The sequence below is a fragment of the Corallococcus terminator genome (genome assembly GCF_049194865.1).
Lineage (GTDB): Bacteria > Myxococcota > Myxococcia > Myxococcales > Myxococcaceae > Myxococcus > Myxococcus terminator_A.
Genome location: NZ_JBLZWL010000078.1, coordinates 1 through 52,630 on the forward strand (window position 1 = coordinate 1; position 52,630 = coordinate 52,630).

Consider the following 52,630-nt stretch of genomic DNA (forward strand, 5'->3'; position numbering starts at 1 on the left):
CCGAAGACGAGCCCCGCGCGGCGCGCGTACAGCCGCAGCGTGCGCGCCAGCTCCGCGCCGGTGCCGAAGCGCTCCTCGCGCTCGGGCGCCAGCGTGCCTCGCAGGAGCGGCTGGAAGGCCACGGGCACCGCGCGCAGCGCGTCCTCCAGGTCCGCGTGACTGTAGGCGCGGATGCGACGGCGCAGCTCCCGCGCGGCGGCCAGGCTGACGGCTTCCTGCATGGCCGAGTCCAGCGCGTGCGTCTCCTCCGCGCTGTCCTGGGAGAGGGCCCGCTCGCGGCGCTGGCGGCGCTCCGCCTCGAAGCGGTCCGCGCCCTCGAAGAGGTGTCGGCCGGTGAGCAGTTGGAGCAGCACCAGCCCCAGGCTGAACAGGTCCGCGCGTCCGTCCAGCGCCTGCCGCGCGACGTGCTCCGGGGCGGCGTAGGCGAGGCTGGTGGGGTGCTCCTGCGCCTCCGGGGTGCCCGAGAGCGCGGACGACGCGGCGCCGAAGTCGAGCAGCTTCACCGCGCCGTGCTCGGTGACGAGGATGTTGTGGGGACCGACGTCGCGGTGGACGACGCGCAGCGGCTGGCCGTGCTCGTCGGTGAGGGTGTGCGCGTGGTGCAGCGCCTCGGCGACCTCGGCGGCGACGTAGAGGGCGAAGCCCTCCGTGAAGGGCAGGTGGGAGCGGGCGGAGGCCTCCAGGAGCGAGTCCAGCCGGTGTCCCGGGGTGTGCTCGAACACGAGCACGGGCGCGTCGTCGGGGCCCTTCAGGTCATGCACGCTGACGACATTGGGGTGGTGCAGGAGCGCGGTGAGCCGCCCTTCCTCCAGGAGTCGTTGCGCGGCCTCGGCGCGCAGCGGACGCTTGATGACCGCGTAGCCTCCGAAGTCCGACTCGTAGCGGCGGCGCGCGAGGAGCAGCTCCCCGTGGTGCGCGGCGCCCAGCGACTTGACGAGCTCATATGAGGCGCGACCGGAGCGCAGCAGCACATGCGGCTGGGCGGAGGCGTCGGACGACGGGGGCGACATGGCGACTCTCCTCGGACAGACGGACCCGAGGGGCCCGCCAACTCACTCGGAGAGTATGGTCGTCCTCCGGCGGGAAGTCACCTCATGGGTAGTGTCTGCCCCGGCCGCCACTTCAGGGTTCGGACGTCGGCTTCAGGAGCCCGTCCTGCCGTGCGTACTCGCGCACCAGCGCCACCTCGTCCAAGAGCCGCGGCGAGTCCGGGAAGACCTTCTCCGCGCGCTCCGCCAGCCGCAGCCCCTTCTCCAGCGACTCCTTCGTGCGCGCATCCCCCAGGCTTCGCAGCATGCCGGCCCACGCCTGCTCCAGCGTCTTCAGGGCTTGGGTGGAGCCCTCTTCCCACAGGGCCATCGCGTCGTCCTCGCGGCTCCGGATGACGTCCAGGAAGTAGCCCAGCTCCACCAGCGCGACGGCGCTGCGACGCGACACGGAGACGGACTGCTCGAGCAGCCGCTGCACCTCCGCGAAGGCGACCTCCGGGTCCACGCCGGGCTCCTCCGCGAGCTGGAGCAGTCGCGCCAGCTCCAGCAGCGCGGGCGCGAAGGTGGGTGAGTCCCTCGTCAGCTCGCGCAGCAGGCGCAGCTGCTCCGGGCTCGCGGGGTGGGTGTCGCCGGCCTCGCGAGTGGCCAGCAGGCGCTTCATCAGCTCATCGGCGGTGGGGTGCCCGGCCATGGTCGGTCCTCGGTCTTCGAGCAAACCAGCTTTGAGGCTATGTCTTGATTTTCAGCTTTGAGAATGGGAGGTGTCAAGCGTCGAAGTCGAAGCGTCCAGGACCTGTCAGGAGGGGCTCACTTCGCGTGGGAGGTCCTGTGGCATGTCCTGAACCTCCTGGGTTCTAACAAAGCGCTCCTTCAGAGGGAGCGGAGGAGGGCGCCAGAGGGTGGGCCCGGACGGGGCGTGGGGGCGCGACGGGTGGGCGGCGGGGTTTCCAAGAACCAGGAGACTACCCAGCATATCGGTATTTCGCCTGATGACTTGCTGGGTTATAAGTCCTGTCGGACACGCGTCCGAGGACGGCCTGTGCCTGTGTGGGCCGGGGCCTCGGCCCGTACTCATAAGGTTGATGCGGTGAAGACCCACCCTGAAGGTTTCGCCTCCACCCGCAAGTCGCCCCGAGGACGTCCGAGCGACCGCGCCCGGCAGTCGCGTCAACAACTGGAGCGTCGCCTGGCGGTGAGCGTGGGCGAGGAGGCGCGGTCAGCGCGGATGCGCGCGGGGCTGACGCAGGCGGATGTGGCCGAGCGCATCGGAATCGCCGCGGAGGTCTACGGGCGGATGGAGCGCGGGAAGATGATGCCCAGCGTGCCGACGCTGTTCCGGCTGTGCCTGGCGCTGCGCCTGTCGGCGGACGTGGGGATGGGGCTCGTCACGGCGGCCTCGGTGGGGGCCGCGCTGTGGGAGGAGGACTCCCGGGACAAGGACCACCTGCCGGAGATGCGCCGCCTGTTGCGCACGCTGCGTCGCATGTCGCGCGGCCAGCTCAAGCTGGTCAACCAGGTCGCCTCGGCGATTCTCCCCCAGCGCTGAAGCTCCCTGGCGAGCCCGAGCAAGCGGGCGTCTGTGCGCGCGCCGTCTTCGTGGCGTTCAGCGCGCGTGGGCCTTCGTGATAGATGCGGGAGCGTGGCCCCGGCCCCGGCGAATCGTGGGCTCGAGGTCGGGAGCGCTTTGGGATGCATGGGGCTGACTCCGAGTCCTTCGAGTGGGTGTCGCGGTCCGCGGGTGAGTCGGCCTCCGCCCGCCTGCGCGAGGCTCCGGGCGCGAGGGAGGCCGTGGAGCGCGCCGTCTCCCAGGCCGCGTCCCTTGGCGCCGCCGCCCCGGAGCCGCGTGCCTTCGCTCAACACCTGGGGAGCTGGCTCTCACGGGCGGTGGACCCGATGCTCGCGCTGGAGCGACTGCATGCCCGGGACTTCGCGCTCGCGCTCGCCTGCGCTCGCGGACTGCCGGCGGCCACCGCGCTCCTGGAGCAGGAGGTCCTCCTCAAGCTGCGCGTCCCGCTGTCCCGCATCCATCCCTCGCCGGCGTTCGTGGACGAGGTGCTGCAGGTGCTCCGCGCCAACCTGTTGATGCCGCGCGCGGACGCACCCTCACGGCTGCTGGGCTACGCGGGCGTGGGCCCGCTGCTGCACTGGGTGAGCATCTCCGCGGTGAGGCTCGCGCTGAGGATGCGCAAGGCGCAGGGCGAGGAGTCCCAGGTCGAGGCGGAGGTGCTCGCCGCGCACCCCGCGCCGGGAGGACTGGAGCTGGGCTTCGTCCGCGAGGAGGCCCGGGGGCACGTGCGCGCGGCCTTCATCCGCGCGGTGGCCTCGCTGGATGACGAGGACCGGGAGCTGCTGCGACTGCACTTCGTCGAGCGGCTCTCCCTGGAGCGCATGGGCGCCCTGTTCGGCCTGCACAAGTCCACGCTCTCGCGTCGGCTCTCCGCGGTGCAGGCGCTGCTGGAGAAGCGGACGCGACGCGCGCTGACCGAGCGCCTGGCGCTGCCCGAGACGGAGGTGGACAGCCTGATGCGCGCCATCCATGGACGGTTGGACCTGAGCCTCTCCGGCCTGCTGGCCGCGCGCGAATGAGCTGCCCGGACGAGAACACGCTCTCGGGCTATGCGAGCGGAGTGCTGGACTCCGAGGGCACGGCGGCCGTGCGCCAGCATGTCGTCGGCTGCTCGGAGTGCCGGAGCGTGCTCGCCGTGCTGGGCGGGTTTCAGACGCCTCCACCGCCAGTCGACGCGGGGCTGCTCGTCACGGGCGCGCGCGTGGGGCGCTACATCGTGCTGGGGCTGCTCGGTGAAGGAGGCATGGGGCGCGTCCATGCGGCCTATGACCCGGAGCTGGACCGCAAGGTGGCGCTCAAGTTGTTGAACCTCGCGCGGCTCGGCGAAGGCTCGCTCACCCAGGCGCGTCAGCGATTGGAGCGCGAGGCGCGCACGATGGCGCGGCTGTCGCATCCCCATGTCGCCCACCTGCATGACGTGGGGGAGTTCCAGGGGCAGCTCTTCCTGGTGATGGAGTTGGTGGAGGGCGGCACGCTCCGGCGGTGGCTCTCGGAGAAGCCGCGCACGCGCCGGGAGATCCTCGCGCGCTTCATCCAGGCGGCGGACGGGCTGGCGGCCACCCACGAGCTGGGCATCATCCACCGCGACTTCAAGCCCGACAACGTCCTGCTGACGCGCGACGGCCAGGTGCGCATCACCGACTTCGGCCTGGCCAACGCGGCGGCGCAGGAGCCGCCTCGGGACGCCGAGCCACCCGTCTCCGGCGCGGAGCCGCTCACCGTCACCGGGGCGTTCCTGGGGACCCCCGCCTACGCGGCGCCGGAGCAGCTTCGTGGCGCGAGCGGGGATGCGCGCTCGGACCAGTTCGCCTTCTGTGTCGCGCTCTACGAGGCGCTCAACGGGCAGCGGCCCTTCGCGGGCGCCACGGGCGAGGAGCTGCTGGCGTCCATGCTGCGTCAGGAGGTCCGTGCCGAGAAGCGGGGCGTGCCCTCGTGGCTCAAGGCCGTGGTCCGACGGGGACTCCACGCGGACCCGTCGCGGCGCTTCGAGTCCATGCAGGTGCTGCGAGCCCGCCTCTCGCGGGAGGTGGGCGCCTGGAAGCGCAGCGCCGCCGTGGCCGTGCTCGCGGGAGGACTGGTGGGCCTGGGGTTCGTCGTGCTGGGGCCTTCGGCGGCGGCGCCGAGCGAGGCGTGTCAGGGCAGCGAGCGGCACCTGGCGGGCATCTGGGACGCGCCCGTGCGGGAGTCCACGCACCTGGCCTTCCTGCGGACGGAGGACCCCCTGGCCGAGGCCTCGTTCCAGGCCGTGGCCTCCTCGTTGGAGCGGTGGACCCGGGATTGGACGCACGCGCATCAGTCCGCGTGTGAGGCGACGCGAGTCTTCGGCGAGCAGTCGGAGGCGGCGCTGGGGTTGCGCATGACGTGTCTGGACCAGCGGCTGGGAGAGCTGTCGCGGCTGATGGTGGCGCTGCAGGGCGCGGACGCGCGGACGGTGGAGCGGGGCTTCAGGCTGGGGGCTTCGCTCGGTGGCGTGGGCCGCTGCGCGGACGTGCGCACGCTGCAGGAGGCCGTGTCTCCACCGGAAGACCCGACGGTCCGAGCGCGGGTGGACGCCGTGCGCGCGGAGCTGGCCCGGGCCAACGCGGAGCTGCTCGCGGGCCATACCTCGGAGGCGCTGCGAATCGCGCTGCCCGCCCGGGAGCGTGCGCTCGCCACGCGGCATCGACCGGTGGAAGCGGAGGCGCATCAGCTCTGCGCGCTGTTGCAGGAGGACGCGGGAGCGTTCGAGGACGCGCGAGCGTCGCTGGCCCAGGGCTCGCTGGCGGCCGAGGCGGGGCGACACCTGGGCGTGCTCGCGCGGGTGCTGAAGTCCCAGGCCTGGCTGCATGGGTACGGCCTGGGGCGCACCCCGGAGGCGTGGCCCTTCCTCCAGCGTGCTCGCGCCGTGGCGGAGACGCTGCGAGACGCCGAGCTGGACACGATGCTGGACAACGTGCAGGCGGAGCTCCTGGAGCAGGAGGGGCGCTTCTCGGAGGCGGAGCCGCTGCTGCGCGCGTCGCTGGAGACCGTCACCGCGCGGGGACAGACGCACGCCCGCGCGGAGCTGAGCGGTCGGCTGGGCCTGCTGGCGCGGCAACAAGGGCGCCTGTTGGAAGCGAAGCGTTGGCAGGAGGAGGCGCTGCGACTCCATGAGGAGCACTTCGGTCCGGCGCACCGCGACACGGGACGGGCCCTGGCGAACCTGGGGGGCACGCTGGCGCTCCTGGGCGAGCTGTCGAGGGCCGAGGCCGTCCTCCTGCGCGCGCTCGCCATCCTGCGCAAGACGCTGGGCGAGGAGAACCTGTCGGTGGCGCGGACGTTGTCCAACCTGGCCCTCGTCTACTTCGAGTGGGGACATGGGACCCAGGCGCGCGAGGCCGCGGAGGGGAGCTGGGCGGTGGCGCGCAAGAGCGTGGCCGCCGACAGCCCGGTGTTGATGGGGATGGCGTCCAACCGGCTCGGTGTCCTGGGAGAGCAGGGCGAGCGCGTACAGGAGCTGGATCACGTCCGACGCGTCCTCGCGCATCGTGAGCGTGTCTATGGCGCCTCACACCCGGAGGTGGCCCTGGACGTCCACGAGGTGGGGAGGCTGCTGCGCCTGCTGGGGCGCCCGGTCGAGGCGCGAGGCTTCCACGCGCGCGGCGTCGCGCTCCAGGAGCCGCTGCTCGCCAAGGGCGAGGTGGATGGCGCGGGGCTGCGCTGGCTGGCGGATGCCCTCCTCTTCCTGGGGCGGGTGGACGAGGCCCGCCGTCATGTAGAGCAGGCGCTCGCGAACATGGAGAAGGACCTGGGGCCTTCGTCGTCCGAGCGAATCGAGGCGCTGCTCCTCCTGGGGGATGTCCAGCTCGCGCGAGGCCAGCCCTCCGAGGCCCTGGCGCCGCTGCGCACCGCGCTGGAGGTGCTCACGGCGCGACAGGTCGTCTCCGCGCGTGTCCCCAGGATTCGTCGTCGGCTCGCGCGGGCGCTCCGGCTGACGGGCGCGACGCAAGAGGCCTGCGTGGAAGCGCGGCGCGCCTGGGAGGAGCTGTCCGTCTGGAGCAAGGCCTACGCCCAGGAGACGGCGGAGGCGCGGGCCGAGCTGGGGCACTGTCGCGGGTAGCCCGACGACGAGCCCTGGTGCTTTCCGAGCCCGCTGCTCAGCGGCTCGGCAGACAGAGTGTGTCGGGTGGGCAGCGTTCGGGGGGGCCCATCGTCCCGGGCTGCCTCAGGCGCTCCGCGTCATCGCGAGGCCCCATCGTCTGCTCTGCCGTGAGCGTGTCCACGTAGGACGCCTCCACGGCGGGGATAAGACTCAACGCGGCCAGCACGAGCACCAGCCCGAAGAGCAGCTGGAGCAGGCGAGCGCGCACCACATGGATGGACGGAGGGGCGATCATTCCACACCCTCCCCGACGAAGGTGCACGTCCACGCGGCCACGTCCCCCACCGAGCTAGCCGGTGGAGCCAGGGGGAGCAGGCAGGCAACGAGAGATGGGGACGAGCGCGGCGGGGCGATGAACGCCAGCCGGCACCAGGACAGGGACAGACAAGGACTCATGACGCGGGGCTCCGGAGTGCGGGGAACTTGGTGAGCCCCCGTGCCCATGTCCTCCCTCCCTCGGAGACAAGGCTCGTGTCGGGTTCATGACGCGACGGATTCGCTCCGTCCAACCTGGAACGGACCCCGAGGTTTCGCTGTTGCTTCTGCTCTGCGGGTGACGGCTTCGCGGGAGGGGTGCTTGTCACCCCGCTCCGTCCCTGGCCTCATGCGGCCCAGGGGCCCTCGGGAACAGACGTGACGGAAACGATTCGGGGAAGGCGACGCGGAGGACTCGGCCCGCGCGCGTGCATGGCGGTGTGGCTGCTGGCGCTGCTCGTGCCGGCGCTCCCCGCCCATGCGCAGGCTCCGTCACCGTCGGATGCGGGAAGCACGGACGCGGGCGTCGTGGCCGAGGAGGTGGGCCTGGCGCGCACCGACGCGGGCTGGGCGGTGGACGTCGCGACGCCGGATGGTGGCGTGGCCGAGCCCGTCTTCATCCCTCCGGCGCTGACGCTGGACTCTCCCGCGCCCTATCCGCCCCGGCTCGCCTTGGAGCGCGTGTCGGGCGTCGTCCGCCTGGAGTTGTTGATCGACGACGCGGGCGAGGTGGAGTCCGCCACGCTGGTGCAAGGCGTCCACCCGCTGTTGGACCAGGCCGCGCTGCACGCCGCGCCGTCGCTGCGCTTCACTCCCGCCACCGTGGACGGGCAGCCGGTGCCGGTGCGCCTCGCCTTCGAGTATCGCTTCGAGGCACCCGTCGTCCCCGAGGACGCGCGCGCCGAGGGGCCCGTCACGCTGCGTGGCCTGGTGCGCACCAAGGGCAACCGGCGTCCCGTCGTCGGCGCCACGCTGGTGTCGGAGAGCGCGCCGGATTCTCCGGTGCAGACGGACAAGGACGGCCGCTTCGAGGCGCACTGGCCCTCGGGTGGACACCGCGTCCGCGTGTCGGCGCCCGGCCACAAGCCCGGCCTCTTCCGCGAGGCGCTCCGGGAGCAGGAGGCGCTGGAGGTGGTGTACGGGCTGGAGCCGCTCGTCATCAATCCGTACGAGACGGTGGTGCGCGGAGACCGCGAGCGCACCGAGGTCAGCCGCGTCACGCTGCACGACGCGGAGCTGCGCGAGGTGCCCGGCACCATGGGCGACCCCTTCCGCGTCATCATGCTGCTGCCCGGCGTGGGCAGCATGTTGTCCGGCGTGGCGTACCCGGTGGTGCGCGGCAGCCAGCCCGCCGCCACCGGCTACTTCCTGGACGGCATCCGCGTCCCCATCCTCTTCCACCTCTTCCTCGGCCCCGCGGTCATCCACCCGGACTTCATCGACTCCATCGACTTCTTCCCGGGCTCGCCGCCACCTCGCTACGGGCGGCTGTTGGGCGGAGCGATTGAAGGTCGGCTCAGCAGACCGCGCGATGACCGCGTCCACGGCAGCGCGTACGCGGACCTCATCAACGCGGGCGTCTTCCTGGAGACGCCGTTCGTCTCCACCGGCACCAACGTCAGCGTCGCGGGGCGCTACTCCTATACGCCGTGGCTCATCGCGCTCGCGGCCAACAAGCTCCAGGACCCACCCCAGGCGGGCCGCCTCAACCCGAAGGTCATCCTCGACTTCTGGGACTACCAGCTCCGCGTGGAGCAGGACGTGGGCAAGGGCAAGCTGCGGCTGTTCGCCTTCGGCTCGTCGGACACGTTCGGCTCCGAGGCGCAGGACGAGTTCGGCGACACCGCGCTGCAGTCCATCATCTTCCACCGCGTGGACCTGCGGCACCGCCACCCGCTGGGCGACGGCGAGTTCGAAATCGGCGTGACGTGGGGGCTGGACCGCTTCGCTGTCACCAGCAGCACTCCGCCGAGCGACGCGACGTCCGTCTTCATCGACCAGGGCACCTGGGCCGCGCGCCTGGGCTACACCACGCCGCTGGACCCGAAGGTCACGCTGCGCCTGGGCGGCGACGTGGACCACAAGCGCGCCATCGTCGACTTCTACGAGCTGAACCCGGACGAGGAGACCGCCGAGTTCGCCCCGGTGGCGCTGGCCACCTTCCTGGGCGCGTGGGCCGAGCTGGTGTGGCAGCCCACGCCCAAGTGGTCCGTCGTGCCGGGCCTGCGCCTGGACAACTACCACCTGTCCCCGGGCATCGACCGCACCGCGCTGGAGCCGCGCCTCACGCTGCGCCACCAGCTCACCGACACGCTCGTCCTCAAGGGCTCCGCGGGCCTGTTCCACCAGCCGCCCACGTCGCTCATCAGCCTGCCGGTGGTGGACGTGGGCAGCCTGCTGTTGGGACTCCAGGAGGGCATGCAGTTCTCGCTCGGCGCCGAGTGGAAGGCCCTCCAGGGCCTGGAGCTGGGCATGGACGTCTACGTCAACCCGCTGGTGCGGACGATTGAGCTGACGCCCTTCTCCGACGAGGGCCTGGTGGATGACCCGGACCCGCTGCCCACGCCGGACCAGGAGCCGGGCATCCCGGACCGCGACGACATCAACTTCCCCGACTTCACCAGCCAGGGCCTCGCGTACGGCCTGGAGCTGCTCATCCGCCACCCGCTGGGCGACAACTGGTTCGGCTGGCTCTCGTACACGCTGCAGCGCAGCGTCCGGCGCACGCGCTTCTACCGGTACGACGTGGAGGGCAACGTGCTGGGCGAGGCGCAGGCGGACCTGCCCTTCGCCTTCGACCAGTCACACGTGCTCAACCTGGTGCTCAGCTACAAGTTCTCCAACAGCATCACCCTGGGCGGCGTGCTGCACTTCAACACCGGCCGACCCGAGTACGGGACGCTGGGCACGCAGACGCACCGTGCGGGTCGGGACAGCTCCGGCCGTCCTTCTTGGGTGAAGGTGGACCGGGACTCCGTGGACCGGCTGCCGCCGTTCTTCCGGTTCGACGTGCGCCTGTCCAAGTCGTGGGTGTACGAGACCTTCAGCCTGGAGGCGTACCTGGACATGCTCAATGTCACCATCAGTCAGGAGACGGTGAGCTTCGAGTACGACGGAGGGGGCGGGCGACCGCTCTCCAAGGAAGCCGTGGGGCTGCCCATCGTCCTGCCCATCCTGGGCGCGAAGGGGCGATACTGAACCCGAGGAGTGATGGATAGCGCACGCTTGCCACCTCTCCTCGTGAGCGACTCCGACAAGCTTGCTGCTGGCACGGTTTGATTCCGGACCAGGGAGTGTTGATGGGAGCCGGCCTGCCCCTGGGTCGGATGGACACTCCCAGGCTTCGACGGTGGACCGCCCGACATCCAGGTGAAGACTCCATGTTCCACGAAGGGATAGCGACAATGGCGGAATGGTTGCGTTGGCGGGGAACGCCGCCTCCGGAGACAGCGGGCGCGCGGGGAGGCGCCGCGCGGTCGCCGGACGCGTCCTCCGACAACACCGTGCTCGAGGGCGTCGAGGCCCCGGGCGTGCTGCTGGTGGACGACAATCCCGCCAACCTGGTGTCGCTGGAGGCCATCCTCGAGCCGCTGGGTGTGCGGCTGGCGAAGGCGTCCTCCGGAGAGCAGGCGCTGCGCTTCCTCTTGCGCGAGGACTACGCCGTCATCCTGCTGGACGTGCGGATGGCGGGGATGAACGGCTTCGAGACGGCCTCCCTCATCAAGCAGCGGGAGCGCACGCGCAACGTCCCCATCATCTTCCTCACCGCGTACGGGCGCGACGACTCGGAGCTCGTCACCGGCTACTCCACCGGCGCGGTGGACTTCCTGCAGAAGCCCTTCCCGCCGGAAGTCCTGCGCTCGAAGGTGACGGTCTTCGTGGAGCTGTTCCGCGCGCAGCATCAGGTGCGCGCGCAGGCGGAGCTGTTGCGACAGAAGGAGGCGGAGGCGCGCGAGCTGGCGCACCGCGCCGCGGGCCACATCGACCGGCTGCGGGACTTCACCGCGCGGCTGTCGGAGGCCAGCACGGTGGCGGAGGTGTGCCGCGCGCTGTTCGAGCAGGGCCTGGTCGCCGCGGGCGCGAAGGCGGGCGCGGTGAACCTCCTGAATGACGAAGGGGACGCGCTCGAAATCGTGGACGCGGTGGGCTACCCCGAGCAGGTGCTGGCGAAGTGGCGCCGCATTCCGCTGTCCAACCCGGTGCCGCTCACGGAGGCGGTGCGCGAGCAGCGGCCCATCTGGCTGGGCTCATTGGAGGACTGGCAGGGGCGCTACCCGCACCTGAACGCGTACGGCATCCACGAGTCCGCCATCGCCCTGCCGCTGCTCGTGAAGGGGCGGGCGCTGGGGGCCATCGGCCTGTCCTTCGCGCGGGCGCGGCTCTTCACGGAGATGGACCGGGCGTTCTTCTCCGCGCTGGCGCACGCGTGCGCGCAGGCGCTGGAGCAGGTGCGCCTCATCACCGAGGAGCGCCGCGTGCACGAGGAGCTGCGGCGGCGCTCGGAGTTCGAGCAGCAGCTGGTGGGCATCGTCTCGCATGACCTGCGCAACCCGCTGGCGGCCATCTCCATGTCGGTGGGGCTGTTGGAGAAGAAGGGCGAGCTGTCCGACATGCAGCGGCGCACGGTGATGCGCATCGGTCAGGCCGGCGAGCGCGCGGCGCGGATGATTCGCGACCTGTTGGACTTCACCAAGGCGCGGCTGGGCGGCGGCATCGCCCTGCACCGCCAGCCCACGGACCTCCGGGAGGTGGTGACGCAGGTGCTGGACGAGGTGCAGGGTGCCCACCCCGGGCGGCGCGTGCAGGTGGACGCGGCGCCGGACGTGCTGGGGGAGTGGGACCCGGACCGCATCGCGCAGGTGCTGACGAACCTGCTCTCCAACGCGCTGGCCTACAGCCCGCCGGAGGCGCCGGTGCGGGTGTGCACGTTCGCGGAGGCCGGCCAGGCGCTCATCAGCGTCTACAACGGTGGGGACCCCATTCCCCACGAGCTGATGTCGCGCCTGTTCGAGCCGATGACGCGGGGCATGCTGAAGGAAGGCCAGTCCAGCCGCAGCATCGGCCTGGGCCTCTACATCGTCCGGGACATCGTCCGGGGCCATGGCGGCAGCGTGGACGTGGTGTCCTCCCAGGAGGATGGCACCACCTTCACGGTGCGCCTGCCCCGGCTCCAGGGCTGAGGCGGGGCAGGTGGGAGTCCCGCCTTCCTGCCCCGTGGGGCAGTGGCGGGTGTCGCCCGCGGTGCACTTTGCTGCCGGGGCGCGGGGAGTGGGGAAGGGGGACGTGCCGGTCCGCGGTCCGGGCGTCGATGGCGCGCGACGACGTGGCGCTCGCCACACAGTGCTTACGGGTGAGCACTGCGGGAAACGCTGTACCCGAGGACAAGTTCGCGACACCTCGGACATGGCACTCTCTGCCAACGAGTGTTCCGCGCCCCCAGTCCCCGCACGAGGACTGGTGGGGTGCTGGGCGCCGGGGGGAAGTCGATGGTGAGCCTGTCGTCGTTGCCAGGGAATGCCCTGGCACGGTCGCTCCATGCCGGAAGTCCCGCACCGTGCATGCGCTTGGAAGCGCTGCGGGGACCGGCGGGCGAGGTGCTCGACTTCCAGTGGTCGTCGCTCAACGCGGCCGCTGAGCACTTCGTCCATGACTGGGGTGTGCCCGCCTGCATCTCTCGCTGGGTGCAGCAGGGCGTGCGCGGCGTGGAGCTGGAGGCGTGCGTGCGCGTCTGGTCCACCGGCGTGCCCCTGTCCGCGACGCTGCGGCTCTCCCGGGACGGGCTGGACGCGTGCTTCCAGGTGGTGGGCGTCAAGGAGTCGGAGGGCCTGGCGCTGTGGCTGTTGGAGCCGTCGCCGGAGGACGCGGCGGGGCTCGGCGCCGCGCTGGAGCGGGAGCGGGAGGCGCGGCGGCGCGCGGAGGGAGCGCTGGAGGGCTCCCGGGATTTGCAGGCCCGCGAGGAGCTCCTGCGGCTGGCCCTGTCCAAGGCCCGCATGGTGGCGTGGGAGTGGACGGAGGCGCGGCGCGCGGTGACGTGGTCCCCGGACGCGGAGGCCTTCTTTGGCCAGGCGCCCGCATCGCTGGGCACCTCGCTGCCGGGCTTCCTGTCCTGCGTGGTGGTGGAGGACCGGCCCAAAGTCGCGCGCGGAATCGAGCAGGCCCTGGCCGTGGACGGAGCCTACGCGCTGAAGTTCCGCTGTCGTCATCTGGACGGCACCACGCACTGGTACGAGGCGGTGGGGCAGAGCTTCCATGAAGGGGAGCGTCCGCACCGCATGGTGGGCGTGGTGGCGGACTGCACCGAGCGCGAGCAGGCGGAGGCCACGCTGCGGGAGGCGGAGGAGCGCTACCGGCTGGCGGCGCGCGCCACGCATGACGTGCTCTGGGATTGTGATTTGGCCACGGGGCGGGTGCGCTGGGATGCGGGGCAGGAGGAGCTGTTCGGCTATGGACGCGACGCCGCGGACCATGAGCTGGGCTGGTGGACGCAGCGGCTGCATCCGGACGAGCGCGAGGCGGTGTCCGCCAGCCTGCGCGACTTCACGGCGTCCACCCGGGCCGCGTGGCAGGCCGAGTACCGCTTCCTGCGCAACGACGGAAGCTGGGCGCATGTGCTGGACCGGGGCGTGCTGTCGCGTGACGCGGCGGGCCGCCCGGTGCGGATGATTGGCTCGATGATGGACATCACCGAGCGCAAGCGCGCGCTGGAGCGGCTGGCGGAGGAGGCGGAGTTCCGCGAGCGCTTCATCGGGATTCTCGGCCATGATTTGCGCAACCCCCTCAACGCGATAACGCTGTCCGCCAGGGCCTTGCGCCGCCGCGCCGCCATCAGCTCCACCCAGCAGCAGATGGCCCAGCGCATCGAAGCCTCCGCCGAGCGGATGGGGACGATGATATCGGACATCCTGGACCTCACGCGGGCCCGGCTGTCCGGGGGCATCCCCCTGCAAGTGGCTCCCGCCAACCTCTCCACCGTGTGTCAGCAGGTGGTGGAGGAGCTGTCCGCCGTCCATCCGGACCGCTACATCGCCTTCGACGTGGACGGCCGCTGTGACGGGCTGTGGGACGCGGACCGGCTGGCGCAGGTGCTCAGCAACCTGGTGGGTAATGCGTTGGAGCACGGCGCCCAGGATGCCCCCGTGCTGCTGCGGTGTCTGGATTACGAGACGCGCCAGGTGGTGGAGGTCACCAACCCCGGGGCCCCCATCCCCGCGCCGCAGCTGGCCACGTTGTTCGACCCGTTCCGTCAGGCCGGCGCCGCGCGCGAGAAGGGCCGACGCCGGGGAGGACTCGGGCTGGGGCTGTTCATCGTCCGGGAGATTGTCCACGCGCATGGTGGCAGCGTGGACGTGCGTTCCTCGGAGCTGGACGGCACCACGTTCACCGTGACGCTCCCGCGTGACGCGCGCCGCGCCGCGCGGTGATGTTTCAAGAGCGGCTCGCGGTGTGTCACTGCCCGTGAATCACCGTCAACCGTGAGTCGATACACGGCTGAAACGTCAGCCGTTTATCGAAAGCCTTGTCGGACGCACGACCCCAACGGAAGAATTGCACGTGAGTACACCTGTCGCCCTGAGCGCGAAGCACTACCCGTTGTCTTGGCCGCGAGAAACCGCGCGGTCACCCCCAACGCGGAGACATTCACATGCGCCAGCGCTTCAGCCGTTTCGAGTCCCGTCCGTCCTTCCTTCGTGAACTGACCGCGTGGGGGTTGCCCGCGCTCTTGAGCATCACTATCGGCTGCGGCCCGGCGGGGATGGGTGAGGGCGAGCCGAGCGAGTCGACGGGCACCCACGAAGACGGGCTGGTGTCGATGAATGGCTTGTCGACGAACGGGCTGAGCACGAACGGCCTGTCGACGAACGGCTTGAGCACGAATGGCCTGTCGACGAACGGCTTGAGCACGAACGGGTTGAGCACGAATGGCGTGTTCAATACATGGTTCACCGCCAATCCAGCCGAGGCGGAAATGCTGATGCGGTATGTCGCCCGCTGCGCATTGTCGTCAAATCAATCACTTTCGTACGCCCATGGTGGAACGACGTACTCCTGGCCTGGCGCGCTGGGCCTGGCGCCGGGGTGGACAGGGAGCGCGGCCGGCGCGCAGCCGCAGCCTGCGACGGTGGCGGAGCAGCAGGTGGTGTCCGCGTGCCTGGCGGCGCACGCGAACAAGTTCGGCGTGCACGTGAATATCTCCGTGCTGGGCAAGGGCGCGACGAACGTGGCGATTCCCACCACCTCCGAGGAGTTGCAGCTCTTCAGCCAGAAGGAGGCGTGCTTCTTCGGCAACCTCTTCACCAACGAGGGCCTCTTCGCGGCCAACGACACCAGCTACCTGGCCTATGACCAGAGCACGGTGCGCACCTGCGGCCTGTCGTCGTGGAGTGGCGACTCCGCGTGCGCGCCCGCGATTGCGCACGTGGGCTCCTGCATGGACCACTGCCAGTTGGACGCGTCGCGCAACTCCTACAAGAGCTGCACGTACAACGGGAAGGAGTACCGCCCCATCAATACCCGCATCCGTCCCCAGGACATCTACCGGTGCGGCGACGGCGTGTGCCAGATTTCGGAGAAGTGCGGCACGGGTGCCACCGCGAACAGCTGCGCGGCGGACTGCGGCGCCTGCCAGTAGAGCGAGCAGGGGGACTGGACCTCCTCCGGCGGCGATATGTCCAGAAGTCGCGGGCGTTCCCGCCCCGAAGCACCCTGGGGCGACGTCCATTCCCGCCGCGACAACATGCCACACGGCGTTTGCTCCCCGGGGCTGGTACCCCTGAAGTCCGTCGCGGTGCGCTCCTCGCATCCGCCCCCGTGGAGGTCGATTCGATGAACGCCGTCTGGAAGCCCGCATCCTGGGCCCTCGTGCCCTTCCTCCTGCTCTCGCAGGGCTGCGGTGACGACGAGAAGAAGAGCGACAAGACCTACACCGTCCGCTTCAGCCCCCAGGTGCGGCAGGAGGCCCTGCGGTGTGGGACCACCTATCCGGATATCGGTACGTCGCGCGGCGTCATCGAGCTGCTCGACTTCAAGATGTACCTGCGTGACGTCACGCTGGTGCGCGCCAATGGCGAGCGCCACCCGCTGACGCTGGCGCAGGATGGGACGTGGCAGCGGGATGCGATTGCGCTGCTGGACTTCGAGGACGGCACCGGGGCGTGCGCCACGGGCAGCGCGGACATGCACCGCGAGGTGGTGGGCACGGCGCCGGAGCACGACGACTACACGGGCCTGGAGTTCAAGGTCGGCCTGCCGCCGGAGAAGAACCACCTGGACGCGGAGGCCGAGCGCGCGCCGCTGAACGTGGCGCCCATGTGGTGGAGCTGGCAGGGTGGCTACAAGTTCGTGGCCCTGGATATCCGCTCCCAGGCGAACGAGAGCTTCTACTTCCACATGGGAGCCTCGGGGTGTCGGGGCTCGGTGCCGGACGGCTTCACCTGCGTGGCGGACAACCAGGCGACCATCACCCTGGCGAGCTTCGACCCGGAGAAGAACCAGGTGGTCCTGGACCTGGCGGGGCTGTACTCGGAGCTGGACGTGAATCGTGTCCCGAACGGAACGACGGACATGATGCCGGGGTGCATGTCGGGCGCGACGGACCCGGAGTGCCAGGGGTTCTTCGCGCAGTTCGGCCTGTCCGCGGATGGCAGCCCGAAGGCGCTGCCGACGACGTTCTTCCGCGTCCGCTGAAGCGGCCCTGTCCTCCGACGGAGTGAGATGAGGAGTGCCAGGATGTTCCACGCATGGAAGGTGGGCGCCGCGTTGGGCGCGTTGATGCTGGTGGGGTGTGGCGGCGAGGAAGGCGCGCCGCCTCCCGCGCCCTATGCGTGGAAGCTGCCCGTGGGCTTTCCGGAGCCCTTCGTTCCGGCGGACAACCCCATGTCGGACGCGAAGGTGGAGCTGGGGCGCCACCTGTTCCACGACAAGCGGCTGTCGGGCAACGGCACCATGGCGTGTGTGAGCTGCCACGAGCAGGCGCGGGCGTTCTCGGATGGCAAGCCGACGCCTCGGGGCTCCACGGGAGACCACGTCGCGCGCAACTCGCCGGGGCTGGCCAACGTGGCCTACCTGGCCACGTACACCTGGGCGAACCCGTTGCTGGAGACGCTGGAGTCGCAGGCGCTGGTGCCGCTGTTCAACGAGTTCCCCACGGAGATGGGCGTGACTCCCCGGCTGGAGGAGGTCTTCCAGCGATTGAGGGACGACGCGAAGTACCAGGAGCTGTTCCGCGCGGCGTACCCCGGCGCGGCGGAGCTGGTGGACCGGGAGACCGTGGTGAAGGCGCTGGCGTCGTTCCAGCGCGCGCTGCTGTCGGGCGGCTCGCCGTATGACCGCTATCTGCAGGGTGAGAGGGAGGCGCTGACGCCCGAGGCGCGGCGGGGCATGGAGTTGTTCTTCGGGGAGCGCGCGGAGTGCTACCACTGCCACAGTGGGAGGCACCTCTCGAACTCGTTCCGTTCGAAGGACTCGGTGCTGCCGAACATGCAGTTCTTCAACAACGGGCTGTACGACGTGGACGGGCGGGGCGCGTACCCGTTGGACAACCCGGGCCTGTTCGAGTTCACCCAGCGGGTGGGGGACCAGGGCCGCTTCCGGGTGCCACAGCTGCGCAACGTGGAGCTGACGGCGCCGTACATGCACGACGGCAGCATCGCCACGCTGGAGGCGGTCATCGACCACTACATGGCCGGTGGGCGCAACGTGACGGAGGGGCCGTTCGTGGGAGATGGACGGGCGAACCCGAACAAGGACCCGCTGGTGCGTCCGTTCGAGCTGACGGAGTCGGAGCGCGGGGACCTGGTGGCGTTCCTGAAGAGCCTCACGGACATGGAGTTCACGCGCGACGCGCGGTTCTCGAATCCGTGGGAGTGAGGGACAGGAAGCCCTGGGCGGTCAGGCTTCGTCGTCGGGGAGAAGCCTCCGGAGAAGCTCGTCGTCAGGCCCGAGTGGACGCCATCCAGCGGGAGGTGGATTGGCGAGCAGTGCATCGCCCGCCAGTTGCACTCGGCTTTCATGCGTTTCTGGGACGATGCCGGACCAAAGCCCGAGTGCCTTGGCGACCCTGAAGCGGTTTCGTCGTCCAGCACGGCCGGCCAACCATCAGGGAGGCTCCCCCATAGCTCGCGCACGAGATGTCCGCGAACCAAGCGGGTCACTTGCTTGCTTCGCACCGCTTCGGCCACCAATCCATCGTACACCTGAACTCCGGCAACATCGTCCGGACCCAACTCCTCGGCCAATGCCACCCATGATGCGGTGGGACGGGCCTCGGCAAAGGCCGTGAGTGAGTCGTAGCCGCGCTCACGGACGCGCTCATACAAGCGGGTCTTCCAATTCCCCCGCCATGAACTTCCGTCCGTCATCGGCTCCTTCCCTTCGTGAACATGATCGGGACTCTGTAGAACTGCATACGCTCCGCGACGATGTCCAGGACCTGATTCCGCGTCAACATCCTGCCTGCCCTGGACTCGGCGTCGCGCAGCGTCTTCATGATCCTCCGGTTCCACTCACCGGGCCACATGCGCCCCAGTTGCCAGTTCCCCCCGCCGTGAATCGCCTCGTGGTGGGCCTGCTCCATCCGGACACAGAACTGGTCGATGTCCATGTCGCCCTTGAAGCCGCGCTGCTCGAACCATTCGCGGTGCTCTTTCGGTAGGACGTGGTGCTTCGGAGCATCGGACATGCCCGCCCCTGCCTTGCCCGTCACCCGCATGCCGCGCTGTACGGCGACGCCGGAGGGGCACCTGAAGTCAAAGGCGTCGCGCCTTGCCGCCCGCGCCTCGAAGCAATACCCCGTGAGAGGGATGGCCGGCCCCGGTGCCTTCGGGTGTCATCCACGGAGATGAGGCGCATCGCGCGTCGATGTGCCGGCGGCTGAATCCGGGGGCTCCATGCGAGTGATGGGAATTCTTGCGCTGCTGCTGCTGGCGGGCGGCTGCGCGTCGACCCGTGTCGTGCGTCTGGATACGGGAGGGGGCAAGACAATCACATACACACCCATCGAGACCGAGCCTGTCGAGATGGACGAAGAGGAGTTCAAGGGCGCCGTCGCACGGCTCGTGCCCGACCTGCGGCTGGACGTCGTGTTCAAGGAGGTCGAACAAGAGGACCGTCGCTCCTTGCTCATGTCCCACGAGAGCGGCGTCGACGGAGCGCTGGGGCGAGCTGTCTCGTCGGCCCATGAACGCATCTGTCAGCGACAGGAGGACCCGCTGGGCTGCCTCGGCATGATGGCCGGTGGGCTCACGCTGGGGCCTGGGGAGCGCCGGATGCTCGCGCTCTACTTCGCGTTCGATGACGCCTGGGACGACGTCGAGGATGACCTCCGCGACACGGTGAATGTCGCGGCCCTGCGGGCCCTGGTGACGACGATGTCCGGGACGGCGCTCAGGACGCTGGTGGCTCCCGAGCCCATGACGAAGCCCATCCCGGTGGCACTGACGGCCTCTCTGATTGCGTATCTCGGGACGGAGCCTGTCTGGAATCTCAGGCAGGGCTTCTCGCGACTGGTGGACGAGTCCCGGGACGCGGCGAGCTTCGAGGAGCTGGAGCGTGTCGGGCGTCGCTTCGGCAAGGTGCTCGGCGACAACGGGGCCCGGGTCCTGGTGGTGGTCTCCCTGTCGGTGCTCGGCGGCAGGAATGCCATGGCGGTGCGAGGGCCGAAGATGCCGGGCTTCGCTCAAGCCGCGATTCGCGCCCAGATGGAAGCGGGCTTTCAACTCGCGGGTGCCCTGTCCGGAGACGTCCGGTCGATGGCACTCACGTCGAGGGAAGAGCTGAAGGTGACGCTCGCGCCAACGGTGGTCGCCGCGGTCGCGATGGGGCCGGGCTCGGCTCCCATGGGGACAGTGGGCGGCCTCCAGGGCGACTCGGAAGGCACGGTGCACTCCATCTGCGCGGGCAAGGGCACAGCCTCTGAATCGGAGGGTGGCCCGTGGGCGCAGCGCTGCGAGGAGCTCTTCGGCAAGGCGGGGATGCGCCTCGAGGATTCAGCGAACTTGATTCGAATCAAGGGACATCGAGGGCCCCACCCCGAGGCCTACCATGCGCGGGTCTTCGAGCTGCTGAACGACGCGATGGGAGGATGTCGGGAGGCCACCAGATGCCGGGCTGCGTTGACGCGCGAGCTCGCCAGGGTTGCCCGGGAGCTCGTCACGAAGGGAACGGAGTTGCGGACACTCGTCACGCGGGAGGCAGAGGAGTAGCCCCGTCGGAGTGAAGTTCCGCCAGCCGTGTCGCTTCGAGCCCGCACCGCGGACGCGAGCGGTGTGCCGGTTCCGACAGGCCGTGTGTGGATGTTGGTGTCCGACAGTCACGGTGGAAGGTGCGCCACATCGCCCCGGGCTCGCGGGGAGGTGCGAGCGTCTGTCATCGTCGCTTGTCGTATTTCGCGGATGGCTTGCGCGCGGTGAATCCCTATCTCGGCAACGGAAGCGTTATCGGGAGCGGCAATGCGCAGAAGTCTGTCGGCGGCGGTGGTGGTCCTTCTTTCCGCACTCGCCCTTACCTCGACCTTCGATGTGTCGGCGGAGCGTGGCGAAGAGGGGGCTTTACCCCGGGAGCCAGCGACTGCTGTCGCCCCGCCGCGCTCTGACAGCCCGGGGCCCGTCGTCGTCACCTGTCCCGTGGGCATCACCCAGGCGTCGTACATGCCGGGGCTCAACGAGGTGACGAAGGACGTGACGGTGGCGGGGGCCACGACGTTGAGCAACTGTGTGACCATCCCCGCGTCCTCGGTGGTCTCCGCGCGGCTGCCGCTCGACTCGAGCCTGCTCGCGGGCTCCTCGTGCGCGGACCTGCTGACTCCGCGCACGGTGCGCCAGGTGGTGCAGTGGAACACGGGCGAGACGTCCACGCTGGTGTTCAGTCAGTCGCGGGAGCTGGCACAGGGGCCGCTGACCGTCTTCACGCTGACAGGCACCGTGGAGTCGGGCGCCTTCGCGGAGGCCACGGCCATCTGGACGGTGACGTACCTCAACTCGGACATCGAGAAGGGCTGTGCGTCGCCCGGTGGGCTCATCTGGTTGAGCGGGCCGTCCACGCTCGAGCTCATCCGCACCATGACGTGAGTCGTTGGGAAGACCTGGAGGAGGCTGCTCATGCGTGCGACGTCATGGGGTGTGAGGGGGCTCGTGCTCGTCGGGCTCTGGGGACCGCTGGCCTGTGGAGACGGCGGGGGAGGCCCGGGGCGTGGCGCGCTGGAGGGGTCGGGAGCGATGACGATTGAGCGGCCTCCGGAGAAGGTGCTCATCACCTGTCCCCTCGGTCATGGCGAGGCGAAGTACGGCACGGGCGTGAAGGCGGCGCCTCGGGACAGCGCGGTGTCGTTCCAGGCGACGGTGAGCAACTGCGTGACGGTGCTCGGCTCGGCGGTGACGTCGGCGACGCTGGGCACGGAGGCGCCGAACCTGATGCGAGGCCTGTCCTGCGCGGACCTGGCGCGCGCAGGAGCCGGGCGGCAGGTGGTGACGTGGAACACGGCGGAGACGTCCACGGTGCTGATGAGCCAGTCGCATGTCTCCGTGCAGGACGCGACGACGCTCGTCACGCAGACAGGGAAGGTGCTGTCCGGCAAGTTCCAGGGCGCCACGGCGGTGAGGACCACCACGTTCCTGAGCGCGGACATCGACCGCGGCTGTCGCTCCGATGACGGGCTGACGTACCTGAAGGGGCCGGCGACCTTGAGCGTGACGTACCCCTGAGTCCCGGCGCGCGGTGGGGACTGCGCGCGGTGGGTGAAGCATTGCATGATGGCTCCCGCCCGTTGCCGAGCGAGGAGCCGCATGTCCGTCCCCCGAGAGTTTCAGTTGAGGCCCCTCGACAGGTTCCTGGAGGAGCGCCCTCCCCTGGATTGCCTGGGGCAGTGGGATGAGACCGTCCATGACGCGTTCCTGCTGAGCGGCCGGCTCGACACCGCCGCCGAGAAGGCGTGGCTGAAGGAGACGTTCCTCGCCCTTCGCAAGCGGGCCAACGCGGACCTGGTGTCGTTCCACGACGAGCTGATGGTGACGCCGTACGGAGGGACGGACGTGGTGTGTCCGGAGGGGTACTCGCCGTGGCGGGTGGAGTTCGGCCTGTCGCTGTTCCCCAAGCGGGAGCAGGGCTTCGCGCGCTTCGAGTGCGTCGTGGAGTTCAGTCTCTATGAGACGAGCCCCGAGGCCTTTCGCGTGCTCAAGGTGTTGCCGGAGGTCGGCGCGGAGGTGCAGGCGTGCGCGGAGCCAAGGGGCACGCTTCAGCTTGAATCGCTGCCCCCGGCGCGGCGCATGCTGCCGTTGCCCAAATCGCGGCGGACGTCGGAGGTCGCGGAGGAGTTCTACGGGAAGCCGGGCCCGGGGGCCGCTCTCCACGACACGGTCCGGACGTGTGTGAAAGCGGAGTCGCTCGGGGACACGGCTGCGCGCTGGCGGTTGGATTCGCTCGCGCCGAGCCGCGTGCCAGGTGCGGAGAGCCACGCGCTCGGCGTCATCCTCGCCGTGAAGCCAGACGCCCCCGCCCTCCAAGCCGCGGGGAGCCTCCTGGCCTACAGCCAGGAGAACTGGCTGGACGCCATCGTCGGCGACCACTGGCGGCAATTCCTCACCAGCGTGCGCGCGTTCCAGGGGAGCGGCGCGCCCGCGGAGGCTTATGGCGAATGGATGGACCTCCTCGTGCCGCCTCCGCCCGGAGCCTGAGTCACGAGAAGGGCACGCGGCAATCCATGTATCCTGCCGCTCCATGCGCTCGACCCTGCTCCTGCTGGTGGTCCTCTCCGCCTGCGCGACCTCTCGTCCGATGGCGAAGGCAGACGGGGGCCAGGCTCCAGGCGAGCCCACCACCGCGCCGCCAGCCGGACCTTTTGGAACGGCGCATCGCTTCAACCTGATGGAGGCATCTCCCGACGGTCGGTGGTTGATTGCCTGTCAGGCGCGAGAGGATACGGACAAGAACGGTCGAATCGACGAGGACGACCGCACCTTCGCTCACCCGAGGTATGGCGAAGGGGATAGGTCCGTCACGTATCTCTTCCTCGATTCGGGGCTGGGGACTCCCATCGAGGACTTCCTCGGCGCGGATGTCTCCGGTCGCTACCTCGCGGTGGTTCGCAATCAGACCCTCATCCTCCTCGACGTGTGGACGCGAGACGAGCGGGAGTTGGTGCGATACCGCGTCCCTGACTCGACCCGACCTGACGCGGTGTTGCCTCCGCCTGTCGCGCGCTTCTCGTCCGACGGAAGGCACCTGCTCTACCTGCGAGAGACGGAAGGGCGCGTGTCCGCCGTCGTGCGGGAGCTGTCCTCGGGCCGCGAGCAACAGGTGGAGGCGGGGGCGGGTGAGCTGCGGAGCGCGGACTTCAGCGATGCCGGTGACTGGGTGAACCTCTGGGTCCACAACGAGGACTTGTCCGAGGGTGAGCCCCGCGAGCGGCCGACCCATTCGTCTTCCCGGCTCCGCGGGTCGTGCAAGCTCGACCCGAGGGGTGAGAGCTACCGCGTGAGGGAGGACATGCTGGTCTGGCGCGCGCGTCGTGTGGAGGGAGGGCCCCTGCATGAGCTCAGGGGCGCGGCGCGCATGGATGCCACGGAGCCCCTGACCTTGCTGCTGGGCCGCTTCATCCTGCGGCGGGGAGAGGCCGGTGAGCTGTTCGTCGAGGACAGCTCAGGCCGACGCATCGAGTGGGTCCCCGCCTTCTGCGAGGGCCGAATCCTGGTCGCGGACCCTCGGCGTGAGCTCGTGGTGGTGGCGTGCACGTACAAGGGGCCGGAGTCGCTGGCCTCCGTCGAACTGCATGGGGCCGAAGTCCATCAACCGCTGGACTTCCACGTCACCTATCGAGACGAAGACTCCTCTTACTTCCCCTTCCCGTTTCCACGGCTCGTCTCCCTGCCGGAGGGGTTCCCGGAGCACCTCACCCCCGAAGGGCTGATGTCTCGATTCACCGATTCGAGGCGCGTTCTCATTGACCTCGAGACGCGCGCCTTGCACCGCGTCGCTGACGACATCGTGACGACGCGAGGTCTTCTCGCGCTGCTCTGGGCCCCGATTCACTTCGAGCCTCATGAGGTGATGAGAGACAGTGTCGTCAAAGAGGTCATCAAGAGTCGCCGCCGCCCCCTGTCCTTGTGGGATATCGAGAAGGGCAAGCGGACCTTGCTCAGCGAGCATGCAAGCCACTGGACCTTCCGCGCGGGCTCGCTCGTCCTGGCCGGTGGCCTCTTGGTGGACATGGAGTCGCGGCAGGTGGTGGGCAGGCCCTCCGTGGTGGACACCACGGTGATGGCGCTCGACAAGCGGGGGCGCATCCTCCGTGGAAACGCACCTCCGAAGGGGCAGGGCCGGGGTGAGCCCTTCCGGGATGTCTGGGGACCTGTCTCTTGGGAGCCCCTGGTCCGGTAGTTGTGTGACTGGCATGAAGTGAGAGGCCATGGGCGGCTGATGACCGGGGACACTCGGCTGATGACGGCTGTCATCAGGGCGCGAGGCTCCCACGCCGTGCGCGCGCGCGCGTCCGCTTGGAATTTCCGAGGGTTGTTCGTGTCAGGCCCGCCGCCGAGGGCTGGCACACGCGCTGCTATGGGCTCCCGGGTCGGTTCAATCCGCCTCCCATCCCCCGAGGGTCCTCGCCATGAGCATCTCCCCCCTGCAGAACGCCTCTGTTCCCCGCTCCAGCGTCTCCCAGCTTCGCGGCGGTGGCGTGGAGTCCTCCTCCTTCAGTCCGTCGACGGGCATGGGGGTGAAGAGCTCACCGGGCCTGGCCGCGCTCCAGAAGGACGGCTTCGAGGTGGGCTCGGGCGGCAAGGCGCACCTGGGCAAGCTCCTGGAGAGCACCCTGTCGGTGATGAACACGCTGGTGCAGGTGATGTCGCAGATCGCCGAGCAGGGCGGCGTGCAGGCACCCCAGGGCGCCAAGGGCGCGTCCAAGAGCTCGTGCTTCGGTGGCGACAGCGGCTTCTCTCCGCAGGCGTCCTCGGGGCGGCCTCCGCTGGACCTCAATCCCACCCCGACGGGCCCCAGCGCGACGGCGAGCCCCGGTGCGGCGCCGGGCATCGAGGGAGGGAAGAAGCTGGGCGGGAACCTGCCTCCGGGCCTGGAGAAGCTGCGGAGCACCATCGAGTCCGCGGCGGCGAAGACGGGCGTGCCGGCGGAGATGCTGGCCGCGCAAATCTGGCAGGAGTCGCGTGGCAACCTGGACGCCGTCTCCACCAACGGTGGCAATGGGCTGACGGACACCGGCCTGATGCAGGTCAACCCCAACACCTTCAAGGAGCTGCAGGCGAAGCACCCCGAGCTGCAGGGGAAGGACCTCTCCGACCCGGAGACCAACATCCTCGCGGGTGCCTGCTACATGAAGGACATGAAGGAGCAGTTCGGAGGCTGGGACCTGGCGCTGCGCGCCTACAACTCCGGCCCCAACGGCGTGGACCGCAACAACGCGAACGCGATTCCCGCCGGCACGGGTGACGCGACCTACGTGACGAAGGTGAAGGACTTCATGAACACCCTCGCCACGGGAGAGGGCACGCTGCCGGCGTGAGCGGTGGCTCGCGGGCCTGGCGTCAATCCCCCTCCAGGGGAGGCTCCACCTTGCGTCGGAAGTAGAGTCCGATGAGGAGGCACACCATGAGCGCGACGTTGCCGTAGACGTAGGCGGCTCCCAGTCCGTAGAGGATGTTCGAGTCCTCGGTGACCACCCAGGCCGACAGCGCCGCCACACAGAGCACGATGCAGAACGTGCCGAGGCAGCCAAACCCTCTCACAGCTCGATACTCCGGACCCTCGACGAAAGGCGCCACGTAGGCCGCTGTCAGCGTGGGTGCCACCGTGAAGAACAGCAACGGCGGCATGAAGATGAAGAAGAGTCCGTAGCCCGCGTAGGTCCTCGACCCCTGCAACCCCATCGTCTCGACGCAGGCGATGGGGAGGGCGCAGAAGAGGAGGACGACCCAGCAGAGACCTATCAGCGAGAGTCGCATGACCCGACACGCTCCGAGCGTTCGCCGCGCCTCGGATGAATGCGGCGCGGCCACCCTGGAGCGCATTGCAGGGAGGATGCCGGCTCGCGGGGTGCCTCGAAGACCCCGTGACTCCTCGAGGCATCGAGCCCCGGGTGGACCGGGCTGTCCACGGCGGTGACACCGCCCGACCACGGCGTTGACGGTGCCGGGCGGCGTCCCTGGCCTGCCACGCTCCCTTGACCCGCGAAAATGACAGCGGGTCGCTCGCGACTTTTCCCCGGGGTTTCCGTTCATCGGGTGTGCGGCCGAGGTGACATCGGATTTCACCTGTCCCTTGGCTGCATCGACTCAACATGAACCAGGGACACACCTGGACGACTGCGCCTGGCGTGGTCGCGTGCAACGGGAGAACAGGGAAATGAAGTCCATCCATGGATGGTGGAGCGTGGTGCTCGTCTCGGGGCTCATCGGCTGTGGGCAGGAGGCGAAGGAGCCCGCGCCGGAGCAGGCGGAGATTCTCGCCGCCGAGCAGGAGGCGCGCTTCCTGACGCCGCCCGCGGGTTGTACCGAGGTCACCGTGGGAGAGATGTTCAATGGCATCGAGCTGACGCCGGTGCAGTACGAGCGGCAGCCGACGTTCCGTGGCGACTTCACGAACACCGGAGGTCCGCAGCGGGACGAGGTTCGCATCCGCCTGGACATGAACACCCAGCCGGGGCTGTTCGACTTGTCGCTGGGCGGGGCGAACACCTTCACGTGTGAGCAGTGCGTCTTCGGCTACCAGGACATTGGCACGACGTCGCAGAAGCTGTTCGTGGCGGATTCGGGGGCGCTGCTGCTCGCGCTGCAGGTGTCGCCGCAGCAGACGGTGGGCGCGCTGTCGAACGTGGTGCTGCGCGAGTCGGTGCTCGCGACGCCGACTTCGGGGCCGTACACGGGCTCGGCGGTGGTGTCGGGGGGCGAGTGCCGGTGGATTCGCTTCGCGACGTGGAACACGGTGCGCCCGGGTGGGTGTGACCCTCGTCAGGGTTCGCTGACGTCGAACCTGCATGACACGGCGTGTGTCGCCGACGACTACGCGGCGACGGACGGCACGTTGCAGCGCGCGTTGGGGACGAAGACGCAGGGCGAGGCCTGCGCGGCGACGCCCGCGGAGAGCGAGTACGCGTTGACGACGACGGACTGCGAGCAGGGCTTCGCGTGCACCGACCTGCTGAGCGAGAGCGCGCAGTGCCTGAAGACGTGTGACTTCATGGCGACGAACCCGGGGTGCCCGACGGGCACGGTGTGCGGCGTGTATGGACTGTGCATCGAGCAGTCCGTGCTGGAGCCGATTGGGTTCGCGTTCGACCCCGCGCTGATTGGCGAGGCGTGCTCGGCGTCCTTCACGGAGTTCTGTGGTGTCGAGGGTGCGCGTGGCACCTGCTTCGACGCGGATGGCGCGGCGGGTCCGGCGGGGGCGACGTGCCATCGCTACGCGCGTGCGCGCTCCGAGTGCGGAGCGGGCGAGGAGCTGGGCTACATCTACTATCCGCTGTCGGGTGGCGGTGGAGACCGCGGCTACGGCTTCTGCTACTTCGACGGTCGCTGAGTCGGCGTGATGTCTCTCCCCGTCCGGTGGGTGGTACGGGCGGGGAGGGCGAGCAGTGCGTCACGGGTGCGGGCGGCTACACCTCCGTGAACTTCAGCCCCGTAGCCTTCATGCTCTCCAGGGCGGTTTTGAGCTCCTCCGAGACGATGAGCGCTCCTGTCCAACCCTCGGGCCTGAGCATCCTGGCGTTACCGACTCTTGTCTTGTCGATGTGCAAATCTCGCACAGAAGCGTAGTGCCCCACTTTCTCGGGCACTCCGTCCTCATGCGTCCATAGCTGGATGCGGGAGGCCTTTTCGTCGATGCAACGGATGAGACGGATTGCTACCAGCACGAGGTACTGGTCCGGGTGGCCATCGATGTCCACGGGGATGAGTTGCACGTCTCCTGGAGCCAGCTCCGTAAAGAGTGCCGCCACCTTGACGTGGACGACGGGGATGCGTAGCCCTGCCTCCGTGAAGTCCAACGGTCGGCCTGGCTCTTCGATGTGGATTTTCAGGCGTCCCTTCATCTGGACGGGAGTGCCCTGCCTGAATCGGTCCGGGTCACGCACCTCGCGGCCCTTATTGTCGGTGGGCGTATCCAGATGCCAGCGACCAGGGACCTGGACATCGTCGTGCAATTCGAAGTAGCGCCGGGGCATGGGCGGGAATCTAGGGCGTGGCTCCTCGGGTGACGAGCAAGTCCGATGCTGGATGGTAGGCTCCTGAAGTTTGCTCGAGCGAAGGAGTGCTGCGTGTCGCGACGTGCGCGAAAGACGTTGACGCGTCTACTGCTGGGCCTTGGCATGCTGGGAGCCCTACAACCGCCGACAGCTCATGCGGAGCCTCCCCTGACGAAGGCCCCTGGGTGCATCAAGCGTGGATGGCCTACGACCGTCACCTGCGGAAGCACGGCATGCTTCGTTTCGAGCTGTGGCGAAGGCAAGTGCCCCTACTGCTTCATCGAGGGAATGGAGAGCCTCATCTTCACGGGATGGGCGGTCTACACGTGCCTGAGCGGCGACTCCGTGACGGGTAAGGCGCTGATGTTCAACACAGCGCCCTTCAACACTCGCCTAGGACCCATCTGTGGTTGAGGATTCGTGGGAGCAAGAGGCGATCCTGGTGGTTGAGGCACTCAACCTGCTGTCCGTATTGGCTTCACCTCGCCGTTACGAACGGTGGTGTCTGCAGGCTCCGACCGAGGAACTGCGTACGGTGCTCCAGACCCGTATGGCCGCGCTTTCGGTTTTCTGCGCGAAGGCGTGGGGGAGCGCGGATGCGGAGCGCTTCAGGTCAGCAGTTCCCAAAGTACAGATGCTCGCCGAGTCCCTGGCGGGCGCTCCCCCCGGTAGCCTCATGGACCCTGGATGGAACGCCCAGGCCCGAGAGTGCCTGGAGGCTTTCGGGGTCGCGGCTCCACCAGGAGGATGGGAAGTCTTCGATGGGTAGGTGGTCAGCAGCGAACGAGGTGTGGACAATGACCAACGCCTTGATGCTGGCGGGGTGTGTCGCGGTACTGCAGGGATGTGCCACTCCGAGCGAGTGACGAGTATCAAGTGACGCCATGGCAAAGACGCCGGGTCTCGATTTGGACGACATGCTCCTCGCGCTGAATCCCTTCATCGAGGGTCAGGCGGAGGGCTCGAAGGAACGGGCGGCGCTCGAACTCGCGCAGGCCGCGCTGCTCTACATCCGGGACCGTGGGACGGAGGCCGACTTCGCCACGTACTCCGCGCGATTCTCAGACACGGCTTTCACCGTCGAGGTCTCCCACGATTTCGCGACACGAGAAGCAGCGGACCAGTGGCTCGCCAGCGGGGCGGCCCGGGATTCCGAGCGCGTGAGGATTGCCGGCAAGGGCTTCATGGTCGTTGAAGCACAAGGACGGCGGCTGTTCATGGTCGCGCCTCTTCCCGAAGAGTTGAAGGCTGACCCCGAGTAGGTGCCCCGCTACCGTGCCGGCGGGTACTTCTGGAGCTTGCGCTGAAGGGAACGGCGGTGGATGCCGAGCTTGCGCGAGGCCTCGGAGATGTTCCCCGCGCAGTCCGCGAGCACTCGGTGGATGTGCTCCCACTCCGCTCGTGCCAGCGAGGGCGCTTCGAACGTCTCCGGCGCCGCCAGCGATGGCTCGCCCGACGCTCGCTCGAACGCCGCGAGGATGTCGTCCACGTCCGCCGGCTTGGGCAGATAGTTCACCGCCCCCAGTCGAATCGCGTCCACCGTCGTCGCGATGCTCCCATACCCCGTGAGGACAATCGCCTTCGTGGACGCGTCCACCGCCAGCAAGTCCTTCACCACTTCCAATCCGCTCCGCCCCGGCATGCGCAGGTCCACCACCGCGTACTCCGGTGACTCCCGCCGTGCCGCCGCCAGCGCCGCGTCATAATCACCCGCCGTGGTGACTTCCCACCCGCGCTCACGAAACGCTCTCGCCAGCCGCTCCCGCAGCGTCGCGTCGTCATCCACGAGCAACAAGCTCGGGTGATGCCCATCACCGCCCACCGTACTCACGACGCCACCTCCGTGGCGGCCGGCGCTCCGACAGGCAAGGCCAGACTCGCCACCGTCCCCTGTCCCGGCGTGGACCGCAGCTCCAGTGAGCCGCCGAGCTGCTCCGCCAGCGTGCGCGCGAGGAACAATCCCAACCCCATGCCCTCACCCGGCGCCTTCGTGGTGAAGAAGGGCTCGCCCGCCCGCGCCAGGATTTCCGCCGGCATCCCCGCACCCCCATCGCGCACCTCCAGCCGCGCGCCTCCTCTCCCCGCCACCACCCGCAGCTCCACCGACCTGGACGGCGGCGATGCCTGGAGCGCGTTCTTCACCAACCCCCGCACCACCCGCGCCAGCGCTCGCGGCGGCCCCTGCACCCGCCACGCGCTCAGCTCCTCGGGCAGCTCCACCCGCACCCGCTCCACGCCCGACAGCTCCGACAGCGAGTCCTCCACCAACCGCCCCAGCGGCATCGGATGGAAGGCCTCTCCCGTCGTCTGCCCCGCATCCGCGGACATCTGCACCAGCACGTCACGGCAGCGGTCCACCTGTTGACGGATGAGGCGCAAGTCGTCACGCACCGCCTCGGAAGTCCCCGCCGCTGTCAGCGCCCGCTCCACTTCCTTCGACACCACCGCGATGGTGGACAGCGGCGTGGACAGCTCATGCGCCGCGCCCGCCGCCAGCGTCGCCAGCGAGGCCACCTTCTCCCGCCGCGCATGCTGCGCTCGTGCCTGCGCCAATTCCTGCTCGCGCTCCTCCAGCGCCCGCGTCACCCGCTGCACGAAGTACACGATGAAGCCCGCGGCCACCGCGAACGCCACCCACATTCCATTGATGTGCAGCCGCATCAGCGCCGCGTGGTCCGGCCGCGACAGTCCCGGCACCAGCACCACGTCCTGCAGCAGGAACAGCGAACCGAACGCCGTCAGCGTGAAACCCAACAGGCTCCACATCCACCGCGACGACAACAGCACCGTGCCCAACGCCACGTTCACCAGATACAGCGTGGTGAAGGGGTTGTGCGTCCCTCCGCTCAGCGCCAGCAGCCCCGTGAGCACCAGAGTGTCCCACAACATCAGCTTGCCGATGGTGCCTTCCGTCACCCGCGCCCGGCCCAGCCACGCTCGCACCGCGAGGTTCGTGACGGCCTCCAGCCCCAAGAGCCCCGCCAGCACCGGCACCGGCAGCGCCAGCTCCAACCCGTACGCCGCCAGCGCGATGACCAGCGCCTGTCCCAGCAGGAGCCCCCAGCGCAGCTTCAGCAGCCACTCGAGGTTGATGCGGGCGCGCGATGCGGGTTCGGTGGGGACGGGAGGCGTCATGGCACGACAGCGGACTGGAGCGAGGCGGAGCGGGCCACATTGCCCAACAGGTCCACGTTGCGAGGCGACTCGCCCGGGCCCACGCCATCCAGCCACGAATCCCACGCCAGTGTGAAGACCCGCGCCGCCTTCGGCGCGTCTTCCGTCAACTCCAGCCCGTCCAACAGGACATCCACCGACGAGCGCCCCCGCGTCTCCACCTCGAAGTCACGCTCGCCCTCCGCCAACGTGCCTCGCACGTGCAGGCTCAACCCCAGCATGTTCACCGGCACCGCGCCCTGCGACGCCGAGGACAGGCCCTCCGCGTCCGCGTCCGCTGGCTCGAAGGTGAGCCGCGCCCGGCAGTAACGCCCCGGAGGCGGACGAATCACCCCCAGCGGCGATACCGCTCCATCCGCGTCCCCCAGCGCGACGACGTGCGGCGTGCCCAGCCGCAGCGCGTTCGACACCGAGTGCGCCCACGCCGTCCCCACCGGCGACAGCTCGTTCCACAGCCGCCGCCAGCCCGTCGCCTCACACGGAATCAGCTCCACGCTGCCCAGCGTGATGAGCGCCCCGGCGAGCGTGGCCCGCGCGCCCTCATCCGTGACGAGCGTGCGCGCGCCCGCCGCCTCCGGCAGGCCTCGCGCCCGAGCGGTGGTGAGCCCCAGCGTCAGCTCCATGCCCTCGATTCGCTCACCGCCACCACAGCCCGCGAGACACAGCAACAGGGCGGGCAGGACACAGGACTTCGTCGCGACAGGCATGGCTCAGAGGTCATACGCGACGGACATCATCGCGATGGGAGTGGGCGCCACGCGTCCGTGGAGCCGGTTGAAGAAGGGAACACGCACGCCCGCGGCCACCACGATGTCCGTGCTGGGGCTGAAGAGGACGTCGGGCGACGCGTAGCCGATGACGCCCCCGCCGTTCTCCTCCTTCTCGCCGTCGATGTCCGCCGCCGCCTCTATCCGTCCGTCCAACCCCAGCCGCACCGCCCACCTGGGCGCGGGCTGGTACTGCGCGGCCAGCGTGGTGCGCACCGACGGCCCCGCCTTGAAGCCGAGCATGCCGCGCGTGGGAAGAAAGCCCGTGGCGCTCACCAGGAAGGACCAGTCCCCCCGGAAGTGCTGGTAGGCCACCCCCGCCAGCGGATCCACCGAGCCGCTGCCCAGCTGCGTGTCCAAATCCAGCAGCGTGCCGTCCGCCATGCGCAGCCGGGGCGCCGTGGGCAGCTTCACCCCCGCGAGCACGCTGAAGAGATGATCCGCGGAGAACTCGCGGTCCTGGTACAAAAACGCCTTCGCGCTCACCTCCACGTCGCCCACGCCCCAGCCGCGCTCGCGGGCGAGGCTCACCGAGCGCACCTCGCGCGCCTGCAGGGGCAGGGTGGCCGACAGGAACAGCCAGGGCAGCGGCGCGTACGCCACCGCCACGTCCATGCGCGCCTCGCGCAGCCGCAGCGCGTCCACGCGCTCCTGCCCCACCGTGTGCCCCCAGGCCCGCAGGGTGGTGGACAGGCGCAGCCGTCCGGAGAACGGCTGCTCGGTGCCCATCGAGGTGAGCGTCGGGTCTCCACACGCACACGTGGCACAGGCCCAGGCGGAGGAGAAGGGCGCCAACACCAGCGCGGCGCCGCAGAGGAGGAGTGCGAGGGAGGCTCTCACGACGGCGGGAAAGATACGCCCAGGCCCCCGGGCCCCGTGTGTGGCGTGTTGTCGCAGTCCGTCGAGGCGACCCAAGGCCCGCGACGCCACCCGGAAGGCGAGCGGGGAGGCGAGCGCCGGCTGCCTCGCGGGAAGTCATGGGCAGGTTGAGAATGACTTCCACGCCCCGGCGTTGGTGGGAAACAGGAGGCCTTACATGGGAGTGCTCGCGCCGCTTGGTCGGCTGCTCTTTTCCGCCATCTTCATCACCAGCGGCCTGAATCACTTCATCCAACTCGACGCCCTCACGGCGTACGCGCAGAGCTCCGGTATCCCCGAGCCTCGCTGGGCGGTGTTGCTGTCGGGCGTGGCGCTGGTGCTGGGAGGACTGTCGGTGCTGCTCGGCGTGCTCGCCCGCCTGGGGGCCGCGGCCCTCGCCATCTTCCTGGTGTGCGCGGCCTTCATGGTCCATCGCTTCTGGCTCATCGCGGACCCGGTGCAGGCGCAGGACCAGCTCATCCACTTCATGAAGAACCTCTCCATGGCCGGAGGCGCGCTCTTCATCGTCTACTTCGGCTCGGGCCCCTTCAGCTTGCGTCGCGGGGGACGCAAGGAGGGCCTCCTCGGCGGTGGACGACTCGGCACGCCGTTGAGGCCCTGAGTCCCTGACGTCTTCAGCCCGCGGCGGCCACGGCCGTCGCGGCGCGCAGGGTGAAGAAGGCGACCTCCGGCTCGCTGCCCCGGCGCAGGTATGGGCCGCCGAAGCCGAAGCCCAGCCCGCGATTCACGTAGAGCTGGTTGCCGTTCACCTGGTAGTGCCCGCGGATGTAGGGCTGGCCCGCGCGACGGAACAGCCGCTCGGTGAGGCCCTGGACGATGAACTGGCCCCCGTGCGTGTGCCCGGAGAACTGCACCAGGTTCCCTCCCGGAGGCAGCTTGTCCACCGTGGGCGGCGTGTGGGCCAGCACCAGCCGCGTGCCGGACTCCGGCGCGCCTCGGAAGGTCGCCTCCACGTCGTCGCGCCCGGTGCGCCCGTCATCCACGCCCAGCACCGTCACCGGCGCGCCGCGCACGTGGACGACGCGGTGCTCGTTCTGGAGCACGGTGTAGCCCATGTGCTCGAAGCACTGGCGCAGGTAGGGCGCGTCCACCCAGTGGTCATGGTTGCCCAGCACCACGAAGACGCGGCCCTTCAGCCCGGACAGCACGTCGCGCACGCGCGGCAGCGGCTTGGGGCTGTGGGTGACGTAGTCGCCCGTGAGGAACACCAGGTCGGGGGACTCCGCGTTGACGGCCTCCACCGCGCGGCGGATGCGCACCTCGGACGTCGCCTGGCCCACGTGCACGTCGGAGAGCTGCGCCACGCGCAGGCCGTCATGAGACTCCGGCAGGTGCGGCAGGTGGAGCAGGTTCTCCGTGAGGGTGAAGTGGTCCCTCCAGCGCAGCCGTCGCTCCGGGCGCAGAGGGTCCGCGCCGCTCCAGGCCACCACCTCGTTGCGGCCCCCCTGCGGGGACTCCAGATGCGGACCACTGGACGAGGACGACGAGGGGCGACGACGGGCCAGACGTCTCAAGCGCATGCGATGCGGTTCCTTTTCCGGCCGGAGGCGGTGAGCGCCCGAGTCTACGAAGCCGGGGGAGGTGGGTTGAAGCAGGTGCCCCACGTACGCCTGCCCTCCTTGCGGCCAGCGAGCGGGGTGAGGGGAAAACCGTCATGATTCCGGGAAGATTCCAGGGGAGGCCTCCGGGCTTTCTTCCACCATTGGACACACTGCCGGGGGGCATGCGGTGACGGCGTCCGACGAGGTTGGTACACACGCGGAGACGATGAGCCCCCGGCTTGGGACGGCCCCCGACATGGGCCCGGATGTGATGACGCCAGCCGGTGAGACAGGCCGAGGACGGCAGGAGGCCTCGCCCGAGGGCTCGCGCCCCGTGGCCCTGTCCGAGCTGATGAGCACCATGCCCCTGGGCATGGCGGTGGTGGACCGCGAGCTGCGCTTCGTCGAGGTGAGCGAGGCCCTGGCCTCCCTCAACGGCCGACCGCGCGAGGCCCACCTCGGACGGCTCATGGACGAGGTGATGAACCCCCACTCGTCCCTGGGCGACACCTCCCGCCGGGTGCGCCGCGTGCTGGAGACGGGCGAACCCCTGGACGGCGTGGAGATCATCCACCGCGAGCCCGGCACGGGCGTGGAGCGCACGCGCGTCTTCCGCGCCAGCTACCACCCGGTGCGCCGCGACGGCGAGGTCATCGCCGCGTGCATCTACGTGGAGGACCTCACGGAGCGCCGCCGCGTGGAGGCCCAGCGCGACGCGGGCGCGGCTCGGGAGCGCGCCGTGCGCGAGCAGGCCCTGCGCGAGACGCAGGAGGCCGTGCGCGCCCGCGACGAGTTCCTCAGCGTGGCCGCCCACGAGCTGCGCACGCCGCTCACCAGCATGCGCCTGCACCTGCAGCTCCTCCTGCGCCAGGTGACGAGCGCGCAGCCCGCGCTGGGGCAGGAGCTGGCGCCGCGCGGCCAGGTGCTGGAGCGGCAGCTGTCGCGGCTGGGCAGCCTGGTGAACACGCTGCTGGACGTGTCGCGACTGGCGGCGGGCAAGCTGAGCCTGGAGCCGCGCGAACTGGACCTGGTCCAGGTCGTCCGGCAGATGGTGGACGCGTTCTCCGAGGAGTTCGCGCGCGCCGGCTGCGAGCTGTCCGTGCACGTGTCGGGGACGCTGTCGGGCCAGTGGGACCCGCTGCGCGTGGAGCAGGTGCTGGTGAACCTCCTGTCCAACGCGGCCAAGTACGGCGCGGGACGGCCGGTGGAAATCTCGCTGGTGGGCGAGGGCACCATGGCGGTGCTGGCCGTGAAGGACCACGGCATCGGCATCTCCGAGGACGGCATGGCGCGCCTGTTCGGCAAGTTCGAGCGCGCCGTCTCCGAGCGCCACTACGGCGGCCTGGGCCTGGGCCTCTACATCACCCGGCAAATCGTCGAGGCCATGGGCGGCAGCATCACCGTGCGCTCCGCCCAGGGCCAGGGCTCCACGTTCATCCTCCGCCTGCCCACCCAGCCTCGCGCGGCGCCCGCCGGTACCCCGACGGTGGTGGTGGGCGGCCGGGCGAAGTGACGAGGACGGGCGCCCCTTCCGGTAGTTCCGGAGGCGAGGCGCCCGTCGTGTCGACTCGAGCCGCGGGGCCCGGGTGTCAGTACCCGCGCAGCACGAGCAGCCGCCCGTCAATCAGGACGTACAGCGCGGCCGGCGTCACGCGAGGGTCATAGATGAGCTGCCGCACCTCGCCGCCGCTGACACTCGCCACCTTCTCCAGCTTCTTGTCCGGCGTCAGGCGCCACAGGCCGTTGTGCGCCGTGCCGACGAAGAGCGAGCCGTCGGCGGTGGCCGCCAGCGCGGTGTAGTCGTTGGTGTTAGCGCCTTCGATGCGGACGTAGTCCGTGTCCGCGTACTTCTTCGGGTCGTGTCGCTGGGGCTGCGCCTGGAACTGCCACAAGCCGCTGCCCAGGCCGGCCACGTAGTAGAGGCCGTCCTTCGTCTTCTGGATGCCGCGCCACTTGTTCTCGGGAGCCGCCTGGTCGCGGTACTGGTCATTGCCCGGGTTGACGGGGTCCACGAAGGTGTTGAGCAGGTACTCGGAAATCTCGGCGTCGGCGGGCACTCCGTCACGGTTCTCCCGGTCCCACCACTTGAGGTCCGCGTTGGGGGGCAGGATGCCAATCTTCCAGTCGTTGGCGATGAGCAGGTGGCCCTCCGACGAGAGTCCAAGCCCGTAGGTGTAGCCCGCGCGCTGGGATTGCTTGGGGGGCTTGCTCGGGTCCTCGTTCGGGATGGTCTGCCACCACGCGGGGTGCCGGTGGCTGCTGTAGTCGTAGCCGCGGATGCGCGTCACGCCGTGGTTGGTGCCGACGTAGACTTCACCTTCGTACGTGCCGCTCATCACCCGGGCGCACGAGTAGACGGAGCGGTCCTCGTCGTAGTGGAAGTCGTTGCTGTTGCGGATGCCGATGGGCTCGTTGCGGCTGGGGCGGCTGGTGCCCGCGGAGCGATACAGATGCTCGCGCAACACGACGTCCGAGCCCTCTGCGTTGAGCTGCACGACGTCCACGTCGCCCTTCTGGAACTCGAAGTAGCGCTCCTCGGAGAAGCCCTCCTCACCCCGTCCGGTGATTCGCTGGCCGCCCACGATTTCGTCGTGCGTCCGGTAGCCGACGTAGGCCTCGCCGGCCTTGCCGCCGCAGATGACGGTGGAGTCGATGGCGAGCTTGTCCTGCTCCCAGCCCAGGCCCAGGCTCGCCTGACCGATGGGTTGGCTGTTCCACACCGCCCGGTCCGTGCCCGCGCGCAGCACGCCAATCTGGTTGCCGTTGAGCACCCAGATGTTGTGCGCGGCATCCACGCCCACCGAGCGGACCTTGGGGATGTCGTACTTCGCGCTGAAGTCGGTCAGCGCGTCCGTGGGCCATGGGCCCTCCGGCGTCGTGGGCTGCGTGCCGCCGTCCGGAACGGGGTCCGTGCCGCCATCGCCGGGAACGGGGTCCGTGCCGCCGTCACCAGGGACGGGGTCCGTGCCGCCGTCCGGAACGGGGTCCGTGCCGCCGTCGCCAGGGTGCGTACCGCCGTCGCCAGGGCCCGCGTCGTCACCCCCGTCATTCGAGGGTGACTGGATGTCGTCACCGTCGCCCTTCGGCCCCGTCTCCTTCGAGCTGTCGCAGGCCCCCGCCGCCATCACCAACGCCGCACCGACACACGCGCCCAACAGTCGTCGAATCACCGATTCCTCCAGTCCCCGGTGTGGAGCAAGCGGCGTACCGGGCGAGGCGCGGGGGCATGCGGGCGAAAGAGGGAAGCGAGTTGCCCACCGTGGGCAAGGCCCGGCGTCGATGTGTCGCTGGAAATGACCAGGCCCGCCCCCCGTGAGGGAAGCGGGCCCGGAAAGCTTGTCGGACCGAGGACGTCAGCGACTTCAGTGGACGGCGTCGTCCACGTCCTGCTTCAGGTCATCGCCGGCCTGGTCCACCTTGTCGCCGGCCTTCTTGGCGTCCTGCTTCACGGCGTCGGTGGTGCTGCCGGAGCCGCCCGTGGCCTTGGCGCCCTTGGGGCTCTTGGCGCGCAGCTCCACGGCGACGGCGTTGTCACCGCTGAGCTGGAAGCGGGCGTGCACCTCGGCGCCCTCGGGGAGCTGGTCGGCCCGCACCTTCTTGCCGTCCAGCATCACCACCGTCTGGGGCTTCACGTCCAGCTCGGCGTCCGGCAGGTCCTTGCGCGCGAGGTTCACGCTGTCGTCGTCCGCCTCCTTCACCGTGCCCGTGATGTTGAGGGAGTGCGCCTTCTTGAAGGTGTTGTCCACGCCGGGGACCTTCGAGGCCTCCTTCGTGGCGCCGTTGATGCCGCGGCCCACGTCGGTGGCGTCCACGCCCGTCTGGACGCGCGCTCCGGAGCTGGGAATCTGGTTCTGTGACGGTTGCTCGACGGGCGCGCTCTGGGCGAACGCAGCGGAGCCAACGCACAGCGCGAACGTGGTGATGAGCTTCTTCATGGGGTCCCTCTCCCTTGGGTCGGATGAATGACTTCTGGGAGCAAGGGTGGGGAGGCTGCCTCCCTCCGCCAACCTGTCCGGTGCGCCACCACGTCACCTCGCCCGGAGAGCATGCGGGTAAGGGAGCGGAGGTTCAGCCGGCGAGGCTCAGGCGCTTCACCGTGGACAACAGCTCGTTCAAGTCCAACGGCTTGCGCAGGCAGCCCGCCACGTCGAGCTGCTTCGCGGCGGACTCCAGGTGCAGGTCCGCGCTCGCCACGACGACGGGGATGTCCGACAGCGAGGCGTCGTGGCGCAGCTCCTCGCGGAAGGCGAAGCCGTCCATCCTCGGCATCATCAGGTCGAGCAGGATGAGGTGCGGACGAGAGCCCTGCTGCCGCAGGTGCGCGAGCGCCTCCAGGCCGTCCGCGGCGAGCAACACCGAGTAGCCCTCCAGCTCGAACGCGTCCTGGAGCGCATCGCGGATATCCAAATCGTCGTCCACGACGAGCAGTGTCTGAAGCGGTTGCACCGGTCCTCCCACCCTGGTCCGGGGCGGACTCGCTCCCACACCACGGTAACGATGGGGTCGCGACCGTCCGAGCGGAAGCGCTTCGCGGGCGATCTGGGTCAAGGAGTGCTCACCACCCGACGGCCCGCTTGCCCCAGGACCGCGCTCGAAACGTCCAAAATTGCAATGGAGTTGCGTTAATTTAAATTACACGAAAGATACATCTAGGCTGGTTTGCTCGTATTCCTGGTTGGGTTGAAGATGCGCCCGGCTGCTCGTCCCCTCGGCGAGCGCTCAAATCCAGGGAGCTGTGCTCATGCGCACCATTGGTCGAAGTGGGTTGTTCGCGTCGCTGCTGTGTTCGCTGTCCCTCGTCGCCTGCGGGCCGGCGCCGGAGGCGGGCCAGGAGGAGGCCGCTCCCAAGGGCACCACCGAGCAGCCGGTGGTCTACGGCACCGACAACCGCACGGATGTCTACGCGCACGCGAACGCGACGCTGCGGCAGCGGGCGGAGAAGTCCACCGTGGCGCTGATGAACCCGTCCGACTACACCGTGGGCGCCAACGGCAACGTCACGTTCAACGCGTCCACGCTCGCGTCGGCGTATGGCCTGTGCTCCAGCCAGCGCTTCCTGACGGACCTGACGCCGGCGTTCTGCTCGGGCACGCTCATCGACGATGACCTGGTGCTGACGGCGGGTCACTGCATCACCAGCGCGTCCGCGTGCGCCAACACGCGCTTCGTCTTCAACTTCTACCGCACGTCCGCCACCGGGATGCAGACGGTGACGTCCTCGGACATCTTCTCGTGCCAGTCCATCGTCGTGCGCCAGCAGGTGTCGAGCCCGCTCAACCTGGACTACGCCATCGTCCGGCTGGACCGCGCCGCCACGCCGCGCTTCGAGCCCGCGCCCATCCGCGCCGGCAACACCGCGCTGGCGGTGGGTGCCAAGGTGACGGTCATCGGCTCGGGCAGCGGCATCCCCTTCAAGATTGACGACGGCGGCTCGGTGCGCAACGCGCGCGCCAGCACGCTGGACTACTTCGTCGCCTCCACCGACACGTTCGGCGGCAACTCCGGCTCCGGCGTGTACGAGAACACCGGCTACACCGTGGCGGGCATCCTGGTGCGCGGCGAGACGGACTACGTCGCCAGCGGCGGCTGTAACATCGTCAACACCTGCACGGAGACGGGCTGCCGCGGCGAGGACATCACCTACGTTCGCCCGGCCGTGACGGCGTACTGCTCGGTGGCTGGCAGCCTGCGGCTGTGCGGCACCACCAACCCCCCGGCCACCACGACGTTCCCCTTCACCGCCACCGCCACCGCCAACGCGACGGTGAACACCACGGACAAGACGGTGACGCTGGCCGCGGGGCAGACGCTCCAGTTCGGCACCTGCACGCTGCCCGGCGCCGCCGGCACGGGTGATACGTACCTGCGCCTGGTCAACTCGGCGGGCACGTCTGTCGCGAACAACGACGACTCGTGCAGCCTGCTGTCCTTCGTCTCGTACACGGCCCCGACGGCGGGCACGTACACGATGCGCGCCGGCTGCTACTCCAGCAACAGCTGCAGCGGCACCGTGGCCTACACCATCCAGTAATCGGCTTGGGATGTATCGGGCGCGGGAGCAGGTGTCTCCCGCGTCTTGTCACCTGTGACTCGGCTCGGGCCCCGTGGAATGAGGCCCGGGCCTTTCGTCACCTCGCGACGGTTGGGCGCTCAAAGGCGCCCGAGACATCAGGCGCAGCGGTCGCAGACGCCGCGCAGCTGCACGTCCACGCTCTTCTGGGCCACCGCGCGGGGCACGCCCTTGGAGGACGCGATGCGGATGGACTCCTCCGGCAGACACGCCACCGTGCCGCAGTCGGTGCAGGTGAAGTGCGGGTGGTTGCCGCTGTGCTCGCTACCCGAGCGTCGCAGCTCGAAGCGCCACACGTGGTCTCCCAGGTCCGCGCGCACCACCAGGCCGGCCTCGGTGAGGTCCGTCAGGTTGCGGTAGATGGTCACCCGGTCATAGCCCTCGTCACCCAGCGCATCCACCAGGTCGGCGTGGCTCATTGGCGCGGTGGCGGACTCCAGCTCGCGAAGCACCGCCACGCGGGGCGCAGTGCTGCGAAGACCCGACGCGCGGATCCTCTCCTGGAAATCAGCGAGCTTCGGCTGCACGGCGATTCGTTTGGCTCCCATGATATCTTTTCGCATAACCGATCTGCGGGACACTTTCATCTCGACCGTGTCGCAACGTCCGAGGTCGAGGACTGGAGTGGCTTGCCCGCCGGGTCCCCCCAGACTCCCTGATACGGAAACAACAACCGGGAGTCCAGGATACTGGTGCAATCCTTGTGCGGAACGACTGTCCGCGCTTCCTGGCTTCCACGGCCCTTGTTCTGGACGCTCCTTGACCCCGCGAGGTTCCAGGTGGCCACATCGCTCGGGCGAAAGGTGCTCCGGCTGTCGAGGAGATGACAGTCGGCACCGCGCGTCATGGAGGGGGCCAGGGGGCGGGACGAGGAACAGGAAGTCGAGTGAGTCCCGGGTGCAAGTGCAACTCATGAGTCACCGGTGACGCGGTGCCAGAAAGTCCCGGTTCGCGCCGTGTATGGCCCGGCTCGGGCACGGCGTGAGGGGCTCGTCCGGTCGGCGTGGGCTGCGGCACGAGGCCAGGGGGAGGCGGGAGGTGAAGGTGGCTTCAGCTTGGTTATCGTATCTATGTTGTAAAAGCATCTCTGGTGTTTTTGTCGCGGTGTTCCCGTGCGAGGGCGGGAGAGGGAGGGCGCCTCGGGCTGCTCGGGGGGCAAAGGCAGGTGTTTGCCCGGCCAACACTTCGACACGGGTACCTTGACTCACTGCGACGCGTGCACACACTTGCGCCTTTTCGTTCCGCGGGGCGCTTCGATGGCCCTGTAGCTCGTGTCTCCGGGTCCCCCTCGCCGTGACGAAGCCCAGCTTGCTGCTCATCGAAGAAGCCAGTGTCGCCCGGGAGCTCCAGGTGCTCGCGCTGGAGAGCCAGGGGTGGCAGGTCGTCGCGCTGGCGGACGTGGGGGCCGCCGCCTCGCTGCTCCAGTCCCAGCCGATGTTGTTGGTGGTGGCCGCCGCGGGGTTGTTGGCGGCGGGCCAGGAAGGCCTCGCCGCGTTCCGAAGGGCGCTGGAAGAGACGGCCGTGGGGCTGTACGTGCTGGCCTTCCCCGCGGAGGAGGAGGCGGTGCGGCGGCGCTCGCTGCCGCTGGCGGGCTTCTTCTGGCGGCCGTTGACGCTGTCGGGGCTGGTGGAGGGAGTGCGACAGGCGCTGCCGGGGCAGGAGCCGGGCGCGCACCGGCCGCTGGTGCTGGTGGCGGACGACGACCCGGTGTCGCGCAAGCTGTTGCAGTTGCTGCTGGTGCCGCTGCGCTTCCAGGTGGTGTCCGCGTCGGACGGCCTGCAGGCGCTGGAGGTGGCGCGGCGGCGGCGGCCGGACGTGGTGCTGGCGGACGCGCTGATGCCGCGCATGGATGGCTACAAGCTCTGTCTGGCGCTGCGACAGGACCCCAGGATGTCGCGCGTGCCGTTCATCCTCACGCACGTGCTGACGCCGGACGAGCTGGATTTACGCATGGCGCACAACGTGGGGGCCAACGGCTTCGTGCGGCGCACGCAGGACGGGGAAGAGCTGGTGGGCACGCTCTTGCGCGCGCTCAAGTCGGGAGGCCCCGCGCCGCTGGTGCCTGGAGGGGAGCTGTCCACCGAGGACCACCTGTACCGGGTGGTGCGGCAGCTGGAGCGGCGCGTGGGGCTCCTGGAGCAGGCGGAGCGGGGCGCGCGCGAGAGCGAGGAGCGCTTCCGGCTGGTGGTGAACGGCTCCTATGACGGCATCTGGGACTGGGACTTGAGCCGGGGCTCGCTCTACTGGAGCCCGCGCCTCTTGGAGATGCTGGGGCTGACGCCCGAGTCCTTCGCCGGCACCTATGACGCCTTCGTGGAGCTGCTGCATCCGGAGGACCGGGCGGGCGTGCTGGCCGCGCTGACCGAGCACCTGGAGCGGGGCGTGCCGTACGACGTGGCCTTCCGGTTGCGGCATGTGACGGGGGGCTATCGCTCCTGTGTGAGCCGCGGGCGCGCGTCACGCGACGCCCAGGGCCAGCCGGTGCGCATGGCGGGCATCATCGGCGACGTGACGGAGCAACTGCGGCTCTACCGCGACGCCCGCGAGGCGGTGCGCGCCAGGGACGACTTCCTCAGCGTGGCGGCGCACGAGCTGCGCACGCCGCTGGCCGCGCTGCGGCTGCGGGTGCAGGGCGCGCAGGGGGCGCTGCGGGTGCTGGACGTGGCCCAGGCCGCGCCCCGGTTGGAGCGGGCGCTGGAGTCCGCGGACCGGCAGGTGCAGCGGATGTCGGAGCTGGTGGAGTCGCTGCTGGACGTGTCCCAGTTCCAGGGCGGCCCGCCGCACCTGCACCTGGACGTCGTGGACCTGTCAGCGGTGGTGCGGGACGTGGTGGCGCGCTCGGAGTCGGCCGCGGCGCGCGCGGGCTGCGAGCTGGTGCTCGGGCCGCTGTCGCCCACCCCGGGCCGCTGGGACGGCACGCGGCTGGGGCAGGTGGTGTCGCACCTCTTGTCCAACGCGATGAAGTTCGGCCCCGGCAAGCCGGTGGAGGTGGCGCTGGAGCGCGCGGACGACATGGCGACGCTGTGGGTGAGAGACCACGGCATCGGCATCGCCCCGGACCGCGTGGAGGGCCTGTTCCGCCGCTTCGAGCGCGCGGTGCCGGTGCGCCACTACGGCGGGCTGGGCCTGGGGCTGTACCGGCTGCGCCGCATCGTCGAGGCGCACGGCGGCGAGGTGTCTGTGGACAGCACGCCCGGCGAGGGCTCCACGTTCCGCGTCCGCCTGCCGCTGGACGGCCCCCCCGCCGCGCGCGCTTGACTTCAGAGCGAGTCGAGGAAGGCCACGAGCGCGTCGCGCTCCTCCTTCGCCAGCGCGCGCACGGCCTCGCGCGCGGACTCGGCTTCTCCACCGTGCCAGAGGATGGCCTCCAGCGGCGTGCGCGCCCGGCCGTCGTGCAACAGGCGCGAGTGTCCGCTCACCGCCCGCGCGCGGCCCAGGCCCCACAGGGGCGCGGTGCGCCACTCGCGACCGGAGGCGAGGAAGTCCTCGCGCCCGTCGGCCAGCGCCTCTCCCAGGTCATGCAGCAGCAGGTCCGAGTACGGCCAGATGAGCTGGCCGGACAGCTCCGGGTAGCCCGCGAGCGTGCCGGTGGTGATGGACGGCCGGTGGCACTTCGCGCAGCCCACGCGGTGGAAGACGGCCTTGCCGCGCAGGACCTGGGCCGCGTCCACGCCCGTGCGCGTGGGCACCGCGACGGTGTGCGAATAGAAGTCGAGCGCCACGCGCTGTCGCTCGCTCACCTCGGGCACACCTCCATGGGGCGCGGCCTGACACGCGGCCTGAGCCTGCGTGCAGTTCTCCGTGGTGAACACGGTGGTGGTGAGGCCGAGGTCGCCCAGCAGCGCCGCCGCGTTCTGGTGCTCGATGTCCGGCTGGTTCGCCTTCCATCCGAAGCGGCCCATGACGTCGCGGCCCAGCAGGTGGTTCCACACGCGGTTGGGCCGGCCGGAGATGCCGTCGCCGTTCGCGTCGTCCGGGTCCGCCCAGGACAGCAGCGTCGCTTCATCCACCGCCGCCAGCAGGCCCAGGCCCACCATGGGCTGCGCCACCCGCGCGGACGTGAGCGTGTCAGGCGACAGCGGGCCATGGGCCAGGTTCGTCAAGAGCAGCTCCGGGGACTGGAGCGTGTAGGGCTCCTGGTCGACGAAGGTGCCCGGGACGTCCGTCCACGCCACGCGCACCTGTCCCTCGGCGGGCACGGCGCCGACGCCCCGGGGCTGGAGCTGGTCGCCATAGGTGGGCTCCGGCCTGGGCCCGCCGTGGGGGTCCTTGCCGGGCACCGACAGACGCACCAGCAGCGTGTCGGCGACCTCGCCCGCCTCCGGAGGTCGTCCCCGGCCATTGCCCAGGTGACAGGCCAGACAGGAGACGGAGTGGAAGACGGGGCCCAGCCCGTCGCGCTCGGGGGTGGTGTTGGTGGGCGCGGCCACCCAGTTGGCCTCGAAGACGGACTCTCCCACGAAGAACTCCGCGCGCCGCGCCAGCGACAGGTTCCCCGCGGGCCGCGTGAAGGCCGCGGCGCCGGGGTCCACGACGCTGGTGTCACCGCCGGGCTTGTCCTCTCCTGCCTCCACCACGTCGAAGCGGGGTGTTTCGGGCTCGGGTTGCTCGGGCTCGGGCTCGGGTTGCTCGGGCTCCGGCTCCGTGGGCGGCGGGGTGATGGGCTTGGGCTCGCCGTCGCAGGCCGCGACACCGAGCAGGGCCATCAGGAGGAGGACAGGCACGGCGGGTTGCTTCACGGCAGGGGCACCGGGATGGGGTCGGTATAGGACCAGCGGTCGATGATGCCATCGGGGCCGAGCGAGCCGTTGAGATTCCAACCCCAGGCGAAGACGGAGCCGTCCGCGCGCACGGCGATGACGTGGGTGGCGCCCATGCCCATGGAGGACAGGGGGGCCACTTGCGACGACGAGGCCGTGGGCAGCGGGTGCGTCGCCTCGGTGAGGCCCAGGCCCAGCTGGCCGTTGAAGTTCTGCCCCCATGCCATCAGCGAGCCGTCCGCGAGCCGCGCGAAGCTGTAGTTGCCGTTGGCGAAGACGGCGCGCGCGTTGGCGACGTTGAGCACCTTCACGGGCGTGGCGCTCTCCGCGTTGGTGCCGGAAGTGCCGTCGCCCAACTGCCCGCTGGCGCCCAGGCCCCAGGAGGACACCGTGCCGTCCGCGTGCACCGCGAGGAGGTGGTCGCGGCCGCTGGCGATGTCCACCACGTCCGTCAGGTCCGGCACCTGGCCGGGCACCGGGTGGTTCTGCGTGTCGAAGACGCCGTTGCCCAGGTTGCCGTAGTCGTTGCGGCCCCAGACCCAGACGGTGCCGTCGCGCTTGAGGGCCACCGAGTGCATGGAGCCGCCCAGCACCTTCACCACGTCCGTCAGGTCCTGCACGACGACGGGGTAGTCCTTCGCCACCGCCGTGCCGTCGCCGAGCTGGCCGTTCGTGTTGTTGCCGAAGGCGCGCACCGTGCCGTCCTCCATCAGCACCAGCGTGTGGCGGAAGCCGGGCGCCACGGAGACGGCGCCCGTCAGGCCGGGCACCCGCGTCGCCGCGGAGCGCGGGGTGACGTCGGGCGTGCGGGGCTGGCCTTCCACGGGAGGCGTGCCCAGGCCCAGCTGGCCGTCCGAGTTCTCACCCCACGTCCACACGCTGCCATCCGCCGCGAGCGCCGTGGCGAAGTTCTGGTTGAAGGCGATGGACGTGGCGGACTCCAGGCCCGGCACCGCCCGGGGCTGCGTCTGGTCCGTCGTCACGTCCGCGCCCAGGCCCAGCTGCCCCCGGTTGTTGCGGCCCCACGTGTAGACGCGGCCGCCGCGCAGCGTGCCGCTGTGCAGGCCGCCCGCCGAGGCCAGCCCGCCGAAGTGGAACGTCACCGTCTTCTCGCCCAGGTTGCCCTTGGCATCCCGCGCGCGCACCACCACCTCGTTGGCGCCGGGGCGGGGCGACACCTCGAAGGCGAGCGTGCCCTCGGCCGTGGTGGGCAGGGACAGCGCCTGCTCCTCGCCCCCGTTGAGGGTGTACGAGAGCTGCGTCACCGCCACATTGTCCGTGGCCACCGCGTCCACGCGCACGCGGCGCACGGTGAGCGACAGGCCCTCGTCCGGGGACAGCACCCGCACCGTGGGGGCCTCGGCGAAGCGCAGGTGCATCACCCGCGCGCTCGTCCCGCCGCTCTGGTCCACCGCCTCCAGCCGCACCTCGTTGTCGCCCTCGGGAAGGGTCAGCTCCACCGCGAAGATGCCCGACGTGGCCGTCTTCTCGGTGACCTCCACCGCGCGCGCCTCGCCGCCGTTGAGCCGCGCCGTCATCCCGGCCAGCTTGCCCGGAGCGCCCACCATGCCCGTCAGTCGGACGACGGGCTCGCCCGTGGTGTCACCTGAAACGTGGGACGTCACCTGGAGATACGGCGCGACGGGGATGCCGGGCGTGGGCTCCAAGTCGGACCCGCACGCGGCGAGCCAGAGGGCCACGAGCGCCAGGACACAGGCACGGGACTTCATGGGGGAACTCCTGATTTGTTGAGATTGATTTGCAGAGTCAGAAAAGCGCCCGGCCTCATACCGCTCGCGGCTCCGAGCGCGCAAGCGACGGAGGGCTCATTTCGATGGGTGCCGCCCGGGATTCCCAGAGGGAGAAGCGTGCGCTGGAAAGCCCGGGAAGCGCTCCAGAAGCCATGGCGGTCCCTTGTAGCCGGGCTCGTCGGGCCTTTTGGGTTTTGTGACAGGGGACCTGGGAGGTGTGGGACACTCGTACCGACAGGCCGGGAGGCCGCCGAGCGCTCCCACTGCTGGTCCCTGTCCCAACGTACGATTGTCCTCCACTGGAAGGTGGCGGGGAGGACGCCGAGACGTTCTCTATGCAGGCCGGGGAATCGCTCTAGGTTCGGCGCTCGTCGCCAGGGGAATTCATGTCAGAGGTGCTCGTCGTCGATGACAGCAAGGTGATGCGGGACATGGTGGTGGCCTGTCTGCGGCCCTATCCGGGCCTGAACTTCACCCATGCGTCCAGCGGGCTGGAGGCCATCGAGCGCCTGTCGCTGAGCCCGTATGACCTGCTGGTGCTGGACCTGAACATGCCGGACATCGGCGGCATCGAGGTGGTGGAGTTCGTGCGGGGGCAGGACCATCTGCGCGCCCTGCCCATCATCATCGTCACGACGCGCGGGGACGATGCGTCGCGCACCCGGGCCCTGACCGCTGGCGCCAACCGCTTCATGACCAAGCCCTTCAAGCCCGCTGACATCCTCGCGGAGGCGCAAGGCCTGTTGGAAGAGAAGCGGGCTTGACCGCCTCCGTGGACCTCGCGGACTTCCTCCCCGCCTATCTGGCGGAGGTGGAGGAGCTGCTCGACTCGGCCCACCGCCACCTGATGGCCGTGGAGGCGAGCGCGCGTCGCGGCGCCGCCCACCCCAAGTCCGTGCGCGAGCTGTTCCGCGCGCTGCACACCATCAAGGGCCTGTCCGCCATGGTGGACGTGGAGCCCATCGTCGCCATCTCCCACTGGATGGAGGCGTCGCTGCGTCACGCCGACCAGTCGGGCGGGCGGCTCCCCGAGTCCAGCGTGGAGCCGCTGATGGAGGGCCTGCGCGCGGTGGAGCAGCGCATGCGTCAGCTCGCCTCGGGCAAGGACGCCGCGCCGGTGCCTCCCGGGCTGCTGGAGCGGCTGGAGGCGCTGGGTGTCTCCTCCCCCGTGGTGCCCGGCGCCGCTCCCGCCGTGGCGGCGACGCTCGACGAGAACCTGGCGCTCGCCTCCCGGCTGACGCCCGCCGAGCGGGAGCAGCTCACCACGGGCGTGGGCCATCGCCGCCCGGTGCGCGTGGACTTCATCCCCGGCGCCGAGCGCGCCGCGCGGGGCATCACCATCAACAGCGTGCGTGAGCGACTGGCGGCGCTGGGGGACCTGGTCAAGGTCGTCCCCCTGGCGGGGCCCGCGCCGGGGGGCGGCTCGCTCACCTTCGTGCTGCTCTCGAGCACCGACGCCTCGGAGGCGGTGCTGCTGGACGCCGCGGGCGGCGAGCCCGCGCAGGTGCGAGTGCTGGCTCCGAGGTCCCCGAGCCCCGCCGCCGCCCCTTCCGTGACGGGGATGCCCGCGCCGGAGCGTGAGCCGGAGCTGGCCGAGGAGCCCGAGGAGGCGCGGCGGACGGGTGGCACCCTGCGCGTGGAGGTGTCCCGGTTGGACGAGGCGCTGGAGCGGCTGGCGGCGCTCGTCGTCAACCGCTCGCGGTTGCAGCGCGCGGTGACGGACCTGACGGCCGCCGGAGCGCCCACGCGGGAGCTGCGCGCCATCCTCCAGGAGAACGGCCGGCAGTTGCGCGACATGCGCGCGGCCATCCTCCGCCTGCGCATGGTGCGCGTGGGGGACGTGCTGGACAGGCTGCCGCTGCTGGTGCGCGGCCTGCGCCGCACCACGGGCAAGGCGGTGCGGCTGGAGCTGGACGTGGGCGACGCGGAGCTGGACAAGGCCGTGGCGGACCGCATCTTGCCCGCGCTGGTGCACCTGGTGCGCAACGCGGTGGACCACGCGCTGGAGTCCCCGGAGGAGCGCCGCGCCGCGGGCAAGCCCCTGGAGGGGCTCGTGCGGCTGGGCTGCCATGCGAACGCCAGCGGCTGGGTGGACCTCACCGTCAGCGACGACGGGCGGGGCGTGGACGCGGAGGCCGTGGCCCGGCGCGCGGGCGCCCCGACTCCCCGAGACGCGGATGACCTGCTGGAGCTCTTGTGCAGGCCCGGCTTCTCCACCCGGGAGGAGGTCACCTCCACCAGCGGACGCGGGATGGGCATGGACATCGTCCGGCGCATCGTCGTGGAGCAGCTGGGAGGCGAGCTGCGCCTGGAGACGCGCCCGGGGGAGGGCACCACCTTCCACCTGCGCGTGCCCCTGACGATCACCCTGCTGGACGCCATCATCTTCGAGTGCGCGGGCCTGCGCTACGCGGTGGCGGTGGGCTCCGTGGAGGAGCTCATCGAGGTGGACGCCGCGCGGGTGGTGCGGCCCGCGGGGGCCCACGGCGTGGCGATGGTGGAGCGGCGAGGCCAGGCGGTGTCGCTGGTGTCGCTGGCACGGCTGCTGGGCTCCGCGTCCACGCAGGCGGTGGACGCCACGCCCGCGCGGGGACTGGTGGTGCGACAGCGCGGAGACCTGGTGGCCTTTGGGGTGGACCGCCTGCTCGGTCAGCAGGAAATCGTGCTGCGCCCGCTGGAGGATCCGCTCGTGCGGGTGCCTGGGGTGGCGGGCGCCACGGACCTGGGGGATGGCCAGCCCACGCTGGTGCTGGACTTGAATGCGCTGGGAGCGGCGCGCCGCCCGGGGTCCGGGGGACGAGAGGAGCGCGCGACATGAGCGTGCTGCATGTGGTGTTCAAGGTGGACGGCGCCGAGTACGTGCTGCCGGCGTCGGAGGTCCTCCAGATGGAGTCCTTCACCGGGGCCACGCCCGTGCCGGGAGCCGCGTCGCATGTCGCGGGGCTGGTCCAGGTGCGGGGTCGCGTCATCCCCGTCGTCGACGCGCGCAGGCGCTTCGGGCTGCCAGCCCTGGAGCGCTCGCTCGACACGCGGGTGGTGGTGGGGCAGCTGGGGGCGCGGACGGTGGGGCTGTTGGTGGACAGCGCGCGTGAGGTTCTGAAGCTGGACCCCTCGAAGTTCCAGCCGCCGCCTCCGCTGGTGGTGGAGGGCTCGAAGGGGTTCGTGAAGGCCGTGGCCCAGGTGGGGCCCAGGCTGGTGATGCTCATCGATTTCCCCCGGGTCATCGGGGAGGAGACGCCGGATGGCGACGGAAAACGGTAACGGCCCCCAGGGGCAGGAAGACGCGCGCGGTCTCACCGAGCGCTTGTCGCGCGGAGTCCGGGAGGGCGTGACGCTGCTGCAGGACACGGAGGCGCTCGCCACCCGGCTTGCCGCCAGCGGAAACGAGCAGGCCGCGGCCTCCGAGCAGGTGCGCGCCTCCATCGAGGCGGTGGCCGCGCACGTCGAGGGGACGAGCGCGGCGGCGCAGGCGCTCGCGCGCTCCCAGCGCACGGTGAGCGACTCCGCCCGCGCGCTGCAGCAGGAAGCGGAGGCCACCGCCGGCTCCGTGCAGGAGGTCAGCGCGTCGGTGTCGGGCGTGCGCAAGGACGCGGCCCACCTGGCGGCGGAGGCGGACACCACCGCCGCCACGCTGGAGCAGGTGACGCGCTCGGTGAAGACGGTCAACGCCAACGCGGAGGACCTGGCCGCCTCCAGCGAGGAGCTCCTGGCGTCCATGACGGAGATGAACTCCACCGTGGCGGACCTGGTGGCGCGCAACCAGTCGGGCGCGGCCTCCACGGAGGAGGTGGGCGCGACGATTGAGGAGATGGCCAAGGGCATCGCCCGGCTGTCCACCGACGCCCAGGGCATGGGTGAGCGGGTGACGCTGATGACGGCCGCGGTGGTGGGGCTGGGCAAGTCGCTGAGCGACCTGACCCGCGATGCCACCACCATGTCCTCCGGCGTGGAGGAGACGGCGTCCACCGCGGAGGAGCTGGCGCGCAGCGTGCGCGGCGTGGCGGAGAGCGCGCGCGTGCTGGAGACGCACGCGGCCTCCAACGCCTCCACCGTGGAGGAGGTCGCCGCCAGCGTGGAGCAGGTCGCCGCCACCTCGGAGAAGAACGCCGCCGTGGTGGACGCCAACGCGGCGACCATCGAACAGCTCGCGCGCTCCGCCCAGTCCGTGGCCAAGGCGTCCGAGTCCATCAACGGCCTTGCGGCCACGAGCGCCAGCGCGTCCGCGCAGTTGGAGGTGTCCACGCGGCGGGTGGCGCAGCTGGGCGAGGAGGCGCGCGCCACGTCGGACCGGGTGGGCACCATCGCCCGCGAGGGCGGCGCCACGGTGGTGCGCTCCATCGCCGGCTTCAGCCGCATCCGGCAGTCCATCGTCGAGTCCTCCGGTGTGATGAAGGAGATGGGCAAGCGCGCCGAGGAGATTGGCGACATCGTCCAGACCATCAACCTCATCGCGGACCGGACGAATCTCTTGTCCCTCAACGCCAGCATCGAGGCGGCGCGCGCGGGGGAGCACGGACGCGGCTTCGCGGTGGTGGCGGAGGAGATTCGCGCGCTGGCGGACCGCGCGGCGGCGGCCAGCTCGGACGTGGCCAAGATTGTCCGGGGCCTCCAGACGACGGCGCGCGAGGCGGCGAGCGCGAGCGCGGAGGGCATGCGCGCCGCGGACGAGGGCGCGGCGCTGGCGGCGGACGCGGAGCGCGCGCTGTCCTCCATCCTGAAGGGCGTGGACGACGTGGGGCAGAACGTGCGCGAGGTGAACCGCGCCACGGGTGAGCAGGTGCAGGCGGTGCAATCGCTGGCACAGGGCACCGCGAAGATGAGCGAGCAGGGCCGCGTCATCGCCACGTCCGCGTCGGAGCAGGCGCAGGCGGCCCAGGCGCTGGCGCAGGGCGGCACGGAGATGCGCCGCATGGCCCGGCAGACGACGCAGGCCACCGCGGACCAGGCCCGCGCGCTGCGCGACGTGGTGCGCTCCAACGGGCAGCTGGCGGAGGTCGCGCAGAAGGTGTCCCGCGCGGTGCAGGAGCAAGCTGCGGCGGCGGTGGACCTGTCCAAGGGCGCCGCGCAGATGCGCCAGCTGGTGCAGGGCGTCAGCGCCGTCGTGGGAACGCAGAGCAAGGAAGTGACGGGGATGGGGCAGGCGGCCCAGGACCTGTCGAGCACCACCCAGCGCACCCTGGCGGGGCTGTCCGAGCAGGCCAAGGCGGCGGCGGAGGTGGCGCGCGCCATGGAGGAGACGCGCAAGGAAGTGGCCCAGTCCGCGCGCGGCATGGCGGAGCAGGCGCGTGCGCTCAAGCAGGGCGAGACGGCCAGCCGCCAGGTGGCGAAGCTGGCGTCGTCCGTGACGCGTGCCACCGACGAGCAGGCGCAGGCGCTGGTCGCGCTGGTGAAGGGCGCGGACGAGGTTCGGCGGGTGGCGAAGGGCACGGCGCGCGCGCTGGACGAGCAGGCGGAGGTGCTGACGGCGCTCGCTGGCTCCGCGCATCGGCAGGCCACGGGCACCGCCGCGGTGGCGCGCGCCAGCACCGAGGCCACGCAGGTGATGGAGGGACTGGTGAAGGGCGTGGAGGAGATGC

General features: G+C 70.2%; 41 protein-coding genes and 2 pseudogenes. 25 read left to right on the forward strand and 18 right to left on the reverse strand.

Features of this window, described 5'->3' with window-relative positions; translation table 11 throughout:
• Both ACN469_RS25115 and ACN469_RS25120 read right to left on the reverse strand, forming a co-directional pair.
• A partial coding sequence (locus ACN469_RS25115) for a protein kinase domain-containing protein (RefSeq protein WP_498771523.1) occupies positions 1-1,010 on the reverse strand: 1,010 nt, incomplete at its 3' end.
• 112 nt (positions 1,011-1,122) lie between these two features.
• Complete coding sequence (locus tag ACN469_RS25120) at positions 1,123-1,680, reverse strand: hypothetical protein (RefSeq protein WP_498771525.1); 558 nt, start codon at positions 1,678-1,680, stop codon at positions 1,123-1,125.
• Positions 1,681-2,163: 483 nt separating this feature from the next.
• Here ACN469_RS25120 and ACN469_RS25125 point away from each other — a divergent pair, with 483 nt between their 5' ends.
• From ACN469_RS25125 to ACN469_RS25135, 3 genes are all read left to right on the forward strand, one after another.
• On the forward strand, positions 2,164-2,535 hold the full coding sequence (locus ACN469_RS25125) for a helix-turn-helix domain-containing protein (RefSeq protein WP_498771599.1): 372 nt from the start codon (positions 2,164-2,166) through the stop codon (positions 2,533-2,535).
• 143 nt (positions 2,536-2,678) lie between these two features.
• A complete protein-coding gene (locus ACN469_RS25130) occupies positions 2,679-3,575 on the forward strand; it encodes a transcriptional regulator (protein WP_498771527.1) in 897 nt (298 codons plus the stop codon).
• Positions 3,572-6,634, forward strand: a complete 3,063-nt coding sequence (locus tag ACN469_RS25135) for a protein kinase domain-containing protein (protein ID WP_498771529.1) — start codon at positions 3,572-3,574, stop codon at positions 6,632-6,634. The genes ACN469_RS25130 and ACN469_RS25135 overlap by 4 nt, the downstream gene beginning before the upstream one ends.
• Positions 6,635-6,671: 37 nt before the next feature.
• Here the strand turns inward: ACN469_RS25135 and ACN469_RS25140 are convergent, their stop codons facing one another.
• The gene (locus ACN469_RS25140; protein ID WP_498771531.1) at positions 6,672-6,911 is read right to left on the reverse strand and encodes a hypothetical protein; all 240 of its coding nucleotides are present in this window, start codon (positions 6,909-6,911) and stop codon (positions 6,672-6,674) included.
• Positions 6,912-7,363: 452 nt separating this feature from the next.
• Here ACN469_RS25140 and ACN469_RS25145 point away from each other — a divergent pair, with 452 nt between their 5' ends.
• The 6 genes from ACN469_RS25145 to ACN469_RS25170 all read left to right on the forward strand — a co-directional run bounded on the left by ACN469_RS25145 (position 7,364) and on the right by ACN469_RS25170 (position 17,797).
• Positions 7,364-10,129 (forward strand): TonB-dependent receptor domain-containing protein, encoded by a 2,766-nt coding sequence (locus tag ACN469_RS25145; RefSeq protein WP_498771601.1) that lies wholly within the window; start codon positions 7,364-7,366, stop codon positions 10,127-10,129.
• 206 nt (positions 10,130-10,335) lie between these two features.
• Complete coding sequence (locus tag ACN469_RS25150) at positions 10,336-12,111, forward strand: hybrid sensor histidine kinase/response regulator (protein ID WP_498771533.1); 1,776 nt, start codon at positions 10,336-10,338, stop codon at positions 12,109-12,111.
• 378 nt (positions 12,112-12,489) lie between these two features.
• Positions 12,490-14,352: a sensor histidine kinase gene (locus ACN469_RS25155; RefSeq protein ID WP_498771535.1), complete on the forward strand. Its 1,863-nt coding sequence runs from the start codon at positions 12,490-12,492 to the stop codon at positions 14,350-14,352.
• Positions 14,353-14,573: 221 nt separating this feature from the next.
• Positions 14,574-15,560: a hypothetical protein gene (locus tag ACN469_RS25160; RefSeq protein WP_498771537.1), complete on the forward strand. Its 987-nt coding sequence runs from the start codon at positions 14,574-14,576 to the stop codon at positions 15,558-15,560.
• A 194-nt stretch (positions 15,561-15,754) separates the two neighbouring features.
• The gene (locus ACN469_RS25165; RefSeq protein ID WP_498771539.1) at positions 15,755-16,615 is read left to right on the forward strand and encodes an MbnP family copper-binding protein; all 861 of its coding nucleotides are present in this window, start codon (positions 15,755-15,757) and stop codon (positions 16,613-16,615) included.
• A 42-nt stretch (positions 16,616-16,657) separates the two neighbouring features.
• Positions 16,658-17,797, forward strand: coding sequence for an MbnH family di-heme enzyme (locus ACN469_RS25170; RefSeq protein ID WP_498771541.1), 1,140 nt, complete (start codon positions 16,658-16,660; stop codon positions 17,795-17,797).
• Between the two features lie 21 nt (positions 17,798-17,818).
• On the opposite strand, the pseudogene ACN469_RS25175 reads toward ACN469_RS25170, so the two are convergent.
• Together ACN469_RS25175 and ACN469_RS25180 are read right to left on the reverse strand one after the other, a co-directional pair.
• A pseudogene (locus ACN469_RS25175) lies at positions 17,819-18,288 on the reverse strand (NUDIX hydrolase).
• Positions 18,285-18,644 (reverse strand): annotated as a pseudogene (locus ACN469_RS25180) (DUF2380 domain-containing protein); the annotation flags it as partial. The pseudogenes ACN469_RS25175 and ACN469_RS25180, both read right to left, overlap by 4 nt.
• 172 nt (positions 18,645-18,816) lie before the next feature.
• Between ACN469_RS25180 and ACN469_RS25185 the strand changes: the two are divergent.
• From ACN469_RS25185 to ACN469_RS25210, 6 genes are all read left to right on the forward strand, one after another.
• Positions 18,817-20,130, forward strand: a complete 1,314-nt coding sequence (locus ACN469_RS25185; RefSeq protein WP_498771543.1) for an AHH domain-containing protein — start codon at positions 18,817-18,819, stop codon at positions 20,128-20,130.
• A gap of 246 nt (positions 20,131-20,376) precedes the next feature.
• Positions 20,377-20,994 carry a hypothetical protein gene (locus tag ACN469_RS25190; RefSeq protein WP_498771545.1) on the forward strand — a complete coding sequence of 206 codons (618 nt, stop codon included), beginning with the start codon at positions 20,377-20,379 and terminating at the stop codon, positions 20,992-20,994.
• Positions 20,995-21,024: 30 nt separating this feature from the next.
• Positions 21,025-21,627 carry a hypothetical protein gene (locus ACN469_RS25195; RefSeq protein WP_498771547.1) on the forward strand — a complete coding sequence of 201 codons (603 nt, stop codon included), beginning with the start codon at positions 21,025-21,027 and terminating at the stop codon, positions 21,625-21,627.
• Between the two features lie 81 nt (positions 21,628-21,708).
• On the forward strand, positions 21,709-22,596 hold the full coding sequence (locus ACN469_RS25200) for a hypothetical protein (protein ID WP_498771549.1): 888 nt from the start codon (positions 21,709-21,711) through the stop codon (positions 22,594-22,596).
• A 43-nt stretch (positions 22,597-22,639) separates the two neighbouring features.
• Positions 22,640-24,298, forward strand: coding sequence for a TolB-like translocation protein (locus tag ACN469_RS25205; RefSeq protein WP_498771551.1), 1,659 nt, complete (start codon positions 22,640-22,642; stop codon positions 24,296-24,298).
• A 229-nt stretch (positions 24,299-24,527) separates the two neighbouring features.
• The gene (locus ACN469_RS25210; protein WP_498771553.1) at positions 24,528-25,436 is read left to right on the forward strand and encodes a lytic transglycosylase domain-containing protein; all 909 of its coding nucleotides are present in this window, start codon (positions 24,528-24,530) and stop codon (positions 25,434-25,436) included.
• Between the two features lie 22 nt (positions 25,437-25,458).
• Here the strand turns inward: ACN469_RS25210 and ACN469_RS25215 are convergent, their stop codons facing one another.
• A complete protein-coding gene (locus tag ACN469_RS25215) occupies positions 25,459-25,875 on the reverse strand; it encodes a hypothetical protein (protein WP_498771555.1) in 417 nt (138 codons plus the stop codon).
• 400 nt (positions 25,876-26,275) lie between these two features.
• Between ACN469_RS25215 and ACN469_RS25220 the strand changes: the two genes are divergently transcribed.
• Positions 26,276-27,448, forward strand: coding sequence for a hypothetical protein (locus ACN469_RS25220; protein WP_498771557.1), 1,173 nt, complete (start codon positions 26,276-26,278; stop codon positions 27,446-27,448).
• A 76-nt stretch (positions 27,449-27,524) separates the two neighbouring features.
• Here the strand turns inward: ACN469_RS25220 and ACN469_RS25225 are convergent, their stop codons facing one another.
• On the reverse strand, positions 27,525-28,091 hold the full coding sequence (locus tag ACN469_RS25225; protein ID WP_498771558.1) for an imm11 family protein: 567 nt from the start codon (positions 28,089-28,091) through the stop codon (positions 27,525-27,527).
• Positions 28,092-28,996: 905 nt separating this feature from the next.
• Here ACN469_RS25225 and ACN469_RS25230 point away from each other — a divergent pair.
• On the forward strand, positions 28,997-29,374 hold the full coding sequence (locus ACN469_RS25230; RefSeq protein WP_498771560.1) for a hypothetical protein: 378 nt from the start codon (positions 28,997-28,999) through the stop codon (positions 29,372-29,374).
• An 8-nt stretch (positions 29,375-29,382) separates the two neighbouring features.
• On the opposite strand, the gene ACN469_RS25235 is transcribed toward ACN469_RS25230, so the two are convergent.
• The 4 genes from ACN469_RS25235 to ACN469_RS25250 are packed head-to-tail and all read right to left on the reverse strand — an operon-like array spanning position 29,383 to position 32,893.
• On the reverse strand, positions 29,383-29,943 hold the full coding sequence (locus ACN469_RS25235; RefSeq protein WP_498771562.1) for a response regulator transcription factor: 561 nt from the start codon (positions 29,941-29,943) through the stop codon (positions 29,383-29,385).
• On the reverse strand, positions 29,940-31,247 hold the full coding sequence (locus ACN469_RS25240; protein ID WP_498771564.1) for an ATP-binding protein: 1,308 nt from the start codon (positions 31,245-31,247) through the stop codon (positions 29,940-29,942). The genes ACN469_RS25235 and ACN469_RS25240 overlap by 4 nt, the downstream gene beginning before the upstream one ends.
• On the reverse strand, positions 31,244-31,993 hold the full coding sequence (locus ACN469_RS25245) for a hypothetical protein (protein ID WP_498771566.1): 750 nt from the start codon (positions 31,991-31,993) through the stop codon (positions 31,244-31,246). The genes ACN469_RS25240 and ACN469_RS25245 overlap by 4 nt, the downstream gene beginning before the upstream one ends.
• A 3-nt stretch (positions 31,994-31,996) precedes the next feature.
• Positions 31,997-32,893 carry a transporter gene (locus ACN469_RS25250; protein WP_498771568.1) on the reverse strand — a complete coding sequence of 299 codons (897 nt, stop codon included), beginning with the start codon at positions 32,891-32,893 and terminating at the stop codon, positions 31,997-31,999.
• A 196-nt stretch (positions 32,894-33,089) separates the two neighbouring features.
• On the opposite strand from ACN469_RS25250, the gene ACN469_RS25255 reads away from it, so the two are divergent.
• Positions 33,090-33,533, forward strand: coding sequence for a DoxX family protein (locus ACN469_RS25255; protein WP_498771570.1), 444 nt, complete (start codon positions 33,090-33,092; stop codon positions 33,531-33,533).
• A 13-nt stretch (positions 33,534-33,546) separates the two neighbouring features.
• Here the strand turns inward: ACN469_RS25255 and ACN469_RS25260 are convergent, their stop codons facing one another.
• A complete protein-coding gene (locus tag ACN469_RS25260; RefSeq protein WP_498771572.1) occupies positions 33,547-34,452 on the reverse strand; it encodes a metallophosphoesterase in 906 nt (301 codons plus the stop codon).
• 247 nt (positions 34,453-34,699) lie between these two features.
• Here ACN469_RS25260 and ACN469_RS25265 point away from each other — a divergent pair, with 247 nt between their 5' ends.
• Positions 34,700-35,986, forward strand: coding sequence for a sensor histidine kinase (locus ACN469_RS25265; RefSeq protein WP_498771574.1), 1,287 nt, complete (start codon positions 34,700-34,702; stop codon positions 35,984-35,986).
• A 76-nt stretch (positions 35,987-36,062) separates the two neighbouring features.
• Here the strand turns inward: ACN469_RS25265 and ACN469_RS25270 are convergent, their stop codons facing one another.
• The 3 genes from ACN469_RS25270 to ACN469_RS25280 all read right to left on the reverse strand — a co-directional run bounded on the left by ACN469_RS25270 (position 36,063) and on the right by ACN469_RS25280 (position 38,919).
• On the reverse strand, positions 36,063-37,643 hold the full coding sequence (locus ACN469_RS25270) for a hypothetical protein (protein ID WP_498771576.1): 1,581 nt from the start codon (positions 37,641-37,643) through the stop codon (positions 36,063-36,065).
• Between the two features lie 192 nt (positions 37,644-37,835).
• Positions 37,836-38,408 carry a hypothetical protein gene (locus tag ACN469_RS25275; RefSeq protein ID WP_498771578.1) on the reverse strand — a complete coding sequence of 191 codons (573 nt, stop codon included), beginning with the start codon at positions 38,406-38,408 and terminating at the stop codon, positions 37,836-37,838.
• Between the two features lie 133 nt (positions 38,409-38,541).
• A complete protein-coding gene (locus tag ACN469_RS25280; RefSeq protein ID WP_498771580.1) occupies positions 38,542-38,919 on the reverse strand; it encodes a response regulator in 378 nt (125 codons plus the stop codon).
• 295 nt (positions 38,920-39,214) lie between these two features.
• On the opposite strand from ACN469_RS25280, the gene ACN469_RS25285 reads away from it, so the two are divergent.
• Positions 39,215-40,504 carry a trypsin-like serine peptidase gene (locus ACN469_RS25285; protein ID WP_498771582.1) on the forward strand — a complete coding sequence of 430 codons (1,290 nt, stop codon included), beginning with the start codon at positions 39,215-39,217 and terminating at the stop codon, positions 40,502-40,504.
• Positions 40,505-40,641: 137 nt separating this feature from the next.
• On the opposite strand, the gene ACN469_RS25290 is transcribed toward ACN469_RS25285, so the two are convergent.
• A complete protein-coding gene (locus ACN469_RS25290) occupies positions 40,642-41,091 on the reverse strand; it encodes a Fur family transcriptional regulator (RefSeq protein WP_498771584.1) in 450 nt (149 codons plus the stop codon).
• A 745-nt stretch (positions 41,092-41,836) separates the two neighbouring features.
• Here ACN469_RS25290 and ACN469_RS25295 point away from each other — a divergent pair.
• A complete protein-coding gene (locus ACN469_RS25295; RefSeq protein ID WP_498771586.1) occupies positions 41,837-43,801 on the forward strand; it encodes a hybrid sensor histidine kinase/response regulator in 1,965 nt (654 codons plus the stop codon).
• A 2-nt stretch (positions 43,802-43,803) separates the two neighbouring features.
• On the opposite strand, the gene ACN469_RS25300 is transcribed toward ACN469_RS25295, so the two are convergent.
• Positions 43,804-45,267, reverse strand: a complete 1,464-nt coding sequence (locus ACN469_RS25300; protein WP_498771587.1) for a di-heme oxidoreductase family protein — start codon at positions 45,265-45,267, stop codon at positions 43,804-43,806.
• A gap of 11 nt (positions 45,268-45,278) precedes the next feature.
• Complete coding sequence (locus ACN469_RS25305; protein ID WP_498771589.1) at positions 45,279-47,033, reverse strand: RCC1 domain-containing protein; 1,755 nt, start codon at positions 47,031-47,033, stop codon at positions 45,279-45,281.
• 407 nt (positions 47,034-47,440) lie between these two features.
• Between ACN469_RS25305 and ACN469_RS25310 the strand changes: the two genes are divergently transcribed.
• From ACN469_RS25310 to ACN469_RS25325, 4 genes are all read left to right on the forward strand, one after another.
• A complete protein-coding gene (locus tag ACN469_RS25310) occupies positions 47,441-47,818 on the forward strand; it encodes a response regulator (RefSeq protein ID WP_498771591.1) in 378 nt (125 codons plus the stop codon).
• Positions 47,815-49,872, forward strand: coding sequence for a chemotaxis protein CheA (locus ACN469_RS25315; protein WP_498771593.1), 2,058 nt, complete (start codon positions 47,815-47,817; stop codon positions 49,870-49,872). Before ACN469_RS25310 ends, ACN469_RS25315 begins: the two co-directional genes overlap by 4 nt.
• Entirely contained in the window at positions 49,869-50,315 is a 447-nt protein-coding gene (locus ACN469_RS25320; RefSeq protein ID WP_498771595.1) for a chemotaxis protein CheW, read from the forward strand. Before ACN469_RS25315 ends, ACN469_RS25320 begins: the two co-directional genes overlap by 4 nt.
• Positions 50,296-52,630, forward strand: a 2,335-nt coding sequence (locus tag ACN469_RS25325; protein ID WP_498771597.1) for a methyl-accepting chemotaxis protein, incomplete at its 3' end; no start/stop codon positions are given. The genes ACN469_RS25320 and ACN469_RS25325, both read left to right, overlap by 20 nt.

Excerpts from the sequence above, each read along its gene's own strand:
- ACN469_RS25195 (WP_498771547.1), top strand. The coding sequence starts at position 21,025 with ATGCGTGCGACGTCATGGGGTGTGAGGGGGCTCGTGCTCGTCGGGCTC.
- ACN469_RS25130 (WP_498771527.1), top strand. The coding sequence starts at position 2,679 with ATGCATGGGGCTGACTCCGAGTCCTTCGAGTGGGTGTCGCGGTCCGCG.
- ACN469_RS25215 (WP_498771555.1), bottom strand. The coding sequence starts at position 25,875 with ATGCGACTCTCGCTGATAGGTCTCTGCTGGGTCGTCCTCCTCTTCTGC.
- ACN469_RS25240 (WP_498771564.1), bottom strand. The coding sequence starts at position 31,247 with ATGACGCCTCCCGTCCCCACCGAACCCGCATCGCGCGCCCGCATCAAC.
- ACN469_RS25260 (WP_498771572.1), bottom strand. The coding sequence starts at position 34,452 with ATGCGCTTGAGACGTCTGGCCCGTCGTCGCCCCTCGTCGTCCTCGTCC.
- ACN469_RS25305 (WP_498771589.1), bottom strand. The coding sequence starts at position 47,033 with ATGAAGTCCCGTGCCTGTGTCCTGGCGCTCGTGGCCCTCTGGCTCGCC.
- ACN469_RS25265 (WP_498771574.1), top strand. The coding sequence starts at position 34,700 with ATGAGCCCCCGGCTTGGGACGGCCCCCGACATGGGCCCGGATGTGATG.
- ACN469_RS25230 (WP_498771560.1), top strand. The coding sequence starts at position 28,997 with ATGGCAAAGACGCCGGGTCTCGATTTGGACGACATGCTCCTCGCGCTG.
- ACN469_RS25225 (WP_498771558.1), bottom strand. The coding sequence starts at position 28,091 with ATGCCCCGGCGCTACTTCGAATTGCACGACGATGTCCAGGTCCCTGGT.
- ACN469_RS25255 (WP_498771570.1), top strand. The coding sequence starts at position 33,090 with ATGGGAGTGCTCGCGCCGCTTGGTCGGCTGCTCTTTTCCGCCATCTTC.
- ACN469_RS25320 (WP_498771595.1), top strand. The coding sequence starts at position 49,869 with ATGAGCGTGCTGCATGTGGTGTTCAAGGTGGACGGCGCCGAGTACGTG.
- ACN469_RS25310 (WP_498771591.1), top strand. The coding sequence starts at position 47,441 with ATGTCAGAGGTGCTCGTCGTCGATGACAGCAAGGTGATGCGGGACATG.
- ACN469_RS25200 (WP_498771549.1), top strand. The coding sequence starts at position 21,709 with ATGTCCGTCCCCCGAGAGTTTCAGTTGAGGCCCCTCGACAGGTTCCTG.
- ACN469_RS25220 (WP_498771557.1), top strand. The coding sequence starts at position 26,276 with ATGAAGTCCATCCATGGATGGTGGAGCGTGGTGCTCGTCTCGGGGCTC.
- ACN469_RS25170 (WP_498771541.1), top strand. The coding sequence starts at position 16,658 with ATGTTCCACGCATGGAAGGTGGGCGCCGCGTTGGGCGCGTTGATGCTG.
- ACN469_RS25135 (WP_498771529.1), top strand. The coding sequence starts at position 3,572 with ATGAGCTGCCCGGACGAGAACACGCTCTCGGGCTATGCGAGCGGAGTG.
- ACN469_RS25245 (WP_498771566.1), bottom strand. The coding sequence starts at position 31,993 with ATGCCTGTCGCGACGAAGTCCTGTGTCCTGCCCGCCCTGTTGCTGTGT.
- ACN469_RS25285 (WP_498771582.1), top strand. The coding sequence starts at position 39,215 with ATGCGCACCATTGGTCGAAGTGGGTTGTTCGCGTCGCTGCTGTGTTCG.
- ACN469_RS25160 (WP_498771537.1), top strand. The coding sequence starts at position 14,574 with ATGCGCCAGCGCTTCAGCCGTTTCGAGTCCCGTCCGTCCTTCCTTCGT.
- ACN469_RS25165 (WP_498771539.1), top strand. The coding sequence starts at position 15,755 with ATGAACGCCGTCTGGAAGCCCGCATCCTGGGCCCTCGTGCCCTTCCTC.
- ACN469_RS25210 (WP_498771553.1), top strand. The coding sequence starts at position 24,528 with ATGAGCATCTCCCCCCTGCAGAACGCCTCTGTTCCCCGCTCCAGCGTC.
- ACN469_RS25190 (WP_498771545.1), top strand. The coding sequence starts at position 20,377 with ATGCGCAGAAGTCTGTCGGCGGCGGTGGTGGTCCTTCTTTCCGCACTC.
- ACN469_RS25150 (WP_498771533.1), top strand. The coding sequence starts at position 10,336 with ATGGCGGAATGGTTGCGTTGGCGGGGAACGCCGCCTCCGGAGACAGCG.
- ACN469_RS25145 (WP_498771601.1), top strand. The coding sequence starts at position 7,364 with ATGGCGGTGTGGCTGCTGGCGCTGCTCGTGCCGGCGCTCCCCGCCCAT.
- ACN469_RS25185 (WP_498771543.1), top strand. The coding sequence starts at position 18,817 with ATGCGAGTGATGGGAATTCTTGCGCTGCTGCTGCTGGCGGGCGGCTGC.
- ACN469_RS25120 (WP_498771525.1), bottom strand. The coding sequence starts at position 1,680 with ATGGCCGGGCACCCCACCGCCGATGAGCTGATGAAGCGCCTGCTGGCC.
- ACN469_RS25140 (WP_498771531.1), bottom strand. The coding sequence starts at position 6,911 with ATGATCGCCCCTCCGTCCATCCATGTGGTGCGCGCTCGCCTGCTCCAG.
- ACN469_RS25205 (WP_498771551.1), top strand. The coding sequence starts at position 22,640 with ATGCGCTCGACCCTGCTCCTGCTGGTGGTCCTCTCCGCCTGCGCGACC.
- ACN469_RS25290 (WP_498771584.1), bottom strand. The coding sequence starts at position 41,091 with ATGGGAGCCAAACGAATCGCCGTGCAGCCGAAGCTCGCTGATTTCCAG.
- ACN469_RS25275 (WP_498771578.1), bottom strand. The coding sequence starts at position 38,408 with ATGAAGAAGCTCATCACCACGTTCGCGCTGTGCGTTGGCTCCGCTGCG.
- ACN469_RS25155 (WP_498771535.1), top strand. The coding sequence starts at position 12,490 with ATGCGCTTGGAAGCGCTGCGGGGACCGGCGGGCGAGGTGCTCGACTTC.